At 62.3% G+C, this 57,671-nt stretch carries 45 protein-coding genes and 1 pseudogene (1 of these 46 running past the window's edge); 31 read left to right on the top strand and 15 right to left on the bottom strand.

All coding sequences use genetic code 11. From position 1 onward, the window contains the following. The 6 genes from dgcA to APH36_RS14115 all read left to right on the top strand — a co-directional run. Positions 1-1,717 carry the 3' portion of a dimethylglycine demethylation protein DgcA gene (gene dgcA, locus APH36_RS14135; RefSeq protein WP_019096852.1) on the top strand. Its footprint begins 344 nt before the window's first position, so 1,717 of the gene's 2,061 nt are visible here — the last part of the coding sequence; the start codon falls outside the window, past its left edge; the stop codon is at positions 1,715-1,717. A 184-nt stretch (positions 1,718-1,901) separates the two neighbouring features. After that, positions 1,902-3,854, top strand: a complete 1,953-nt coding sequence (dgcB, locus tag APH36_RS14130) for a dimethylglycine demethylation protein DgcB (protein ID WP_060499144.1) — start codon at positions 1,902-1,904, stop codon at positions 3,852-3,854. Then, positions 3,854-5,086, top strand: coding sequence for an electron transfer flavoprotein subunit alpha/FixB family protein (locus APH36_RS14125; RefSeq protein ID WP_060499143.1), 1,233 nt, complete (start codon positions 3,854-3,856; stop codon positions 5,084-5,086). Before dgcB ends, APH36_RS14125 begins: the two co-directional genes overlap by 1 nt. 10 nt (positions 5,087-5,096) lie before the next feature. Continuing rightward, a complete protein-coding gene (locus APH36_RS14120) occupies positions 5,097-5,867 on the top strand; it encodes an electron transfer flavoprotein subunit beta (protein ID WP_060499142.1) in 771 nt (256 codons plus the stop codon). Positions 5,868-5,903: 36 nt separating this feature from the next. Next, complete coding sequence (locus APH36_RS31685) at positions 5,904-6,134, top strand: hypothetical protein (RefSeq protein WP_156342149.1); 231 nt, start codon at positions 5,904-5,906, stop codon at positions 6,132-6,134. Positions 6,135-6,906: 772 nt separating this feature from the next. Further along, positions 6,907-7,716, top strand: a complete 810-nt coding sequence (locus APH36_RS14115; RefSeq protein ID WP_082426396.1) for an RHS repeat-associated core domain-containing protein — start codon at positions 6,907-6,909, stop codon at positions 7,714-7,716. 45 nt (positions 7,717-7,761) lie between these two features. On the opposite strand, the gene gbcA is transcribed toward APH36_RS14115, so the two are convergent. Then, positions 7,762-9,054 (bottom strand): glycine-betaine demethylase subunit GbcA, encoded by a 1,293-nt coding sequence (gene gbcA / locus APH36_RS14110; RefSeq protein WP_060499140.1) that lies wholly within the window; start codon positions 9,052-9,054, stop codon positions 7,762-7,764. A gap of 307 nt (positions 9,055-9,361) precedes the next feature. On the opposite strand from gbcA, the gene gbcB reads away from it, so the two are divergent. Then, entirely contained in the window at positions 9,362-10,462 is a 1,101-nt protein-coding gene (gbcB, locus tag APH36_RS14105) for a glycine-betaine demethylase subunit GbcB (protein WP_060499139.1), read from the top strand. Between the two features lie 87 nt (positions 10,463-10,549). On the opposite strand, the gene APH36_RS14100 is transcribed toward gbcB, so the two are convergent. After that, positions 10,550-12,160, bottom strand: coding sequence for a methyl-accepting chemotaxis protein (locus APH36_RS14100; protein ID WP_060499138.1), 1,611 nt, complete (start codon positions 12,158-12,160; stop codon positions 10,550-10,552). A gap of 292 nt (positions 12,161-12,452) precedes the next feature. Here APH36_RS14100 and APH36_RS14095 point away from each other — a divergent pair, with 292 nt between their 5' ends. The 4 genes and pseudogenes from APH36_RS14095 to APH36_RS33200 all read left to right on the top strand — a co-directional run bounded on the left by APH36_RS14095 (position 12,453) and on the right by APH36_RS33200 (position 15,093). Beyond that, the gene (locus APH36_RS14095; protein WP_060499137.1) at positions 12,453-12,677 is read left to right on the top strand and encodes a hypothetical protein; all 225 of its coding nucleotides are present in this window, start codon (positions 12,453-12,455) and stop codon (positions 12,675-12,677) included. Next, positions 12,674-12,976: a cell division protein ZapA gene (locus tag APH36_RS14090; protein WP_060499136.1), complete on the top strand. Its 303-nt coding sequence runs from the start codon at positions 12,674-12,676 to the stop codon at positions 12,974-12,976. The genes APH36_RS14095 and APH36_RS14090 overlap by 4 nt, the downstream gene beginning before the upstream one ends. 179 nt (positions 12,977-13,155) lie before the next feature. Beyond that, positions 13,156-14,229, top strand: a pseudogene (gene mcpH / locus APH36_RS33205) (methyl-accepting chemotaxis protein McpH); the annotation flags it as partial. Between the two features lie 126 nt (positions 14,230-14,355). Next, positions 14,356-15,093: a methyl-accepting chemotaxis protein gene (locus APH36_RS33200; RefSeq protein WP_374754797.1), complete on the top strand. Its 738-nt coding sequence runs from the start codon at positions 14,356-14,358 to the stop codon at positions 15,091-15,093. A gap of 89 nt (positions 15,094-15,182) precedes the next feature. Here APH36_RS33200 and APH36_RS14080 read toward each other — a convergent pair whose 3' ends face one another. Beyond that, positions 15,183-16,223: a low specificity L-threonine aldolase gene (locus APH36_RS14080; RefSeq protein WP_060499134.1), complete on the bottom strand. Its 1,041-nt coding sequence runs from the start codon at positions 16,221-16,223 to the stop codon at positions 15,183-15,185. A 339-nt stretch (positions 16,224-16,562) separates the two neighbouring features. On the opposite strand from APH36_RS14080, the gene APH36_RS14075 reads away from it, so the two are divergent. From APH36_RS14075 to fdhA, 7 genes are all read left to right on the top strand, one after another. Continuing rightward, positions 16,563-17,816 carry a serine hydroxymethyltransferase gene (locus tag APH36_RS14075; protein WP_003255681.1) on the top strand — a complete coding sequence of 418 codons (1,254 nt, stop codon included), beginning with the start codon at positions 16,563-16,565 and terminating at the stop codon, positions 17,814-17,816. Between the two features lie 15 nt (positions 17,817-17,831). After that, positions 17,832-19,082 carry a sarcosine oxidase subunit beta family protein gene (locus APH36_RS14070; protein WP_003255680.1) on the top strand — a complete coding sequence of 417 codons (1,251 nt, stop codon included), beginning with the start codon at positions 17,832-17,834 and terminating at the stop codon, positions 19,080-19,082. 14 nt (positions 19,083-19,096) lie between these two features. Then, positions 19,097-19,432, top strand: a complete 336-nt coding sequence (locus tag APH36_RS14065) for a sarcosine oxidase subunit delta (protein WP_012270119.1) — start codon at positions 19,097-19,099, stop codon at positions 19,430-19,432. Next, a complete protein-coding gene (locus APH36_RS14060) occupies positions 19,429-22,443 on the top strand; it encodes a sarcosine oxidase subunit alpha (protein ID WP_060499133.1) in 3,015 nt (1,004 codons plus the stop codon). The genes APH36_RS14065 and APH36_RS14060 overlap by 4 nt, the downstream gene beginning before the upstream one ends. 77 nt (positions 22,444-22,520) lie before the next feature. Beyond that, entirely contained in the window at positions 22,521-23,153 is a 633-nt protein-coding gene (locus APH36_RS14055) for a sarcosine oxidase subunit gamma (RefSeq protein WP_016484539.1), read from the top strand. A 12-nt stretch (positions 23,154-23,165) separates the two neighbouring features. After that, positions 23,166-24,023, top strand: a complete 858-nt coding sequence (gene purU, locus APH36_RS14050; protein ID WP_060499132.1) for a formyltetrahydrofolate deformylase — start codon at positions 23,166-23,168, stop codon at positions 24,021-24,023. A gap of 245 nt (positions 24,024-24,268) precedes the next feature. Further along, positions 24,269-25,468 carry a formaldehyde dehydrogenase, glutathione-independent gene (gene fdhA / locus APH36_RS14045; protein WP_060499131.1) on the top strand — a complete coding sequence of 400 codons (1,200 nt, stop codon included), beginning with the start codon at positions 24,269-24,271 and terminating at the stop codon, positions 25,466-25,468. 167 nt (positions 25,469-25,635) lie between these two features. Here the strand turns inward: fdhA and APH36_RS14040 are convergent, their stop codons facing one another. Continuing rightward, complete coding sequence (locus APH36_RS14040; RefSeq protein ID WP_060499130.1) at positions 25,636-26,553, bottom strand: RHS repeat-associated core domain-containing protein; 918 nt, start codon at positions 26,551-26,553, stop codon at positions 25,636-25,638. A 224-nt stretch (positions 26,554-26,777) separates the two neighbouring features. Here APH36_RS14040 and APH36_RS14035 point away from each other — a divergent pair, with 224 nt between their 5' ends. Next, the gene (locus APH36_RS14035; RefSeq protein WP_060499169.1) at positions 26,778-27,359 is read left to right on the top strand and encodes a DUF2780 domain-containing protein; all 582 of its coding nucleotides are present in this window, start codon (positions 26,778-26,780) and stop codon (positions 27,357-27,359) included. A gap of 41 nt (positions 27,360-27,400) precedes the next feature. Here APH36_RS14035 and APH36_RS33195 read toward each other — a convergent pair whose 3' ends face one another. Beyond that, a complete protein-coding gene (locus APH36_RS33195) occupies positions 27,401-28,162 on the bottom strand; it encodes an RHS repeat-associated core domain-containing protein (protein WP_374754796.1) in 762 nt (253 codons plus the stop codon). A 144-nt stretch (positions 28,163-28,306) separates the two neighbouring features. Continuing rightward, the gene (locus tag APH36_RS14025; RefSeq protein ID WP_060499128.1) at positions 28,307-29,194 is read right to left on the bottom strand and encodes an acyltransferase; all 888 of its coding nucleotides are present in this window, start codon (positions 29,192-29,194) and stop codon (positions 28,307-28,309) included. Positions 29,195-29,376: 182 nt separating this feature from the next. On the opposite strand from APH36_RS14025, the gene APH36_RS14020 reads away from it, so the two are divergent. The 4 genes from APH36_RS14020 to creD all read left to right on the top strand — a co-directional run bounded on the left by APH36_RS14020 (position 29,377) and on the right by creD (position 33,569). After that, a complete protein-coding gene (locus APH36_RS14020; protein ID WP_060499127.1) occupies positions 29,377-29,877 on the top strand; it encodes an ATP-dependent zinc protease in 501 nt (166 codons plus the stop codon). Positions 29,878-30,031: 154 nt separating this feature from the next. Continuing rightward, complete coding sequence (creB, locus tag APH36_RS14015) at positions 30,032-30,712, top strand: two-component system response regulator CreB (RefSeq protein ID WP_060499126.1); 681 nt, start codon at positions 30,032-30,034, stop codon at positions 30,710-30,712. Beyond that, a complete protein-coding gene (gene creC / locus APH36_RS14010) occupies positions 30,712-32,145 on the top strand; it encodes a two-component system sensor histidine kinase CreC (protein ID WP_060499125.1) in 1,434 nt (477 codons plus the stop codon). Before creB ends, creC begins: the two co-directional genes overlap by 1 nt. A 95-nt stretch (positions 32,146-32,240) precedes the next feature. Continuing rightward, positions 32,241-33,569, top strand: a complete 1,329-nt coding sequence (gene creD, locus APH36_RS14005) for a cell envelope integrity protein CreD (protein ID WP_060499124.1) — start codon at positions 32,241-32,243, stop codon at positions 33,567-33,569. A 147-nt stretch (positions 33,570-33,716) separates the two neighbouring features. Here creD and APH36_RS14000 read toward each other — a convergent pair whose 3' ends face one another. From APH36_RS14000 to aceE, 5 genes are all read right to left on the bottom strand, one after another. Continuing rightward, positions 33,717-34,340 carry a glutathione S-transferase gene (locus tag APH36_RS14000; protein WP_060499123.1) on the bottom strand — a complete coding sequence of 208 codons (624 nt, stop codon included), beginning with the start codon at positions 34,338-34,340 and terminating at the stop codon, positions 33,717-33,719. 3 nt (positions 34,341-34,343) lie between these two features. After that, positions 34,344-35,012: a peptide-methionine (S)-S-oxide reductase MsrA gene (msrA, locus tag APH36_RS13995; protein WP_060499122.1), complete on the bottom strand. Its 669-nt coding sequence runs from the start codon at positions 35,010-35,012 to the stop codon at positions 34,344-34,346. Positions 35,013-35,118: 106 nt separating this feature from the next. Next, positions 35,119-37,809 carry a bifunctional diguanylate cyclase/phosphodiesterase gene (locus tag APH36_RS13990; protein ID WP_060499121.1) on the bottom strand — a complete coding sequence of 897 codons (2,691 nt, stop codon included), beginning with the start codon at positions 37,807-37,809 and terminating at the stop codon, positions 35,119-35,121. 284 nt (positions 37,810-38,093) lie between these two features. Beyond that, positions 38,094-39,704, bottom strand: a complete 1,611-nt coding sequence (aceF, locus tag APH36_RS13985; protein WP_060499120.1) for a dihydrolipoyllysine-residue acetyltransferase — start codon at positions 39,702-39,704, stop codon at positions 38,094-38,096. Between the two features lie 13 nt (positions 39,705-39,717). Then, on the bottom strand, positions 39,718-42,363 hold the full coding sequence (gene aceE, locus APH36_RS13980) for a pyruvate dehydrogenase (acetyl-transferring), homodimeric type (protein WP_060499119.1): 2,646 nt from the start codon (positions 42,361-42,363) through the stop codon (positions 39,718-39,720). Positions 42,364-42,746: 383 nt separating this feature from the next. Here aceE and glnE point away from each other — a divergent pair, with 383 nt between their 5' ends. From glnE to APH36_RS13940, 8 genes are all read left to right on the top strand, one after another. Continuing rightward, positions 42,747-45,680, top strand: a complete 2,934-nt coding sequence (gene glnE, locus APH36_RS13975; protein ID WP_060499118.1) for a bifunctional [glutamate--ammonia ligase]-adenylyl-L-tyrosine phosphorylase/[glutamate--ammonia-ligase] adenylyltransferase — start codon at positions 42,747-42,749, stop codon at positions 45,678-45,680. A gap of 202 nt (positions 45,681-45,882) precedes the next feature. Continuing rightward, the gene (waaF, locus tag APH36_RS13970; RefSeq protein WP_060499117.1) at positions 45,883-46,932 is read left to right on the top strand and encodes a lipopolysaccharide heptosyltransferase II; all 1,050 of its coding nucleotides are present in this window, start codon (positions 45,883-45,885) and stop codon (positions 46,930-46,932) included. Continuing rightward, positions 46,933-47,991, top strand: coding sequence for a lipopolysaccharide heptosyltransferase I (waaC, locus tag APH36_RS13965; RefSeq protein ID WP_060499116.1), 1,059 nt, complete (start codon positions 46,933-46,935; stop codon positions 47,989-47,991). Further along, positions 47,991-49,115, top strand: coding sequence for a glycosyltransferase family 4 protein (locus tag APH36_RS13960; protein WP_060499115.1), 1,125 nt, complete (start codon positions 47,991-47,993; stop codon positions 49,113-49,115). The genes waaC and APH36_RS13960 overlap by 1 nt, the downstream gene beginning before the upstream one ends. Then, complete coding sequence (gene rfaP / locus APH36_RS13955) at positions 49,112-49,918, top strand: lipopolysaccharide core heptose(I) kinase RfaP (RefSeq protein ID WP_060499114.1); 807 nt, start codon at positions 49,112-49,114, stop codon at positions 49,916-49,918. The genes APH36_RS13960 and rfaP overlap by 4 nt, the downstream gene beginning before the upstream one ends. Beyond that, positions 49,918-50,652 (top strand): lipopolysaccharide kinase InaA family protein, encoded by a 735-nt coding sequence (locus APH36_RS13950; RefSeq protein ID WP_016714545.1) that lies wholly within the window; start codon positions 49,918-49,920, stop codon positions 50,650-50,652. The genes rfaP and APH36_RS13950 overlap by 1 nt, the downstream gene beginning before the upstream one ends. Then, positions 50,649-51,401 (top strand): lipopolysaccharide kinase InaA family protein, encoded by a 753-nt coding sequence (locus APH36_RS13945; protein WP_060499113.1) that lies wholly within the window; start codon positions 50,649-50,651, stop codon positions 51,399-51,401. The genes APH36_RS13950 and APH36_RS13945 overlap by 4 nt, the downstream gene beginning before the upstream one ends. Then, entirely contained in the window at positions 51,401-52,843 is a 1,443-nt protein-coding gene (locus APH36_RS13940; RefSeq protein ID WP_060499112.1) for a lipopolysaccharide kinase InaA family protein, read from the top strand. Before APH36_RS13945 ends, APH36_RS13940 begins: the two co-directional genes overlap by 1 nt. Here the strand turns inward: APH36_RS13940 and APH36_RS13935 are convergent. The 4 genes from APH36_RS13935 to APH36_RS13925 all read right to left on the bottom strand — a co-directional run. Next, positions 52,804-55,617 (bottom strand): dermonecrotic toxin domain-containing protein, encoded by a 2,814-nt coding sequence (locus APH36_RS13935; protein WP_060499111.1) that lies wholly within the window; start codon positions 55,615-55,617, stop codon positions 52,804-52,806. The genes APH36_RS13940 and APH36_RS13935 overlap by 40 nt on opposite strands. 73 nt (positions 55,618-55,690) lie before the next feature. Continuing rightward, on the bottom strand, positions 55,691-55,867 hold the full coding sequence (locus APH36_RS32095; RefSeq protein WP_164524062.1) for a hypothetical protein: 177 nt from the start codon (positions 55,865-55,867) through the stop codon (positions 55,691-55,693). Further along, complete coding sequence (locus APH36_RS13930; RefSeq protein ID WP_060499110.1) at positions 55,864-56,976, bottom strand: PepSY domain-containing protein; 1,113 nt, start codon at positions 56,974-56,976, stop codon at positions 55,864-55,866. Before APH36_RS13930 ends, APH36_RS32095 begins: the two co-directional genes overlap by 4 nt. Before the next feature lie 56 nt (positions 56,977-57,032). Continuing rightward, positions 57,033-57,671, bottom strand: a 639-nt coding sequence (locus APH36_RS13925) for a TonB-dependent siderophore receptor (RefSeq protein WP_156342145.1), incomplete at its 5' end; no start/stop codon positions are given.

Raw genomic sequence — 57,671 nt, 5'->3', positions numbered from 1 at the left:
CGGCTTCAACTGGCCGACCCTGATGTCGCCGTCGGGTATCCGTGAACCCGTGCACCGTGCCACCTGCAAAACCATCGAGGTGGAAGAGATCTGGCGGGTGATCGGCAACTACGCGCAAGCGGCACGTCGCGCCAAAGAAGGCGGCCTGGACGGCGTGGAACTGTCGGCGGTGCACCAGCACATGATCGACCAGTTCTGGAGTCCGCGTGTCAACAAGCGTACCGACGAGTGGGGTGGCACCTTCGAAGGCCGCATGAAGTTCGGCCTGGAAGTGCTCAAGGCCGTGCGTGCCGAGGTCGGTGACGACTTCTGCGTGGGCATGCGTATCTGCGGTGACGAGTTCCACCCCGATGGCCTCAGCCACGAAGACATGAAGCAGATCGCCGCGTACTACGACGCCACCGGCATGCTCGACTTCATCGGCGTGGTCGGCTCGGGTTGCGACACCCACAACACCCTGGCCAACGTTATCCCCAACATGAGCTACCCGCCGGAGCCGTTCCTGCACCTGGCGGCTGGCATCAAGGAAGTGGTCAAGGTCCCGGTGCTGCACGCGCAGAACATCAAGGACCCGAACCAGGCCACACGCATTCTTGAAGGCGGCTACGTGGACATGGTCGGCATGACCCGTGCGCACATGGCCGACCCGCACCTGATCGCCAAGATCAAGATGGGCCAGATCGACCAGATCAAGCAGTGCGTCGGTGCCAACTACTGCATCGACCGCCAATACCAGGGCCTGGATGTGCTGTGCATCCAGAACGCCGCGACCTCCCGCGAATACATGGGCGTGCCGCACATCATCGAGAAAACCACCGGCGTGAAGCGCAAGGTGGTCGTGGTTGGCGCTGGCCCTGCCGGTATGGAAGCTGCCCGGGTCGCGGCCGAACGTGGCCACGACGTGACCCTGTTCGAGAAGAAGGACCAGATTGGCGGGCAGATCACCATCGCCGCCAAGGCACCGCAGCGTGACCAGATTGCCGGTATCACCCGCTGGTACCAGCTGGAGCTGGCGCGCCTGAAAGTCGACCTGCGCCTGGGCACCGCGGCGGACGTGGCCACCATCCAGGACCTGCGCCCGGACGTGATCGTGCTGGCAGTGGGCGGCCATTCGTTCCTGGAGCAGAACGAACACTGGGGCGCTGCCGAAGGGCTGGTGGTCAGCAGCTGGGACGTGCTCGACGGCAAGGTTGCGCCGGGCAAGAACGTGCTGGTGTACGACACCATCTGCGAATTCACCGGCATGTCGGTGGCCGACTTCATCGCTGACAAGGGCAGCCAGGTGGAAATCGTCACTGACGACATCAAGCCGGGCGTGGCCATGGGCGGTACTACGTTCCCGACCTACTACCGCAGCATGTACCCCAAAGAAGTGATCATGACCGGCGACATGATGCTGGAAAAGGTCTATCGCGAAGGCGACAAGCTGGTGGCGGTGCTGGAGAACGAATACACCGGCGCCAAGGAAGAACGCGTGGTCGACCAGGTGGTAGTGGAAAACGGCGTACGCCCTGACGAGCAGCTGTATTACGCCCTGAAGGAAGGTTCGCGCAACAAAGGCCAGATCGACGTGGAGGCGCTGTTCGCCATCAAGCCACAGCCGATTCTCAGCCAGCCGGGCGAAGGCTACCTGCTGTATCGCATCGGCGACTGCGTGGCCCAGCGCAACGTGCACGCGGCGATCTACGACGCCTTGCGCCTGTGCAAGGACTTCTGATCGCACCGCCTCTCTAGAGGCGGGACTGGCCCCCCTGTAGGAGCGAGCGTAGCTCGCGATGGCGTCAGCCTTGGCACCCGGGTTGTCTGATCGGGCGCTATCGCGAGCTTCGCTCGCTCCTACAGGGGTCCGCGCCGGCCTTTGGGGCGGCGCAAGAATTCAGCTGTTGTTGTGGGAGCCTCCCATGTTGAACACCCTTCTACCCATCCTGCTGTTCGCTGCCCTTGGCCTGGCAGTGCTCGGCGCCCTGCGCCGGGTGCGCATGTGGCGGCGTGGCCGGCCAAGCAAGGTCAACCTGATCGGCGGCCTGCTGGCCATGCCGCGCCGCTACCTGGTGGACTTGCACCACGTGGTCGAGCGCGACAAGTACATGTCCAAGACCCACGTGGCCACCGCAGGCGGCTTCGTACTGTCGGCCGTGCTGGCTATTGTGGTGCACGGTTTTGGCCTGCAAAGCAAAATCCTCGGCTACGCGTTGCTGGTGGCCACGGTGATCATGTTCAGTGGCGCCATCTTTGTCTTCAAGCGCCGCCTCAACCCGCCTTCGCGCCTGTCCAAAGGCCCGTGGATGCGTCTGCCGAAGAGCCTGATGGCGTTCGCCGTGAGCTTCTTCATCGCCACCTTGCCGGTCGCTGGCATCCTGCCTGCCAACACCGGTGGCTGGGTGATGGTCGGCATCCTTGGCCTGGGCGTGCTGTGGGGCGTATCGGAGCTGTTCTTCGGCATGACCTGGGGCGGCCCGATGAAACACGCCTTCGCCGGTGCCCTGCACCTGGCCTGGCACCGCCGCGCCGAACGTTTCGGGGGAGGCCGTTCCACCGGCCTCAAGCCGCTGGACTTGGAAGACCCGAACGCGCCGCTGGGCGTTGAAAAACCGGCGGACTTCACCTGGAACCAGCTGCTGGGCTTCGACGCCTGCGTGCAGTGCGGTAAATGTGAAGCCATGTGTCCGGCCTTTGCCGCCGGCCAGCCGCTGAACCCGAAAAAACTCATCCAGGACATGGTCATCGGCCTGGCCGGTGGCACCGACGCCCAGTTCGCCGGCAGCCCGTACCCGGGCAAGCCGATTGGCGAACACGGCGGCCACCCGCACCAGCCGATCGTCAATGGCCTGGTCGATGCCGAAACGCTGTGGTCTTGCACCACTTGCCGTGCCTGCGTCGAGGAATGCCCGATGATGATCGAGCACGTCGATGCCATCGTCGACATGCGCCGCCACCTCACCCTGGAAAAAGGCGCTACCCCGAACAAGGGCGCCGAGGTGCTGGACAACCTGATTGCCACCGACAACCCTGGCGGCTTCGCCCCTGGCGGGCGCATGAACTGGGCGGCCGACCTCAACCTGAAGCTGTTGTCCGAGGTGAAAACCACCGAAGTGCTGTTCTGGGTCGGTGATGGTGCCTTCGACATGCGCAACCAGCGCACCCTGCGTTCGTTTGTCAAAGTGCTCAAGGCTTCGGGCGTGGACTTTGCCGTGCTCGGCCTGGAAGAACGTGACAGCGGCGACGTCGCCCGCCGTCTGGGCGATGAAGCGACCTTCCAGCAACTGGCCAAACGCAATATCCAGACCCTGGCCAAGTACAAGTTCCAGCGCATCGTCACCTGCGACCCGCACAGCTTCCATGTGCTGAAGAACGAATACGGTGCATTGGGCGGCGAGTACCAGGTGCAGCACCACAGCACCTACATCGCCGAACTGATCGCGGCCAACAAGCTCAACCTTGGCCAGCACAAGGGTGGCAGCGTCACCTACCACGACCCGTGCTACCTGGGTCGTTACAACGGCGAGTACGAAGCCCCGCGTGAAGTGCTCAAGGCGTTGGGTATCGAAGTGCGCGAGATGCAACGTTCGGGCTTCCGTTCCCGTTGCTGCGGCGGCGGTGGCGGTGCGCCGATCACCGATATCCCGGGCAAGCAGCGCATCCCCGACATGCGCATGGACGACATCCGCGAAACCGAGGCCGAGCTGGTGGCTGTGGGTTGCCCGCAGTGCACCGCCATGCTCGAAGGTGTGGTCGAACCGCGCCCACAGATCAAGGACCTGGCCGAGCTGGTGGCCGACGTGCTGATCGAAGAGGACGCACCCGCTGCCCCAAAGCCGCAAGCGGCCAAACGTGAACCTGCGGAGGTGCACTGATGAGCGACATTATCCGCCGCGACCCACGCGCCGAGTGGATCGCCCGTAACCGCCTGCACCCGCTGCACGCGGCCATGCAAACACAACAGACCAGCTGGATGGGGCCCAACGGCCTCATCCGCAAGAACCCCCATGCGATTACCGCAGGTTTTATCGGCCCGGCCGGCATCAAGCGCATCGACCGCAGCGGCGCCCAGCAGGGCACCGGTGTGGGCGGGCGGCGCACGGCGGCAGCCGAAGTCAAATTGCCGCTGCACCAGGTGCCGGCGCCGGCGTTCTACATTGCCGTGGTGCCCGACATGGTCGGTGGCCGCCTCAGCAGCCACGACCGCGACCTGCTTGGTCTGGCCCACAGCCTGGCTGGCAGCGATGGTGCGGTGTTGGCGGTGGTGTTCAACGAACACAAGGAAAGCAACTTTTCCACAGCCGGCGTCGACCGCCTGCTGGTCATCGAAGGCGAAGCATTCGAGGGTTATGCACCGGAGCAACTGGTGCAGGGCTTGCGGGCTGTGGATAACCAGTTCACCCCGCGCCACTGGCTGCTGCCCGACAGCCGCGCCGGTGGCGGGGAGCTGGGCCGGCGCCTGGGCGCGGCACTGGGCGAACGCCCGGCGACGCGGGTGTGGCAGGTCAAGGATGGCCAGTGCATCGGCCGTGCCGGTGCCGGCCAGCAAGACCTGCAGCGCGCCGTGCCACGCTTGATCCTGGCCGCAGCCGAATGCGCCGAGCCGGTCAGCGAAACCCGTCACGAAGCGCTGCCGGTGGAGTTGTCCACAAGCGTGGCGCGCAGCCTCTCGCGCATTGAAGACCTCGGCTCGGTGGCCGTGGACCCGGCCACCATTGCCATGGCCGAAGCCGAATTCATCGTCTCGGGCGGCAACGGGGTCAAGGACTGGGACCTGTACCACAAGGCTACCGCGGCCCTTGGCGCCACCGAAGGCGCCTCGCGGGTGGCGGTGGACGACGGCTTCATGCCGCGCAACCGCCAGGTGGGTGCTACCGGTACCTGGGTGACCGCGCGGGTTTATGTGGCTGTGGGTATCTCGGGCGCGATCCAGCACCTGCAGGGCATTGGCGCCTGCGACAAGGTGGTGGCGATCAACATGGACCCTGGCTGCGACATGATCAAACGGGCCGACCTGTCGGTGATTGGCGACAGCTCGGCGATTCTCAAGGCACTGATCGAGGCTGTGGACAACTTCCGCAGCGGCGGCCAGCGCGACGCGGCATAAGGGCACGAGCATGAGTACGAAAGTGATCAGCCTGGTTTCCATCGGTGCCCACCCAAGCTCCGGCCGCGCCCGCCGCGCCGAGCAGGATGCCCGTGCGGTGGAGCTGGGGTTGCAGCTGGCTGGGGATAACTTGCAGGTAGTGCATGCCGGCGACCCGCGTGAAGAGGCATTGCGCGCTTATCTGGGCATGGGCCTGGACCACCTGGACGTGCTGGAGCAACCGGCTGGCGCCGATGTGCTGGGCGTGCTCGGGGATTACCTGCGCGACGCTGGGGCACAGTTGGTGCTGACCGGCAGCCAGGCAGAGACGGGTGAGGGGTCGGGCATGTTGCCGTTCCTGCTGGCGGAAAAGCTCGGCTGGCCATTGATTGTGGGGTTGGCCGAGGTGGAGTCGATCGACAATGGCACCGCCCAGGTGCTGCAAGCGTTGCCACGTGGTCAGCGGCGCCGGCTGAAAGTGCGCCTGCCGTTGTTGGCCACTGTGGACAACGCAGCGCCCAAGCCGCGCCAGAGTGCCTTCGGGCCGGCGCGCCGGGGTGTGCTAGCGGCACGCAACGTGGCCATCGTCGAAGACGAACTGCTGGCTGAAGCCGAACTGCAACCGGCGCGCCCGCGGCCCAAGCGGCTGAAGGTGATCAAGGCCAAGAGTGGTGCCGACCGGATGAAGGCCGCGACGGCCAAGACCAGTGGCGGCGGCGGCAAGGTGCTGAAGGATGTTTCGCCACAGGAAGGTGCCGAGGCCATTCTCAAGCTGTTGGTGGAAGAGGGCGTACTTCGCTGAAGTTGAAGGGATGTAGGTCACCCTGTGGGAGCGGGTTTGCCCGCGAAGAACCTGACGCAGTGTATGGCACCGGCTTGGCCGGTGTTCGCGGGCAAGCCCGCTCCCACAGGGATTGCGCAAACCTTCACCCATTTTTGTCTGACCAATCGCTATCGCTTCACCACATTGAACGCCCAACAGCCCAGCGCCTCGCTCACAGGATCGAATAACACCCGCTCCCCCTTCGACAACACCACATTTACTGCGGCGCAGCGCAAAACCAGGTAATCCCTACGCTGCCCTTTGCTGCTGATCACCCCAATCCCCCGCTTTTCATCGAATCACTTCACAGTGCCCTCCTGGCGGCTGTGCATAAGTCACTCCTGAGTAATGCCAAAGTAGTGGCTACTACCCAATCACCTCACTGGATTTGGCGGAACTGGCAGAAATACCAGGTACGCGTTTGTTTTGCCCACGGAATCTGTTCGTCAAGGTGTGGATAAAGTGTTGGCGCATGGCTGGGGGCCATGTAATACGGGCTGTGCAAGGTTTTGGTTGAAAAATGATCACCCTCCAATTTGGATGGTGGGAGCAGCAGGCTCCTTACCTAGATAAATTTGCCCACATCCGTTGTTAGTCGGTCTGTGGATAATATGTTTGTCCTTCGCTGAAAGCTTTGAATTTTCTGACGTGGATGAAATTGAGCATTTTTTGATCAGGTATCCTCCAAGTCTCTGTAACACTTGGAATTTCAAGCTTCAGGGGACTTTTCCACAGCCTGCTTCGATTCGGACTGTTCTTTCCCACATTCTTTGTTGGTGTCTCTGTGGACAAAGTGTTCGTATTGATCGCTAGGCCTCTACCCATGGGGCTTCCAGTATTTTGATCAAAAAATCGACAACCCATGGACACAAACAACCAGTCTATTGTGCAGCCCTTTTTTAACGGGCCTTTGGATTGGCCTGTGGACAAAATACTCTTTGTCACCTGTCATTTTTGCCAGTTTCTAATCGGTGTCAGGGCTACTAGCGTTCCATCAATGGTTTTGGAGGGCTACGTCATGAGTTTTGCACGCTTGTTAGCAACTGATCTGCAGCGTTCTGTCCTCATGGATTCGGTCGATACCGGGAGGGCATACACAGCCTATGGGGAGGCTGCCATCCAGGGTGGTCCGATGAGTGCTTTCTGCGGTGAGCCGAGAGATAGCCTGACGGGTTGTTACCACCTAGGGAATGGCCATCGTCAGTTCAATCCTGGGATCATGCGCTTTCACGGGGCAGATGCATTGAGCCCGTTCGGTGAGGGCGGCCTCAATGCGTACAACTACTGTGGTGCCGATCCGGTGAACCATGTTGATCCCAGTGGCAAAGTGCCGATACCGCTGGTGCAACGCGCACTGACTACGGCGCTACATGTTGTCTCGCCTACGGCGCTCATGATTGGTCCAACGCCGAAAGGGGGGCTTGCGGTTAATGCCACCCGGCTAGCATTGCTCGGGTCTACCACCACTGTAGTGGGGGCTGGGCTTGGTTTTGCCGGGGTCACGGTAGCCCCTTATGTTTCTGCAGCTGGAACCACCCTGCTGCTTGCGGGTGGGGGGACTCGCGTGGTCAAGGCACTCTGGGACAATCGATCGGCGATCTGGCAGGGCGTCAATAAAAACGTTAGCTCGAATCTTAGAACGATTTTCAAGGGACGAGTCGAGAAGAAAAAGGACAAGAAAACGCCACCAAACAGCCCCGAAAAAAAACCGAAGGTGTCGGTTTATTCGGTCGAGACTGAAGTCGCCAGGAAGGATTCCACCTCGAAGGGTTCACCTAATATATTTTCATCTACGGATGAGGTAGTGAATATTCGGGGCGGAATGTGAGAATAACCAAGCCTGTGAGTTACCCACAGGCTTGGTTGGCGCACATTATTGTGCCTGCACTTCCTTAAGATACGCCGCAGGCTCCGCCCCAAGATTATTCAGCATCCGCCCGCTGTACCAGTCAATGAAGTTCACCACACCAAACTCGTAAGTCTTCGAGTAAGGCCCAGGCTGATACGCTGTGGAGTTGATCCCACGCTGGTTCTCTTCCGCCAGACGGCGGTCCTGGTCGTTGGTGGCGTCCCACACCTTGCGCATACGCTCCGGGTCGTAGTCCACGCCTTCCACGGCGTCCTTGTGCACCAGCCACTTGGTGGTGACCATGGTCTCTTGAGCGCTGATCGGCCACACGGTGAACACGATCATGTGGTCGCCCATGCAGTGGTTCCACGAGTGCGGCAGGTGCAGGATGCGCATCGAGCCCAGGTCCGGGTTCTTGATGCGACCCATCAGCTTCTGGCAGGCCTGCTTGCCATCCATGGTCATCGATACCGTGCCCTTGAGCAGCGGCATGCGCACGATGCGGTTACGCAGGCCGTGGCTCTTGTGCAGGTACGGAATTTTCTCGGCTTCCCACGCAGCTGCCGAGGCGGCCACGTGGTCCTTGAATTCCTGGCTGGCGCGCGGGTCGTTGGTGTCGTCCCACTCCAGCAGGGTTTGCAGCAGCTCCGGGTGCGAACCGCTGCAGTGGTAGCACTCGCGGTTGTTTTCCAGCACCAGCTTCCAGTTGGCCTTTTCCATCAAGGTGGTTTGCACCGCCACCTTGGTGTTCTCCATGTCGTACGGTTCCATGTAGTGTTCCAGGGTGGCCAGGAACTCGTCGATGGCAGGCGGGTTTTCCGCCAGGCTGATGAAGATGTAGCCGCCGGCCACCTTCACGCTCACCGGCTTTAGGCCGTACTGCTTCATGTCGAAGTCGGCGCCCATTTCGGTGCCGGCGAACAGCAGGCGGCCGTCCAGCTCGTAGGTCCACTGGTGGTAATGGCACACCAGCTTGGCCACTTTGCCCTTGTCGCTGACGCACAAACGCGAACCGCGGTGGCGGCAGACGTTGTGGAAAGCGTGCACTTTACCTTCGGCGCCACGCACCACCAGGATCGGGTTGTTGCCGATCTGCAGGGTGATGTAGTTGCCTTTCGCCGGAATTTCGCAAGTCATGCCGGCGATCAGCCATTCTTTCTGGAAGATCTCCTGCATGTCGATCTGGAACAGACGCTCGTCGGTGTAGAAAGGCTGGGGCAGCGAGTAGGTGCGCTCGCGGGTCTGCAGCATCTCGGCGGTGGCCTTGCGTGCAGGTTCCAGTGGATCGCCCAGGCTCAGGGTTGCGGTGACGTCCATCGTGTATTCCTCGGGGCCGTGTGCGGCCGGCAAAAGGTGGCTAATCGTTGTTGTTGCCGCAAGGCTGCTCTCACGGCTCTTTGTTTCAACAGCAGGCTAGTTGTTTTGCCGTGGAGTGTGCGTCCGAAGCCGCCGCGAACCGTATCCATGGGCGACATGGCCGATGTGAATAACGACGCCCCAGCCCTTGTAGCGCGGGGCTGGTCGCGATAAGCACGCCGATGTCGCTGGCAGGAATGTGCATCGCCCTCGGCTTGCGCATTATCCAAGCCATAAAAAGCCCAATAGTCGGCTGCTGGAGATGAACATGTCCGATACCTTCCTCAATCCGGTCACCACCCAGACCTGGGCCAACGGCCGCCACATCGTGCGCTGCGTCAAGGTCATCCAGGAGACCTGGGACGTGCGCACTTTCTGCTTCATGGCCGATCAGCCGATCATGTTCTTCTTTAAACCCGGGCAGTTCGTCACCCTGGAGCTGGAGATCGAAGGCAAGCCGGTGATGCGTTCCTACACCATCTCCAGTTCACCGTCGGTGCCCTACAGCTTCTCGATCACCGTCAAGCGTGTGCCGGGCGGCCTGGTGTCCAATTTCCTGCACGACACCATGCACGAAGGCGCCGAGCTGCCGGTGCATGGCCCGGTGGGGCTGTTCAACGCCATCGATTTTCCTGCAGGCAAGGTGTTGTACCTGTCGGGCGGCGTGGGCATTACCCCAGTCATGTCGATGGCACGTTGGTTCTACGACACCAACGCCAACGTCGACATGGTATTCGTGCACAGTGCCCGCTCGCCGAAGGACATCATCTACCACCGCGAGCTGGAACAGATGGCGTCGCGAATCCCCAACTTCAGCCTGCACATCATTTGCGAGAAGCATGGCCTGGGCGAGCCGTGGGCGGGGTATCGCGGTTACCTGAACCAGCGCCTGATGGAGCTGATTGCCCCGGACTACATGGACCGTGTGGTGTTCTGCTGCGGCCCGACGCCCTACATGACGGCGGTCAAGCGCATGCTCGAAGCGGTCGGCTTCGACATGAAGAACTACCACGAGGAGTCGTTCGGCGCGACACCGGCCGAGGCCAAGGCCGATGCAGTGGAGCACGCCGAGCAGGCGGCCGATGCACCGGAGCTGGACGTTTCCGACCTCAATCTGGTGGAGTTCATCGGCAGCGAGAAAAGCATCCGCGTCGCCCCGGGCGAGACCGTGCATGCGGCGGCGGCCAAGGTTGGCTTGATGATCCCGAAAGCCTGCGGCATGGGCATTTGCGGCACCTGCAAGGTGCTCAAGCTGGGTGGTGAGGTGGCGATGGAGCACAACGGCGGCATTACCGAAGAGGATGAAGCCGAGGGGTATATCCTGTCGTGCTGCAGCGTGCCGAAAGGGGATGTGCGGATCGACTATTGAGCTCAAGCTTCAAGCTTCAAGAAAAAGCAGGCCTGTGCGCGGCCTGCTTTTTCTTATGGCTTATAGCTTGAAGCTTGTAGCTGCTTTTCAGGTGCGGAAACGGGCTACCAGGCCATTGAGGTCCACGGCCAACCGCGACAATTCGGCACTCGCCGCACTGGTCTGATGTGCCCCGGTTGCACTCTGCACCGACAGGTCATTGATGTTCACCAGGTTGCGGTCCACTTCCCGCGCCACCTGCGCCTGTTCTTCCGCCGCGCTGGCAATCACCAGGTTGCGCTCGTTGATCTGCGCCACCGCCCCGGCAATGGTATCCAGCGCCATGCCCGCACCACGGGCGATGTTCAGGGTGGATTCGGCGCGTTCGGTGCTGGTGCGCATCGACTCCACCGCTTCTTCCGTACCGCCCTGGATGCTGCCGATCATGCGCTCGATTTCGCTGGTCGACTGCTGGGTACGGTGGGCCAGCGCACGCACTTCATCTGCCACAACGGCAAAACCACGGCCCGCCTCACCGGCTCGCGCTGCTTCGATGGCAGCGTTCAGCGCCAGCAGGTTGGTCTGATCTGCCAGGCCACGGATCACGTCGAGTACCTTGCCGATGTCACGCGACTGTTCGGCCAGGTGGGTAATCAGTTTGGCAGTGGCTTGCACATCACCGCTCATGCGCTCGATGGCACCCACGGTTTCCATCACCAGGTCACGACCGTCGCCGGTGGAGCGGCTGGCTTCACTGGACGCTTCAGAAGTGCTGACGGCATTGCGCGCCACTTCTTCGACAGCGCTGGTCATTTCAGTAACGGCTGTGGCGGCCTGTTCAATCTCGTTGTTCTGCTGTTGCAAGCCACGGGCACTTTCGTCGGTGACGGCATTCAGCTCTTCGGCTGCTGAGGCCAGCTGCGTGGCCGAGCCGGCAATCTGCTGCAGGGTGTCGCGCAGTTTGTCCTGCATGCGGGCCATGGCGCGCAGCAGCCGGGCGGCTTCGTCGGTGCCTTCGGCGCGGATGATGTGGGTCAGGTCACCGTCGGCGACCTGCTCGGCGCTCTTGAGCGCTTCCTCGATCGGTTTGACGATGCTGCGAGTCAGCAGGAAGGCGCAGGCGAAGGTCAGCACGGTTGCGGCTACCAGCAGGCCGATCACCAGGGCAAAAGCCGCCGCGTACTGGTTGGCAGCCTTCTCGTTGGTGGCGCGGGTCTGGTCGGTGTTGATGCGCACCAGGGTGTCCATGACCTTGTTGATCTGCTCGGAGTTGGCCAGCAGATCGCGGTTCAGCAGGTCGCGCAGTTCGTCCAGGCGGTCGGCCTGGCTCAGGGTGCGCATGCGCGACTCCAGCTGGCGGTACTGGTTGAGCAACTGGCCATACTGGTCGAACGCGGCCTGTTCGTCGGCGGCGCCGATCATCGGCAGGTAGGCCTGGCGTGCGCGGTCGATCTGGCTGTTGCGCTGGTCCAGCAGGTTGAGGGTGTCGCGCTGGGTGTCCGGCTCGCGGTTGAGCAGCAGGCGGTAGGAGAGGGTGCGCATGCGCAGGTTCAGCGCGGTGAGCTCGTCGAGGATCTTGATGCTGGGCACGCTGACCTGCTCGATAGCCACGCCGGCCTGGCGGATGTTGCCCATCTGTATCAGCGAGAAGACACCAAGGCCAAGCATCAGCAGGCCGATCAGCGCGAAGCCCAGCAGCGCGCGCGGGGCAATGTTCATGTTGCGTAGAGACGTGGAGAGGAGGGTCCAGGCAAGGGGAAGTAAGGTGCGCAGAGTGCGACAAAACATGACTTGCCGGGCTATCGGTCGTGACTGGCCAGTCTTGAGTGCGACCGGTGAAAATTGTGAGGGGGCTAACCTTTTCCTGACCGGCGGTTGACGCAGGTCGGAACAAGGGGGCCGTTACCCTGTCAATCTGCGGGTTCGACACCTTATGAATCTGATATTTAATGGCGATGGGCGGCACTTTTCTTTATCGTGTGCGCCCCTCGCAACAACCTGAGATAGACCCATGCTGGAAGCTTCCCTGAATCAAATCGAGCAACTGGTCAGCGACCTGATGCAGAAAAACGCTCAACTCACCGAGCAGAACGCTACCCTCGGCACGCAATTGGCGCAGGCCAAGGAAGAGAACGAAACCCTGCAACTGTCGCTGATGGAGCAGGAAGAGAAAAACGGCAGCACCGCCGCCCGTCTGCAGGCCCTGGTTGAGCGCGCCAGCGCTGTCGGCGCATGAGATTGCACGAGCAGCCGGTCAATGTCGTGTCGATTCTCGGCATCGACTATTCGATCAAGGCGCCAGAGGGCCAGGAAGAAACCCTGGCTCAGGCGGTGCGGATGCTCAACACCGCCCTGAACGAGACCAAGCGTCAGTATCCGACCCTGATCGGTGACAAACTGCTGGTGCTGGCTGCCCTTAACCTGTGCTCCAGGCAGGTTGAACTGCAGAAAGAACACCAGCAAACCCTGGCACGTACCCAGGCGCAGATCGACGCCACGGTGGACGCCATCGTGCGGACCATTGCCGAGCAATAAAGCCTTGCACCGCCCCCTGTGGGAGCGGGTTCACCCGCGAATGCGATGCTGAATGCATTGACGCATTCGCGGGCAAGCCCGCTCCCACAGGGAACATCTGATTGCTTCAGATCACTGGATTAACTGGATACGCAAGTGTATACACTTCTCGCAAAACAATAATGTGCGGGGAGTAGGGCATGCGTATCTGGCGTAAAAGCATCCAGTGGCAGTTGATCACCAGCATGGGCGCCGCCCTGCTGGCCAGCATCCTGGTGGTGGTCATCATTTTCACCGTGGCGCTCAATCGCCTCACCGATCGCTACCTGGTCGACACTGCGCTGCCAGCCAGCATCGAAGCCATCCGCAACGACATCGAGCGCATGCTCGGCCAGCCGCTGGTAGCTGCTGCAGACATTGCCGGCAACACCCTGCTGCGCGACTGGCTGGCTGCTGGCGAAGACCCCGCCCAGGCCCCGCAATTCATCGAATACCTGGCCGCCGCCAAGCAGCGCAACAAGGCTTTCACCACCCTGTTTGCCTCGACCGAAACCGGCCACTATTACAACGAGAATGGCCTGGACCGCACCCTCAGCCGCAGCAACCCCAAGGACAAGTGGTTTTACGGCTACATCGACAGCGGCGCCGAGCGGTTCATCAACATCGACATCGATGGTGCCACTGGGGAACTGGCGTTGTTCATCGACTACCGCGTGGAAAAGCACGGCCAACTGGTGGGCGTGGCCGGCATGGGCCTGCGCATGACCGAGCTGTCGAAGCTGATTCACGACTTCAGTTTCGGCGAACACGGCAAAGTATTTCTGGTGCGTAACGATGGCTTGATCCAGGTGCATCCGGACGCTGCCTTCAGTGGCAAGCGCCAACTTGCCGAGCAGCTTGGCGCGGACGCAGCCAAGGGTGTCATGACGGGAAGCGAAGGCCTGCGCAGCAGCCGCTTCAGCCGTGACGGCGAACGCTACCTGGCGCTTGGTTTGCCCCTGCGCGATCTCAACTGGACCCTGGTGGCCGAAGTGCCAGAGTCGGAAATCTACGCGCAAATGCACCAGGCCGTCTGGCTGACCAGTCTGATCGGTGGTGCTGTAGCGTTGGTGTCGCTGCTGTTGGTGGTGCTACTGGCGCGTGGTCTGGTGCGGCCGATCCGCCGCGTTACCGCGGCACTGGTGCAAATCGGCAGCGGCGGGGGCGACCTCAGCCATCGTCTGGATGGCACGCGCCAGGACGAACTGGGTGACCTGGCCCGTGGCTTCAATCGCTTCCTCGACAGCCAGCGCAGCCTGATTGGTGAGGTGTTGCAGACGTCCGAACGGCTGCACAGGGCGGTTGAGCAGGTGACCCAGGTGGTGGACAACACCGCCGAGCGTTCCGGGCGGCAGCAGGAAATGACCGAGATGGTTGCCACCGCTGTGCACGAGATGGGCCTGACGGTGCAGGACATAGCCCGCAATGCCGGTGATGCAGCGCAGGCCTCGCAGTCGGCACGGGACGAGGCCTTGCAGGCGCGTGAGGTGGTGCAACGCTCGATTCGTGGTATCGAGGGCATGTCGGGCGACATCGGCAAGGCAGCTGATGCAGTTAGTCAGTTGGCCGATGAAGTCGCCTCAATCGATGAAGTTCTCGCGGTAATCCGCAGTATTTCCGAACAGACCAATTTGCTGGCGCTGAATGCTGCCATCGAGGCTGCACGGGCAGGGGAGATGGGGCGTGGGTTTGCCGTGGTGGCGGACGAAGTGCGCACACTGGCCCGGCGCACGCAGCTGTCTACTGACGAAGTGCAGCAGATGATCCAGCGCCTGAAGCAGGGTGCGGGTTCGGCGGTGAATTCGATGCAAGCGGGGCAGCAGGCGACTGGCAGTGGTGTGGCATCAAGCCAGCGCACCGGGGCTTCGCTGGGGGCGATTACTGACCAGGTAGAGCACATCAGCGACATGAACCATCAGGTGGCTACGGCGACGGAAGAGCAGTCTGCGGTGACTGAAGAAATCAACCGCACGGTGCAGGGGATTTCAGATCTGGCGCGGGAGACGGCTGCCGAAGTTCAGGGCTGTCGCGAGGAATGCCAGGCGTTGCGTGGGCTGGCGGATGACCTGGCGCGGCAGATGGGGGGATTCAAGCTTTAGATCGGTGTTGGATGCATCGCGAGCTGCGCTCGCTCCTACAGGGGAATGCGTATCCTCGTAGGAGCGAGCGCAGCTCGCGATGCGGTGGGTCAGGCGCCGATGATGCTGCGGATATCCGCCGCCAGCTCGCGCACCCGCTCTTCCTCGGTATCCCAAGAACACATGAACCGCGCCCCGCCGCTGCCAATAAAGGTATAGAACCGCCACCCCTTGCCTCGCAGCGCTTCAATCGCAGGCTCCGGCATCTGCAGAAACACCCCGTTGGCCTCCACCGGGAACATCAGTTCCACACCTGGCAAGTCACTCACCAACGACGCCAGCAACTGCGCGCAATGGTTGGCGTGATTGCCATGGCGTAACCAGGCGCCATCTTCCAGCAGGCCCACCCACGGTGCCGACAGGAAGCGCATCTTAGAGGCCAGTTGCCCGGCCTGCTTGCAGCGGTAGTCGAAGTCTTCGGCCAGCTGGCGGTTGAAGAACAGAATCGCCTCACCCACGGCCATGCCGTTCTTGGTGCCGCCAAAGCACAGCACATCTACACCGGCTTTCCAGGTCAGCTCGGCCGGGCTGCAGCCGAGAAACGCGCAGGCATTGGTAAAGCGCGCGCCGTCCATGTGCAGGTTGAGGCCCAGCTCCTTGCAGGTGGCGCTGATCGCTTTGAGCTCATCTGGGCGATAAACGGTGCCTACTTCGGTGGCTTGGGTAATGGTGACCACCCGCGGCTTGGGGTAGTGGATATCTTGGCGTTTGAGGGCCACTTCACGGATGGATTCCGGCGTCAGCTTGCCGTTGACGCTGGCCGCCGTCAGCAGCTTGGAACCGTTGGAGAAGAACTCCGGCGCACCGCATTCGTCGGTCTCGACGTGGGCGGTCTCGGAGCAGATGACGCTGTGGTAGCTCTGGCACAGCGAGGCCAGGGCCAGGGAGTTGGCAGCGGTACCGTTGAAGGCGAAGAACACCTCGCAGTCGGTTTCGAACAGGTTGCGGAAGTATTCCGAGGCGCGCTCGGTCCACTGGTCGTCGCCGTAGGCGCGATCGTGGCCGTGGTTGGCCTTTTCCATTGCTGCCCAGGCTTCGGGGCAGATGCCGGAATAGTTGTCGCTGGCGAATTGTTGGCTCTTATCTGTCATGACACGGTCCTGTGAACGACGCAGAACAGCACTCTAAACCATCGATTCAGCAGTTGCCTATACAAGCTGTGCACAGGCTCGATTTTGGGTTGTCGGTGGTGGCCTTTTCGCGGGCAAGCCCGCTCCCACAGGGGTAGCACAAACCTTCAGATCGCCGCCGTACCTGTGCGAGCGGGCTTGCCCGCGAAGAGGCCGCCAGCAGCAGCAAAAAAACGAATGTCGTAAACGCGCCATTGCAAGGCGTGCGCAGGCATCTGACCCACCCCGACCAGTCATAACATCGCCACAAAGGGCCAGAGTGCCCCACGACAAAAAACGATCGCTGCCGGGAGATACACGATGTTCAGCAAGCAAGACCAGATCCAGGGTTACGACGACGCACTGCTGGCGGCGATGAATGCCGAAGAACAGCGCCAGGAAGATCACATCGAGCTGATCGCCTCGGAGAACTACACCAGCAAGCGCGTCATGCAGGCCCAAGGCAGCGGCCTGACCAACAAGTACGCCGAAGGCTACCCGGGCAAGCGCTACTACGGTGGCTGCGAGCACGTGGACAAGGTAGAAGCCCTGGCCATCGAACGCGCCAAGCAGCTGTTCGGCGCCGACTACGCCAACGTCCAGCCGCACTCCGGCTCGTCGGCCAACGGCGCTGTCTACCTGGCCCTGCTGCAGGCCGGCGACACCATCCTCGGCATGAGCCTGGCCCACGGCGGCCACCTGACCCACGGCGCTAAAGTGTCGTCCTCGGGCAAACTGTACAACGCTGTTCAGTACGGCATCGACACCAACACCGGCCTGATCGACTACGACGAAGTCGAGCGCCTGGCCGTCGAGCACAAACCGAAAATGATCGTTGCCGGCTTCTCGGCCTACTCCAAAACCCTCGACTTCCCACGCTTCCGCGCCATTGCCGACAAGGTCGGTGCGCTGCTGTTCGTCGACATGGCCCACGTAGCCGGCCTGGTTGCCGCTGGCCTGTACCCGAACCCGATCCCGTTCGCCGACGTGGTGACCACCACCACCCACAAGACCCTGCGCGGCCCACGTGGTGGCCTGATCCTGGCCAAGTCGAACGAAGAGATCGAAAAAAAGCTGAACGCCGCCGTATTCCCGGGCGCCCAGGGCGGCCCGCTGATGCACGTGATCGCCGCCAAGGCCGTGTGCTTCAAGGAAGCACTGGAGCCAGGCTTCAAGGCGTACCAGCAACAAGTGATCGAAAACGCCCAGGCCATGGCCCAGGTGTTCATCGACCGTGGCTATGACGTGGTTTCCGGTGGTACCGACAACCACCTGTTCCTGGTCAGCCTGATTCGCCAGGGCCTCACCGGCAAAGACGCCGACGCCGCCCTGGGCCGCGCGCACATCACTGTCAACAAGAATGCCGTGCCGAACGACCCGCAGTCGCCGTTCGTCACCTCGGGCCTGCGCATCGGCACCCCGGCCGTCACCACCCGTGGCTTCAAGGTTGCCCAGTGTGTGGCCCTGGCCGGCTGGATCTGCGACATCCTCGACAACCTCGGTGATGCAGACGTCGAAGCCGATGTGGCGAAGAACGTCGCGGCCCTGTGCGCCGATTTCCCTGTTTACCGCTGAGTGGAGTAAACGACCATGCAACGCTACTCGGGCTTCGGCCTTTTCAAACACTCCCTCAGCCACCACGAAAACTGGCAGCGCATGTGGCGCACGCCCACCCCTAAAAAGGTGTACGACGTGGTTATCGTCGGCGGTGGCGGCCATGGCCTGGCCACGGCCTATTACCTGGCCAAAGAGCACGGCATCACCAACGTCGCCGTGATTGAGAAGGGCTACCTGGGCGGCGGCAACACCGCCCGTAACACCACCATCGTGCGTTCCAACTACCTGTGGGACGAGTCGGCGCACCTGTACGAGCACGCCATGAAGCTGTGGGAAGGCCTGTCCCAGGACCTGAACTACAACGTCATGTTCTCCCAGCGCGGTGTGTACAACCTGTGCCACACCCTGCAGGACATGCGTGACTCCGAGCGCCGCGTCAGCGCCAACCGCCTGAACGGCGTGGATGGCGAGCTGCTGAACACCGCCCAGGTTGCCGCAGAAATCCCGTACCTGGACTGCTCCAAGAACACCCGCTACCCGATCCTGGGCGCCACCGTACAGCGCCGTGGCGGCGTGGCCCGTCACGACGCCGTGGCCTGGGGCTTCGCCCGTGCTGCCGACGCCCTGGGCGTTGACCTGATCCAGCAAACCGAAGTGATCGGCTTCCGCAAGGAAAACGGCGCGGTTATCGGTGTGGAAACAAACAAAGGCTTCATCGGCGCCAAGCGCGTCGGCGTGGTCACCGCCGGTAACTCCGGGCACATGGCCAAGCTGGCCGGCTTCCGCCTGCCGCTGGAATCGCACCCGCTGCAAGCGCTGGTATCCGAGCCGATCAAGCCGATCATCGACAGCGTGATCATGTCCAACGCCGTACACGGCTACATCAGCCAGTCCGACAAGGGCGACCTGGTGATCGGTGCCGGCATCGACGGCTGGGTCGGCTACGGCCAGCGCGGTTCGTACCCGGTGATCGAGCACACCCTGCAGGCCATCGTCGAAATGTTCCCCAACCTGTCGCGTGTTCGCATGAACCGCCAGTGGGGCGGCATCGTGGATACCTCGCCGGACGCCTGCCCGATCATCACCAAGACCCCGGTCAAGAACATGTTCTTCAACTGCGGTTGGGGTACTGGCGGCTTCAAGGCGACCCCGGGTTCGGGCAACGTCTTCGCCGCGAGCCTGGCCAAGGGCGAAATGCACCCACTGGCCGCGCCGTTCTCCATGGACCGTTTCTACAACGGCGCACTGATCGACGAACACGGCGCCGCCGCCGTCGCCCACTAACCGGAGACACCGTCATGTTGCATATTTTCTGTCCCCACTGCGGCGAGCTGCGCTCCGAAGAAGAGTTCCACGCCTCTGGCCAGGCGCACATCGCCCGCCCGCTGGACCCTAACGCCTGCTCCGACGAGGAGTGGGGTACCTACATGTTCTACCGCGACAACCCACGCGGGATTCACCATGAACTGTGGGACCACGTTGCCGGCTGCCGCCAGTACTTCAACGTCACCCGCGACACCGTGACCTACGAGATTCTGGAAACCTACAAGATTGGCGAGAAGCCGCAAGTGACCGCCAACGGTAAAGCCGCGAATGCACCGTCGACCGTCAAAGGCCAAGGGGAAAAAGTATGAGCCAGACCTATCGCCTCGCCAGCGGCGGCCGTATCGACCGCAGCAAGGTCCTGAACTTCAGCTTCAACGGCAAGACCTACCAGGGTTATGCCGGTGATAGCCTGGCCGCCGCGTTGCTGGCCAACGGCGTCGACATCGTTGGCCGCAGCTTCAAGTACTCGCGCCCACGCGGCATCATCGCCTCGGGTACCGAAGAGCCGAACGCCATCCTGCAGATCGGCTCCAGCGAAGCCACCCAGATCCCGAACGTGCGTGCCACCCAGCAGGCGCTGTACGCAGGCCTTGTTGCCACCAGCACCAACGGCTGGCCGAACGTCAACAACGACGTCATGGGCATCCTGGGCAAGGTGGGCGGCAGCATGATGCCGCCGGGCTTCTACTACAAAACCTTCATGTACCCGAAATCGTTCTGGATGACGTACGAGAAGTACATCCGCAAGGCAGCCGGCCTTGGCCGAGCGCCGCTGCAGAACGACCCGGACAGCTACGACTACATGAACCAGCACTGCGACGTGCTGATCGTGGGTGCCGGCCCTGCTGGCCTGGCCGCTGCACTGGCGGCTGCGCGTAGCGGTGCCCGTGTGATCCTGGCCGACGAGCAAGAAGAGTTCGGCGGCAGCCTGCTCGACACCCGCGAAACCCTCGACGGCAAGCCTGCTGCCGATTGGGTCAGCGCTGTGGTCAAAGAGCTGGAAGGCCTGCCGGAAGTGACCCTGCTGCCACGCGCCACGGTCAACGGCTACCACGACCATAACTTCCTGACCATTCACGAGCGCCTCACCGACCACCTCGGCGACCGCGCCCCGATCGGCCAGGTACGCCACCGTGTGCACCGTGTACGCGCTAAACGCGTGGTACTGGCTGCCGGCGCCCACGAGCGCCCGCTGGTGTACGGCAACAACGACGTGCCGGGCAACATGCTGGCCGGTGCTGTTTCTACCTACGTTCGCCGCTACGGCGTGGCCCCGGGCCGCAAGCTGGTGCTGTCGACCAACAACGACCACGCCTATCGCGCCGCGCTGGACTGGCACGACGCCGGCCTGCAAGTGGTCGCCATTGCCGACGCCCGCCACAACCCACGTGGTTCGCTGGTTGAAGAGGCACGTGCCAAAGGCATTCGCATCCTTACCTCCAGCGCTGTGGTCGAAGCCAAAGGCAGCAAGCACGTCACTGGCGCCCGCGTCGCCGCCATCGATGTGCAGGCGCACAAAGTCACCAGCCCAGGCGAAACCCTTGAGTGCGACCTGATTGCAAGCTCCGGTGGCTACAGCCCGATCGTTCACTTGGCCTCGCACCTGGGCGGTCGCCCGGTATGGCGTGACGATATCCTCGGCTTCGTGCCGGGCGATGCGCCGCAGAAACGCGAGTGCGTGGGTGGGATCAATGGCGTGTACGCCCTTGGCGACGTGATTGCCGATGGTTTCGAAGGCGGCGTACGCGCAGCCACCGAAGCAGGCTTCAAGGCAACCGTCGGCACCCTGCCAAAAACCGTTGCACGCAAGGAAGAGGCCACCGTGGCGCTGTTCCTGGTGCCGCACGACAAAGGCACCAAGGGGCCGAAGCAGTTCGTCGACCAACAGAACGACGTGACCGCCGCCGGTATCGAACTGGCCACCCGTGAAGGCTTCGAGTCGGTCGAGCACGTCAAACGCTACACCGCGCTGGGCTTCGGTACCGACCAGGGCAAACTGGGCAACATCAACGGCCTGGCCATCGCCGCCCGTTCGATCGGCATCACCATCCCGGAAATGGGCACCACCATGTTCCGCCCCAACTACACGCCGGTTACCTTCGGCGCCGTAGCGGGCCGTCACTGTGGCCACCTGTTCGAGCCCGTTCGCTTCACCGCCCTGCATGCCTGGCATGTGAAGAACGGCGCCGAGTTCGAAGACGTCGGCCAGTGGAAGCGTCCGTGGTACTTCCCGAAAGCCGGTGAAGACATCCATGCCGCCGTGGCCCGCGAATGCAAGGCCGTGCGCGACAGCGTGGGCCTGCTGGACGCCTCCACCCTGGGCAAGATCGACATCCAGGGCCCGGACGCGCGCGAGTTCCTCAACCGCATCTACACCAACGCCTGGACCAAGCTCGACGTGGGCAAGGCCCGCTACGGCCTGATGTGCAAGGAAGACGGCATGGTCTTCGACGATGGCGTAACCGCCTGCGTTGGCGACAACCACTTCATCATGACCACCACCACCGGCGGCGCCGCCCGCGTGCTGCAGTGGATGGAGCTGTACCACCAGACCGAATGGCCAGAGCTGAAGGTGTACTTCACTTCGGTCACCGACCACTGGGCCACCATGACCCTGTCCGGCCCCAACAGCCGCAAGCTGCTGAGCGAGCTGACCGACATCGACATGGACAAGGAAGCCTTCCCGTTCATGACCTGGAAGGAGGGCAACGTGGGCGGCGTGCCAGCCCGTGTGTTCCGAATCTCGTTCACCGGTGAGCTGTCGTACGAAGTGAACGTGCAGGCCAACTACGCCATGGGCGTGCTGGAAAAGATCATCGAGGCAGGCAAGAAGTACAACCTGACCCCGTATGGCACCGAGACCATGCACGTACTGCGTGCCGAGAAGGGCTTCATCATCGTGGGCCAGGACACCGACGGCTCGATGACCCCGGACGACCTGAACATGAGCTGGTGCGTGGGCCGCAACAAGCCGTTCTCGTGGATCGGCCTGCGTGGCATGAACCGTGAAGACTGCGTGCGCGAGAACCGCAAGCAGCTGGTAGGCCTGAAGCCGGTCGACCCGACCAAGTGGCTGCCGGAAGGCGCCCAGCTGGTGTTCGACCCGAAACAGCCGATCCCGATGGACATGGTTGGCCACGTGACCTCCAGCTACGCATCCAACTCCCTGGGCTACTCGTTCGCCATGGGCGTGGTCAAAGGCGGCCTCAAGCGCATGGGCGAGCGCGTTTACTCGCCGCAGGCGGATGGCAGCGTGATCGAGGCGGAGATCGTGTCTTCGGTGTTCTTCGATCCGAAGGGTGAGCGGCAGAACGTCTAAAGGCCCCCGGATAGCGGCGCAGCCCAAAAACCGGTGCTGCGCTGCCCTGACGAACAAGAATTCAAGGCAGGTAAGAAATGAGCGCTATCAACGTCTTCCAGCAAAACCCCGGCGCCGAGGCCAAGGCCCAGTCGCCCCTCCACCACGCCGACCTGGCCAGCCTGGTTGGCAAAGGCCGCAAGAACGCAGGCGTGACCCTGCGTGAACGCAAGTTCCTTGGCCACCTCACCCTTCGCGGCGATGGCCACAACCCGGAATTCGCCGCAGGCGTGCACAAGGCCCTGGGCCTGGAGCTGCCGGTGGCCCTGACCGTGGTCGCCAACAACGACATGTCGCTGCAATGGGTCGGCCCGGATGAATGGCTGCTGATCGTGCCCGGTGGCCAGGAACTGGCGGTCGAACAAAAGCTGCGTGCAGCCCTTGAAGGCCAGCACATCCAGGTGGTGAACGTGAGCGGCGGGCAAAGCCTGCTGGAACTGCGCGGCCCCAACGTGCGTGAAGTGCTGATGAAATCCACCAGCTATGATGTTCACCCGAACAACTTCCCGGTGGGCAAGGCTGTGGGCACCGTGTTCGCCAAGTCGCAACTGGTGATCCGCCGCACCGCCGAAGACACCTGGGAACTGGTGATTCGCCGCAGCTTCGCCGACTACTGGTGGCTGTGGCTGCAGGACGCTTCGGCCGAGTACGGCCTGAGCATCGAAGCCTAAGGAGCGCAGAACATGAGTCGGGCACCGGATACCTGGATTCTCACCGCCGACTGCCCGAGCATGCTCGGCACCGTCGACGTGGTGACGCGTTACCTCTTCGAGCAGCGCTGCTACGTGACGGAGCACCACTCCTTCGATGACCGGCAGTCGGGGCGCTTCTTCATTCGCGTGGAGTTCCGCCAGCCGGATGATTTCGACGAGGCCGGCTTCCGGGTCGGCCTTGCCGAGCGCAGCGAAGCGTTCGGCATGGCGTTCGAGCTGACCGCACCGAATCACCGCCCGAAGGTGGTGATCATGGTGTCCAAGGCCGATCACTGCCTGAACGACCTGCTGTATCGCCAGCGCATCGGCCAGCTGGGCATGGATGTGGTTGCGGTGGTGTCCAACCACCCTGATCTCGAGCCACTGGCGCATTGGCACAAGATTCCCTACTACCACTTTGCGCTCGACCCCAAGGACAAGCCTGGGCAAGAGCGCAAGGTGCTGCAGGTGATCGAGGAGACTGGCGCAGAGCTGGTTATCCTCGCTCGCTACATGCAGGTGCTGTCGCCCGAGTTGTGCAGGCGCCTGGATGGCTGGGCGATCAACATTCACCACTCGTTGCTGCCAGGGTTCAAAGGCGCCAAGCCTTATCACCAGGCGTATAACAAGGGCGTGAAGATGGTGGGTGCCACGGCGCACTACATCAACAACGACCTGGATGAAGGGCCGATCATTGCCCAGGGCGTGGAGGTGGTGGACCACAGCCATTACCCGGAAGACCTGATTGCCAAAGGGCGTGATATCGAGTGCCTGACGCTGGCGCGGGCCGTGGGTTATCACATCGAGCGGCGGGTGTTCCTGAACGCCAACCGGACGGTCGTTCTCTAGCACCTGCACCGGCCTCTTCGCGGGCAAGCCCGCGAAGAGGCCGGTGCAGGTCACCACCTGTGTTACTTTCCTCCATATCCTCCAGCGACACCCCTGCCGCTAAAAGGCATCTCCCTGTCGCTCCCAGTCAGTGCATCCCGCCGTATCCGGCCCACAATTCCCTGCATTCCAGAAACACATGCCGCCCATGGATGGCGGCGCGTTCAACCACCGCTGCATAAATACAAATCAAGCGAGGTAAGAGCATGTCTGGCAATCGTGGAGTGGTATATCTCGGCGCCGGCAAGGTCGAGGTGCAGAAGATCGACTACCCGAAAATGCAGGACCCGCGCGGCAAGAAGATCGAGCACGGCGTAATCCTGAAGGTGGTCTCCACCAACATCTGCGGCTCTGACCAGCACATGGTCCGTGGCCGCACCACTGCCCAGGTCGGCCTGGTCCTGGGCCACGAAATCACCGGTGAAATCGTTGAGAAGGGCAGCGACGTCGAACGCATGCAGATCGGCGACTTGGTGTCGGTACCGTTCAACGTCGCCTGCGGCCGCTGCCGTTCCTGCAAAGAGATGCACACCGGCGTGTGCCTCACCGTCAACCCGGCCCGCGCTGGCGGTGCCTACGGCTACGTCGACATGGGCGACTGGACCGGTGGCCAGGCCGAGTACGTGCTGGTGCCATACGCCGACTTCAACCTGCTGAAACTGCCCGAGCGCGACAAGGCCATGGAAAAGATCCGTGACCTGACCTGCCTGTCCGACATCCTGCCTACCGGCTACCACGGTGCCGTGACTGCCGGCGTAGGCCCAGGCAGCACCGTTTACGTCGCGGGCGCTGGCCCGGTCGGCCTGGCTGCCGCTGCTTCGGCTCGCCTGCTGGGCGCCGCCTGCGTCATCGTCGGCGACCTGAACCCGGCCCGCCTGGCCCACGCCAAGTCGCAGGGCTTTGAAGTGGTCGACCTGTCCATGGACACCCCGCTGCATGAGCAGATCGTCGATATTCTCGGCGAGCCGGAAGTGGACTGCGCCGTCGACGCCGTTGGCTTCGAGGCCCGTGGCCATGGCCACGAGGGCGCCAAGCACGAAGCCCCTGCTACCGTGCTGAACTCGCTGATGCAGGTTACCCGCGTGGCCGGCAGTATTGGTATTCCGGGCCTGTACGTGACCGAAGACCCGGGCGCTGTGGATGCTGCTGCCAAGATCGGCGCGCTGAGCATTCGCTTTGGCCTGGGCTGGGCGAAATCCCACAGCTTCCACACCGGTCAGACTCCGACCATGAAGTACAACCGCCAGCTGATGCAGGCGATCATGTGGGACCGGATCAACATCGCCGAGGTGGTGGGCGTGCAGGTGATCAACCTGGACCAGGCGCCGGAAGGATACGGTGAGTTTGATGCGGGGGTGCCGAAGAAGTTTGTGATTGACCCGCACAAGATGTGGGGTGCTGCGTAATAAACGTCCAACAAGAAAGGCCCCTCAATTCGAGGGGCTTTTTCATGGCTGTTGTCCAATAGCAAGCCCCAGCCTTTCGCCACATGTGTTGGAGCGGGCTTGCTAGCGAAGAGTCAAGCCAGTTGATCGACTGCAATGCAATTTGCTGTGGCGCTGGCAAATTTGAGTTAGCGGTCTCTAAGGGTAGCTAGATAGTCTTGAAGTGTTTGTTTCTCACTCTTGATGATTGCTATTTTTTGTTCGTAGTGCCAAATTTTGTCCATTTCTCTTTGTCGCGCGACATTGTAAAAAAGCCATGAATCTGATCCGTGGGTTAACCGGTTCATCTTGCGAAAATGGTCCGCGGCTTGATTAGTTGCAAAGCTTTGTTTTACCTGCTGTTGCTTTATATAAGACTCGTACTGGTTGACGAGCGGTTGAAATTTTTCCGTAGATAAATTTGAAGCTGTGCTGATTATATTAGACCTCTCATCGGGGAACATTGCCAGTGCCTGTTTGTAAGTTGGGGGTTTAAAGTTGTCTATAGGCTTGATCGCTTCTTGATATGACGGAGGTGCTATGTTGTCGCTCTGTGGAAAGGTTAGTTTTGGAAGTTTGGGGCGGAATGTATGCCCTAGGAAGCTACGAATGCGAAAATAACCTGAAGCATCTGAGTAGTTTATGGGATCGTTTCCACAGTAGCAGAATGCGTTGACTCCACCTTTAGCGAACGGGCTGAGGCTGTCGGGAGAAAGAAAACGCATCAAAACGGGACTGTATAATCGATAGCTGCCAAGTAAATATTTTTCTGTGATTATCAGAGGTTCGCCTGCGAAACCAATAAGAGTGCTTTCTTGGTGTTTTTTAGCGGTGTATCCATAAGGAGAAAATACCTTTTCTAAAGTTCCCTCGTTGCCGGTGATGTTTACGGGTGTGCCCAAGGTGTCTAATGAAAAAAACGATATGTTGTTATCTGTGGCGTTCGAAGTGCGCTCCGCTATTGGCCTGCTATCGCCTTGGAAAATTGACGTGTGGTCCTCATCATTAATGATAGTATGGAAATTTCTGGCTTGATAGAATATTGAAAGCTTGGTATTGATTGTCATTTGTTATTCCTTTTTTAGCGGTGATGCGGAGATTGGGCTCAGGTAATCAGTTTTGAGTGTCATTGGCTGTTACGCAACTGGCAAAATTACTAGTTCATGATCGACCTCTTGTCGGTTTGGCACCGTTTCTGTGTCTTGACCGTTGACTGGGAACAAACTTCAAAAATACGAGTCAAATAGCTCGATTCACAGGCCATCCCGGCCCACGAGATCCTCTTCCGATGATGAAAGCATTTACCCTGGCAACCCTGATGACCCTGGCCGCAAGCCCGGTGTTCGCCTTCAACCTCAGCGACGCTGCCAACGCCGTGTCGGCCATGCAGAACCAGCATCAGAATCAGCAAGGCCAGGTGCAGGCGCCCGAGACGCAGGCCAATTTGCTCAACACCCTGGGCAGCGAACTCAAGATCACTCCCGAACAGGCCGTGGGTGGGGCAGGGGCGATGCTGGGGCTGGCGCGCAATAACCTGAGCAGCGAGGACTATGGCCAACTGACCAAGGCGGTACCGGGGCTGGACCTGCTGGCCGGGGCCAATGCGCTGGGCGGGCTGAGTGGGCTGGGTGGGTTACTGGGCAAGAACAGCGAAAGCCAGTCGGCGTTGAGCAACGCGCTGGGCAGCAACGTGGAAAACCGCAGCGACCTGGACACTGCGTTCAAAGCGCTGGGGATGGATACCGGGATGATCGGGCAGTTTGCGCCGTTGATTCTGCAGTACCTGGGGCAGCAGGGGATTGCCGGGTCGTTGCTGCAGAACCTGGGGAACCTGTGGACTACCCCGACACCTGCGGTTATGCCGTCGGTATGAGTCGTTGACCCATTGAGGTGTTAACCGCCGCACGTCTTATCTTATAAACGGATACTTTTGAGCGTCTTGTTAAGCTGCCTGAGACGCTCATGCGCATCATCTAACTGGCTTTGGGTAAAGGTGATCAGCGCCAAATGCCCGCGGGGGTTTTTGGATTGTTTGAACATGGCTTCGGTAGTGGGAGCCAGCAGCGTGTTCAATTCACGCTGGTACAGTTCAAAGACCCTGTATTCCCTTCCCATGTAGTTGATGATTGCCTTGCGCTCTTGGTAGAGCTGGCCCTTGAATTTTGACCGCTCTTCCTCGTAGAAAAATGTCTCTGTGGTTTCGTTGAAGCGGAGTGTCTTTTTCGGTTTGGCGTCTCTTGACGCTGAGAGGGGGCGCGGAAGACTCTGTCGTTTCGATGCGTTTGCACGCCCGTGTACTTGAGAGGTGGCTGAAGGCACCTTCAGCCCCATCTGCTTGATGCGCTCATGCAATTGCCCAGCGGTGGGCGCATGCCCTGTAGCGTCTAAGAGATTGATGGGATCGTTCACGCAGTAGGCATAGGCGTTCAGCCCTCCTTGTGCAAACGGGCTGAGGTCATCCGGGCTCTGGAAGCGCATCAAGGCCGGGCTATAGTTGCGATAGCCTTGGCCCAGTGCGTACGAGCGGGTGAGCGGGTCGTAGCGCTCACCGTTGAAACCCAACTTAGCTGTTTGGCCTGTCGAGCAATCATGTTGGCCATAAGGACCATAAACAAACAGAATGACCGACACTGGGCCTGGGCTCACGAAAAACAGAAAGGCGACAGTCTTGTTCACGCTGCGGCCACGCACAACTGGCAGATTTATCAGTAGCAGCTTCAGGTCTCAGCCTGTTTCGGTGAAGTCCACCAGACGCGCTGCTCAGTGCAAGCCAACGGTCAGCACCGCCAAATCCGTCCGCCTGGGTCAGGCGATGAGATCTCAGCCCATTTCCGCCCGCAGTTGCTCGATCCGCTGGTCCTTCTCTACCCAAAGCTGATTCACCCAGGCCTGCACCGTCTGTCGAAACTCAGGATCATTCTCGTAATCCCCCGCCCACAACGCCGGGTCCAGCTCACGCACCTGAATGTCGATAATCACCTGGCTAATGCTGCCATTGAGCAAATCCCAGAACCCCGGTGCCTTGTTGCCGGGGTACACGATGGTCACATCCAGCAAGGCATCCAGCTGCTCACCCAACGCCGCCAGCACAAACGCAACGCCACCCGCTTTGGGCTTGAGCAGGTAGCGATACGGCGACTGCTGTTCCAGCCGCTTGGCCTCGGTAAACCGGGTGCCTTCCAGGTAGTTCACCACGGTCACCGGCTGGCGCTTGAACAGCTCGCAGGCGGCCTTGGTGATTTCCAGGTCCTTGCCCTTGAGCTCCGGGTGCTTCTCCAGAAAGGCCTTGCTGTAGCGCTTCATGAACGGGTAATCCAGCCCCCACCAGGCAAGGCCCAGCAGCGGTACCCAGATCAGCTCTTTCTTCAGGAAGAACTTGAAGAATGGCGTGCGGCGGTTGAGGCTTTCGATCAGCGCGGGGATGTCGACCCAGGTCTGGTGGTTGCTCACGGCCAGGTACGAGGTGTCTTTGCGCAGGTTCTCGACGCCGCGAATGTCCCATTGGGTAGGAATGCACAAGGCGAAGATGGCCTTGTCGATTTCCGACCAGGTTTCGGCCACCCACATCACCGCCCACGAGGCATAGTCGCGGCCACGGCCCGGCAACACCAGTTTGAGCAGGGCGAAGACCAGCAGCGGGCAGATCAACACCACGGTATTGAGCAGCAGCAGGGTGGTAGTGAGAATGCCGGTCAGCAGGCGACGCATAAGGAGACTCTTGTTGTGGGAGATAAACGGTTGGCAATGATAAGCAGCGCCGTGGCCTACGCCAAATGTCCAATGCCCGACGGCAGGGACAAATGTTTCACAACATGTTGGTTAACCTTGTGACAGCGAACCTATCTTGCCCGTGCAGTCTAAGCACTGACCCCTCTCAAGGAAGCCTGCCTGTGAAACCTCTGCTTGCCCTGTTGTCGCTGTTGGCACTGCCGGTAATGGCCGCCGAGCCTACGATCTATGGCCGTTACGAGAACATCACCCTGCCCGAGCTGGGCGAAACCCTTAAAGCCAAGATGGACACCGGTGCTTTCACTGCTTCGCTGTCGGCCAAGGACATCGAACTGTTCACCCGTGATGGCGACGAATGGGTGCGTTTCCGCCTGGCCACGAAAGACTCGGACGGCAAGGTGTACGAGCACAAGGTATCGCGCATCAGCAAGATCAAAGGGCGTGCCGATGAAGAGGAAGAAGGCGATGCGCCGGAAATCTCCAAGCGCCCGGTGGTGGACCTGCAGCTGTGCCTGGGTGACGTGAAGCGCACCGTGGAGGTGAACCTGGTGGACCGCAGCAGCTTCAATTACCCGCTGCTGGTGGGTTCCAAGGCGCTGCGCGAGTTCAAGGCTGCCGTGAACCCCGCCAAGAAGTTTACTGCTGGCAAACCTGGCTGCTGATTCGATCCGCCTGTTCTGGCCCTTTCGCGGGCACGCCCGCTCCCACAGGACTAGCGCTGCTCTGAAGGGCAGCACAGTACCTGTGGGAGCGGGCTTGCCCGCGAAGAGGCCAGTGAGCTAAAAGTGCAGTCTGCCCTCAACAAGGCCGGACGCCATGCCCCATATCCTCATCGTCGAAGACGAAGCCGCCATCGCCGACACCTTGGTCTATGCCCTTCAGGCAGACGGTCATAGCACCGAATGGGTGACCTTGGGCAGCGCCGCCCTCGACCAGCAACGCCAGCGCCCGGCCGACCTGATCATCCTCGACATCGGCCTGCCCGACATCAGTGGCTTCGAAACCTGCCGCCAGTTGCGCCGTTTCACCGAGGTGCCGGTGATGTTCCTCAGTGCCCGCGACGGTGAAATCGACCGGGTGGTAGGCCTGGAAATCGGTGCCGACGACTACGTGGTCAAACCCTTCAGCCCGCGCGAAGTGGCCGCACGGGTACGCGCGATCCTCAAGCGCATGGCGCCTCGGGCCGAGCCTGCCACCGATACCGCGCTGTTCCAGCTCGACACCCTGCGCATGCAGATCACGTACCGTGGCCAGCCACTCACCCTGACCCGCCATGAGTTCCGTCTGCTGCAATCCCTGCTGGAACAACCGCAGCGGGTGTTCAGCCGCGAACAGTTGCTCGACGCCTTGGGCGTGGCCTCCGATGTGGGCTACGAGCGAACCGTCGACAGCCATATCAAGAGCCTACGCGCGAAACTGCGCCAGGTAGCGGGCGACGCCGAGCCGATCCAGACCCACCGCGGCCTCGGCTACAGCTACAGCCCGGACCATGCCTGATGCGCCTGGGCATCCGGATTTTCCTGGTGTACTTCCTGTTCGTCGGGTTGGCGGGCTACTTTTTGCTCAATACCGTGCGCGAACAGATTCGCCCGGTGGTGCGCCAGTCCTCTGAAGAAACACTGGTCGACACCGCCAACCTGCTGGCCGAGATCCTGCGTGATGACGTCAAGGCCGGGACCCTGAACCAAAGCCGTCTGCCCGAAGTGCTCAAGGCCTATGGCACGCGTAGCCCCGGCGCGCAAATCTGGGGCCTGGCCAAGACCCAGGTCAGCCACCGCATCTATGTCACCGATGCCAAGGGTATCGTGCTACTGGACTCCACCGGCGAGGCCCTGGGCAAGGACTATTCGCAGTGGAATGACGTGCTGAAGACCCTGCGTGGCGAGTACGGTGCCCGCTCCACCCGCAGTGACCCCAACGATGAAAGCACCTCGGTGATGCATGTGGCTGCACCGATCACGGATGAGGGCAAGATCATCGGCGTGGTTACCGTGGCCAAGCCCAACAGCTCGCTGCAACCGTACATCGACCGCTCCGAACAGCGCTTGCTCACTTTGGGCCTGGGGTTGATCGGTCTGGGCCTGCTGATCGGTGCAGCATTGTCGTGGTGGCTGGCGCGCTCGCTGCGCCGGCTGGCCCGCTATGCCCAAGCTGTCAGTGAAGGCGAGCGCGCCGCGTTGCCCCATTACAAGGGCGGCGAGCTGGCGCATTTGGCCCAGGCCGTGGAACGCATGCGCACGCAGCTGGAGGGCAAGGCCTATGTCGAGCGTTACGTGCACACCCTGACCCACGAGCTGAAAAGCCCGCTGGCGGCCATACGCGGGGCGTCCGAGCTGTTGCAGGACGAGATGCCGGCCGACCAGCGCGCGCGGTTTGCCGGCAATATCGAGCGTGAGAGCGAACGCTTGCAGCAGATGGTCGAGCGCCTGCTCAACCTGGCCCGGGTCGAGCAGATGCAGGCGCTGGAAGACGAGCAGCAGGTGGCACTGGCGGCGTTGGTGGACGAGTTGTTGTTGGCCCATGCAGCGCGCATCGATGGGGCCAGTCTGCACGTGCGTCAGCGGGTGCCTGCCGGGTTGCGTTTGCTGTGTGATCCGTTCCTGATGCGCCAGGCGCTGGCCAACCTGCTGGATAACGCGCTGGACTTCACCCCCGAAGGGGGGGCGCTGCTGTTCGACCTTGACCGCGATGGCGAGCGGGTGGCGTTGAGCCTGTTCAACCAGGGGCAGGCGATACCGGCGTATGCCATCGGGCGGGTCAGCGAACGGTTCTACTCGCTGCCGCGGCCAGGAAGTGGGCGCAAGAGCACCGGCTTGGGGCTGAACTTTGTGGCTGAAGTGATGCAGCTGCATGGTGGGGCGTTGGCGGTGGATAACGTCGATGGCGGCGTGCGGGTACGGTTGTGGTTGCCGGTGCGGCGTATCAGTTGAGGTAGCTGCGGCCCAATAACACACAATCTCCACACAGTCTCCCCAAGGCCTCCACGCAAGGCGCAGACACTGCGCCCACTGCCACAGGAGGCCCCATGACCAAGACCCTCGGATACAAACTCGGCCTGATAGCCGTGCTCATATTGCTGCTGCTCATCCCGTTGCTGCTGATCAACGGCCTGATCGATGAGCGCCAGGCCCTGCGCGACGACGTACTGCGCGACATCGCGCAAAGTGCCAGCTTCGACCAGCAGCTCAGCGGCCCCCTGCTGGTGGTGCCGTACCGCAAGTACCAGCGCCGCTGGATCGAAAAGGATGGCGAGCGTACTCAGGAAACCAGCACTGTTGCCGGCCACCTGTACTTCCTGCCGGAAACCTTTGACGCCGACCTGGGTGTGGACACCGAACTACGTGCCCGAGGTATCTACCAGGCCCGCCTGTTCCACGCCAAAGGCCGCATCAGCGGCCGTTTCAAGCTTCCGGAGCGCTGGGGCATCGACAAGGACTTCGACGATTACCGCTTCGACAAGCCGTTCCTGGTGGTGGGCATCAGCGATATCCGCGGGATCGAGAACGGCCTGGAACTGAGCATGGATGAGCAAAAGGTGCCGTTCGAGGCCGGTACTCGGCTCGACTGGATGCGCGGCGGCGTGCATGCCAGCCTGCCAGCGCTGGACGGCCTGCAGGCGCGGGAATTCAGCTACGGCTTCGATCTGGCGCTGCAAGGCACTGGCCAGTTGCACATCGTGCCGGTGGGCCGTACCAGCAGCGTGGACATGCGCGCCAACTGGCCTCACCCAAGCTTCGTCGGCAGCTACCTGCCCAACCGCCGCGACATTGATCCCCAGGGCTTCAGCGCCCATTGGCAGACATCGTTCTTTGCCACCAACCTTGAAGACGCCCTGCGCCAGTGCGCCATTGCCGGGCAGTGCACCGACTTCAGTGAGCGCAGCTTCGGGGTGAGCTTTGTCGACCCGGTGGACCAGTACCTGAAAAGCGAACGGGCGATTAAATACGCGCTGTTGTTCATTGCACTGACCTTTGCCGGCTTCTTCCTGTTCGAAGTGCTGAAAAACCTGAGCGTACACCCGGTGCAGTACATCCTGGTGGGCGTAGCGCTGGCGTTCTTCTACCTATTGTTGCTGTCGTTGTCCGAGCACATCGGGTTTGGCCTGGCGTATGGGCTGTCGGCTTCGGCGTGCGTGCTGCTGATCGGCTTCTACCTGAGCCATGTGTTGCGCAGCCTGGGGCGAGGGGTTGGGTTTGCGGCGGGGTTGGCGGCGTTGTATGCGCTGCTCTACGGTCTGCTGAGCGCCGAGGATTATGCGCTGCTGATGGGCTCGCTGCTGTGTTTTGGCTTGCTGGGGGTGTTCATGGTGCTGACCCGGCGGCTGGACTGGGCGCGGGTGGGGAGGGTGGCATGAGGGAGGATAGAGAAATTGGGCGGTGGCTGGCCCAGCGGATTGGGCAGTTGTTTCCTGTTGTACCGAGGTGAGGCCATCGCGAGCTAGCTTGCTCCTACAGGGGCGCCACAGGCCATGTAGGAGTGAGCTAGCTCGCGATAGGGCCGGTCAGGCCACCGGTGCAGTGGCGACCATCGATGGCCGCTGGCTCACTTCGGCATACCACGCTGCCAACCCTGGCTGGCGCTCACGCCAGCCAAACTCGGGCTGACGCAAATCCAGATACCCCAGCGCACACGCCACGCCAATTGCTGCCAGGTCGAACCCGGACATCAACTCGGGCAGGTGCTCATGCTCCAGGTTGGCCAGGCTGCGGCGGATCTTGTCGCCCTGCGCCTGCAACCAGCCGTCCCAGCGTTTGTTTTCGGGCCGCAGGAAGCTTTCATAGCGCGACGACACCGCCGCATCCATGATCGCATCGGCCTGCGACACCAGCGTCATGCGCCGCCAGCGCGCCGAGCCTTCGCGGGGCAAGAGCGGCAGGCCGACGTGTTGCAGGTCGAGGTACTCGCAGATCACCCGGCTATCATGCAGCACGGTGCCGTCTTCCAGGCGCAGGGCCGGGATCTTGCCGATCGGGTTGTCCTGGTTGAGCTGCAGGTCGCCGCTCACCGGGCTGATGTTCACCGGCTGCAGCTGCACCCTTTCGAATTGGCCGGTCTCATGCAACACCACCATGACCTTGCGCACGAAAGGCGACAACGGCGAGTGGAACAGGGTCATCGTGCTCATGCTTCAATTGCCCTGCAGGCTGGGTGGCAGGCAGACACCGGTGCCGCCGATGCCGCAGTAGCCGTCCGGGTTCTTGGCCAGGTACTGCTGGTGGTAGGCCTCGGCAAAGTACACGGTCGGCGCCTGGTCGATTTCAGTGGTGATTTCACCAAAGCCGGCCTTGCTCAGTTCAGCCTGGAAGGCGTCGCGGCTGGCCTTGGCCTGTTCCAGCTGTTCCGGGCTGGTGCAGTAGATGGCCGAGCGGTACTGGGTGCCGACGTCATTGCCCTGGCGCATGCCCTGGGTGGGGTTGTGCAGCTCCCAGAACATCGCCAGCAGCTCGCGGTAGCTGACTTTGTCCTTGTCGAACACCACCAGCACCACTTCGGTGTGGCCGGTCAGGCCCGAGCAGACTTCTTCGTAGGTAGGGTTTGGGGTGAAGCCGCCGGCGTAGCCGACCACAGTGCTGACCACGCCCTCGCGCTGCCAGAAGCGGCGCTCGGCGCCCCAGAAGCAACCCAGGCCGAAGATGGCGAAGTCGATGGCGCCTTCGAAGAACGGGCCGAGCAGCGGGGTGCCTTCGAACACGTAGTGGAACTCGGGCAGGGCCATTGGCGTTTCGCGGCCAGGCAGCGCCTGTTCCGCAGTTGGCATGACGTTTTTGTTCACCAGGATTTCCGAACGCAGGACCATGGCCGTTCCTCTGTGTTTTTTCAGTTGGATAGGTGTTGGGGCCTTCGCGGGCATGCCCGCGAAGGGACCCGAATGGCTTCTATAGTGCCCGAGGATGGCGCCGCTGTCAGGCCACAGGGCCACGCGGGTATCGCTTCAGCCGCTCAGCCAGCTCCCGCCCCGGAATTGGCCGGTCAAACAGGTAACCCTGGCCCACGTCGCAACGGTGCCTGCGCAGAAACGCCAGCTGCTCCGGCGTCTCGATCCCTTCGGCCACTACCTTCAGCTTTAGGTTGTGCGCCATGGCCACCACCGCCGAGGTAATTTCCATGTCGTCCTGGTTGTCGGGGATCTCATTGATGAAGCTGCGGTCGATCTTGAGAATGTCGATCGGAAACTTCTTCAGGTAGCTCAGCGACGAGTAACCGGTACCGAAGTCGTCCATGGCCAGGGTCAGGCCCAAGGCCTTCAGCTCGTCCAGCTGGCGGTGGGTGTCTTCGGTGGCTTCCAGCAGGAGGCCTTCGGTCAGCTCCAGCTCCAGCAGGTGCGGTGGCAAGGCTTCTTCCTTGAGGATGGTGCTGATAGAGGCTACCAGGTCGGGGTCGGAAAACTGCTTGGGCGACAGGTTGATCGCTACGTGCAGGTTGCCCAAGCCGGCCTCGCGCAGTTGCTGGCTCATGCTGCATGACTGGCGTATCACCCATTTGCCAATGGGAATGATCAGGCCGGTTTCTTCTGCCACGCTGATGAACTGATCCGGGCGGATCATGCCGCGCTCGGGGTGGTTCCAGCGCAACAGCGCTTCCAGCCCCAGCAGGCGACCGCTACGCAGGCAGATCTTGGGCTGGTAGAACACTTCCAGCTCGTTCTGGGTCAGGGCACGGCGCAGGTTGTTCTCGACGAACAGCTTGTAGCTGGCTTCGGCATTGAGCACTTCGGTAAACACCTGCACCTGATGCTTGCCGTTGGCCTTGGCCTTGTGCAACGCCAAGCCGGCGTTTTTCATCAGGCTGGCCGGGTCAGCGCCGTGCAGCGGTGCGTAGGCCAGGCCCACCGAGGCCGTGACGTTGATCAACTGGTTGTCGACGAACATCGGCTTGTCGAGGGTGCGCAGCAATTGCTGGGCAACGCCCTGGCCATCTTCCAGGCTGGTGTCGTCAAGCAATACCGCGAACTCGTTACTGGCAAAGCGCGCCAGGATACCGCCGGTGTGCAAGCTGTTGCGCAGGCGGCGGGCCAGGCTGATCAGCAGCTTGTCGCCGGTCTGGTGGCCAAGGCTGTCGTTGATGCGCTTGAAGTTGTCGATGTCCACCAGCAGCAGGCACATCGCGCTTTCGCCATCGCGGGCAAAGCACTCGTCCAGGCTGCGGATGAACGCCGGGCGGTTGCCCAGGTTGGTCAGGTTGTCGGTGTAGGCCAGTCGCTCGATGCGCTGCTGGGCCAGCTTGGTCTGGGTGACGTCTTCGTAGATGCCGATGTAGTGGGTCAGCTCACGGTTATCGCCGTACACCTTGGAAATCGACAACTGGCCCCAGTAGGGCTCCAGGTTCTTGCGCCGGCTCCTGAATTCGCCCTGCCAGCTGTTGCCCATGGCCAGGCTCGACGGCGAGTCGAACAGCAATTCGCTGAGGTTCTCCAATGCCGGCAGCTCACCCAGGTGGCGGCCTTGCACTTCTTCGGTGCTGTACTGGGTGATGGCGGTGAAACTCGGGTTGACGTACTCCACACGGCCATCGCGGTTCACCAGCAAAAAGGCGCTGGCGCTTTGCTCGACGGCACGCTGGAACAGGTGCAATGCGCTGGCCGCAGTGCGCCGGTTGTGGTTGGTGATGACTTGGGCGAACTGGTCGGCCAGCTCACCTGCAAAGGCTATCTCGTCCGATTGCCAGGCCCGTGGCTGGCCGGTCTGCTCCAGGCACAGCACGCCGACGACCTGGCCATCGACACGGATACTGGCGTCGAGCATGGCCTTGTTTTCCGGGCACAGGCTTTGCGCCAGGGCGCGGGTACGTGGGTCGTGGCCGGCGTTGTGGGCGTCGATGGCACGGCTGGCGTGCAGCGCGTCGAGGTAGTCGGGGAAACGGCTGGCATCGATGGCTTCGGGCTGGCGATGCTCTTGTGCATCGCGGTACCAGGCGGTGATCGGTTCCAGACGCTGGTCGTCCAGGTGCCAGATGCTGGCGCTGTCGACCTTGTAGATTTCGCAGGCGCTGCGGGTAATCAGCTGGGCAGCTTCCAGCAGCGAGTTCCCGGCACTGTAGCGCTGGCGAGCCAGGCGCAGGATCAGGTCCTGCTGGCCGTGCACGCGCTCCAGGTGTTCCAGCTGCTCTTGCTGGGCGCGTTGGTTCAGTTGCAGGGCCAGCTGCAGGCGGTTGTTGCGTGATTCCAGGTCGTTGGCGTCGGCTTCGCCGGTATCGTCCAGCAGGTCATCGAGCACGCTCAGGTAGCCGCGCAACAGCTGGCGGTTATGCTGCTTGTAGGTTTCACCCACCTCCAGCAGGCGCAGCGAGGCGCTGGGCGTGTGCAGGGTGTAGCGCACGCGGTAGTACCCGCGCTGGGCCAGTTGCAGTTGGACCTCGTCGTGCAACCGGTAGCGAACTTCGGGTTCCATCAGGCTGGCGTAGGGTGCGTCTACCAAGGCACACAGGTCGCCGGCGTGCAGGCCAAACTGGCGCTCGCAGGCCGGGTCCAGGTAGAGCATGGCCCAGGTGGCTTCGTTGAGCCGTTCGAAACGCAGCATGCCGAGCCGCGAGGGCACGGGTAACGGCGTGACGACCTCGGCCGCCACACGGCTGGCGGCATCGGGTTGGCTTTTCATCGAAGACTCGCTTGAAGAGGGAACGCGGCCTTGCGGCGGCGGCAGATTCGGCAAGGTTGCATCATGTCCCGAGGGCTGGCAAGCGGCCATGCGTGATGCTGTGTACAGGTTATCGGCTGTCAGGGCTGATTCTGTAGTTTGGCTGGAGATTTTAGGGCTGCTACGCAGCCCTAATGTGCCTTGTGTCAGGCAAAAAAAAAGCCCCGCCAATCGACGGGGTTGAGGTACGAGCGTGGCAGCTCGAAAAGGGTACTGCCCCTCGCAAGGAGGGGCAGCGGGCCGCCTTACAGCAGCATGGTGCGGATATCGCCCAGCACGTCGCCCAGGCGCTTGGTGAAGCGCGCGGCGGCTGCGCCGTTGATCACACGGTGATCGTAGGACAGCGACAGTGGCAGCATCAGCTTAGGCTGGAAGGCCTTGCCATCCCACACTGGCTGCATGGTCGCCTTGGAGACGCCCAGGATAGCCACTTCCGGCGCGTTGACGATCGGCGTGAAGCCGGTGCCGCCAATGTGGCCGAGGCTGGAGATGGTGAAGCAGGCGCCTTGCATCTCGTCGGCCGACAGCTTCTTGGTGCGGGCTTTTTCGGCCAGCGCAGCCGCTTCGGCAGCCAGTTGCAGCAGGCTCTTCTGGTCGACGTTCTTGATCACAGGGACCAGCAGACCGTCCGGGGTGTCCACGGCAAAGCCGATGTGCACGTACTTCTTGCGGATGATGGCCTTGCCGCTTGGTGCCAGCGAGCTGTTGAAGTCTGGCAGTTCCTTGAGCAGGAAAGCACAGGCCTTGAGCAGCAGTGGCAGCACGGTCAGCTTCACGCCAGCCTTCTCGGCCACGGCCTTCTGCGCAACGCGGAAGGCTTCCAGCTCGGTGATGTCGGCGGAGTCGAACTGGGTCACGTGCGGCACGTTCAGCCAGCTGCGGTGCAGGTTGGCAGCACCGACCTGCATCAGGCGGGTCAGGGCCACTTCTTCCACTTCACCGAACTTGCTGAAGTCCACGGCAGGGATCGGCGGGATGCCGGCACCGCCGGTTGCACCGGCTGCTGCCGGAGCTTCCTTGGCCTTCTGCATCATCGCTTTGACGTAAACCTGCACGTCTTCTTTCAGAATGCGGCCGTGCGGACCGGTGGCGGCAACAGCGCCCAGGTCGACACCAAATTCACGGGCCAGCTGACGAACGGCTGGGCCTGCGTGAACCTTGGCGTTGCTGCCAGCGGCCGGTGCGGTAGCAGCCGGTGCCGGGGCGGCAGCCGGAGCAGCCTCAGCCTTGGCTGGCGCCGGGGCAGCAGGGGCCGGAGCGGCAGCCGGGGCTGCGCCAGCGACCTTCAGTTTGAAGATCAGGTCGCCAGTGCCGACTTCGTCTTCCAGCTTGCACAGCACTTCTTCGACCACGCCAGCAGCTGGCGACGGGATTTCCATGGAGGCCTTGTCGGACTCCAGGGTAATCAGCGACTGGTCGGCTTCGACGGTGTCGCCGACCTTGACCAGCACTTCGATGATCTTGGCCTTGCCCGACGAGCCGATGTCCGGCACGTGGATGTCCTGCACGCTGGCGGCAGCCGGGGCTGCGGCTGGCGCAGGGGCAGCTTCGGCAGCAGGCGCTGGGGCAGCAGCCGGGGCCGCAGCTGCAGCGGCTGGAGCCTCAGGGGCCGCAGCAGCGGCGCCCTCGGCTTCCAGAACCAGCAACTCGTCGCCTTCTTTCAGGCGGTCGCCCAGCTTGACCTTCAGTTCCTTGATGACGCCGGCCTTGGGGGCCGGGATTTCCATGGAGGCCTTGTCGGACTCCAGGGTCAGCAGGCTCTGGTCAGCCTCGATACGGTCACCGACCTTGACGAACAGCTCGATGATTTCACCTTCACCGCTGCCGATGTCAGGTACGCGAATGAGTTCGCTCACTTAAAAATACTCCTCAGCAGTCCAGTGGGTTGCGCTTGTCCGGGTCGATACCGAACTTGACGATAGCGTCTGCAACAACCTTGGGTTCGATCTCGCCACGGTCAGCCAGGGCTTCCAGGGCAGCCAGCACCACGAAGTGGCGGTCGACTTCGAAGAAGTGACGCAGCTTCTTGCGGCTGTCGCTGCGACCGTAACCGTCGGTACCCAGGACCTTGAACTCTTTGCTCGGCACCCACTGGCGAATCTGTTCAGCGAACAGCTTCATGTAGTCGGTAGAAGCGATGACCGGGCCTTTGCGACCGTTCAGGCACTGCTCGACATAGGTCTGCTGTGGCTTCTGGCCAGGCTTCAGACGGTTGGCGCGTTCCACGGCCAGGCCGTCGCGGCGCAGTTCGTTGAAGCTGGTGACGCTCCACACGTCGGCACCGACGTTGAACTCTTCACGCAGGATCTTCGCCGCTTCGCGGACTTCGCGCAGGATGGTGCCGGAGCCCATCAGCTGTACGTGGTGCGCGGCTTCGCGGGTGTCTTCTTCCAGCAGGTACATGCCCTTGATGATGCCTTCCTCGACACCGGCCGGCATGGCTGGCTGCTGGTAGGATTCGTTCATCACGGTGATGTAGTAGAAGATGTCCTGTTGCTCTTCGGTCATCTTCTTCATGCCGTCCTGGATGATCACCGCCAGCTCGTAGCCGTAGGTTGGATCGTAGGTGCGGCAGTTCGGGATGGTGCCCGCCATCATGTGGCTGTGACCGTCTTCGTGCTGCAGGCCTTCACCGTTCAGGGTGGTACGGCCGGCGGTACCGCCGATCAGGAAGCCGCGGGTGCGGCTGTCGCCAGCGGCCCAGGCCAGGTCGCCAATGCGCTGGAAGCCGAACATCGAGTAGAAGATGTAGAACGGCAGCATCGGCTGGTTGTGGCAGCTGTACGAGGTACCGGCAGCGATGAACGACGACATGGCGCCGGCTTCGTTGATGCCTTCCTCGAGGATCTGGCCCTTCTTGTCTTCGCGGTAGAACATCACCTGGTCTTTGTCGACTGGCTCGTAGAGCTGGCCGACCGACGAGTAGATGCCCAGCTGGCGGAACATGCCTTCCATACCGAAGGTACGGGCTTCGTCCGGGATGATCGGGACGATGCGCTGGCCGATTTCCTTGTCCTTGACCAGCTGCGCCAGAATACGCACGAAGGCCATGGTGGTGGAGATTTCGCGGTCGCCCGAGCCGTCCAGGATCGCTTTCAGCGTTTCCAGTGGCGGGGTCGGTACGCTGAAGCTCTTGGCACGGCGCTGTGGCACGAAACCGCCCAGGGCAGCACGGCGCTCGGCCAGGTACTTGGCTTCGGCAGAACCTTCTTCCGGCTTGAAGAACGGCAGGTTTTCGAGGTCGGCATCCTTGACCGGGATGTCGAAGCGGTCACGGAAGTGACGCAGGCTGTCGACGTCGACCTTCTTGGTGTTGTGCGCGGTGTTCTTGGCTTCGCCGGCACCGGTACCGTAACCCTTGATGGTCTTGGCCAGGATGACGGTAGGCTGGTCTTTGTGGTTGACCGCCTGGTGGTACGCCGCGTAGACCTTGTACGGGTCGTGGCCACCACGGTTGAGCTTCCAGATCTCGTCGTCGGACAGGTCTTCGACCATGGCCTTGAGTTCTGGGGTGTTGAAGAAGTTTTCACGAACGTACGCGCCATCTTTGGCTTTGTAGTTCTGGTACTCGCCGTCGATGACTTCGTCCATGCGGCGCTGCAGGGCACCGTCGGTGTCCTTGGCGAACAGTGGGTCCCAGAAGCGGCCCCAGACAACCTTGTTGACGTTCCAGCCACCGCCACGGAAAACGCCTTCGAGTTCCTGGATGATCTTGCCGTTGCCGCGAACCGGGCCGTCGAGGCGCTGGAGGTTGCAGTTGATGACGAAGATTAGGTTGTCCAGCTTCTCGCGGCCGGCCAGGGCGATTGCGCCCAGGGATTCCGGCTCGTCACACTCGCCGTCGCCCATGAAGCACCAGACTTTCTGCTTGCCGGCCGGGATGTAGCCGCGCGCTTCCAGGTACTTCATGAAGCGGGCCTGGTAGATGGCCTGGATCGGGCCCAGACCCATCGATACGGTCGGGAACTGCCAGAAGTCAGGCATCAGCCATGGGTGCGGGTACGAAGACAGGCCATTGCCGTCCACTTCCTGACGGAAGTTGTTCATCTGGTCTTCGTTGATGCGGCCTTCCATGAAGGCGCGGGCGTAGATGCCTGGGGAGGCGTGGCCCTGGAAGAAGATCAGGTCGCCGCCGTGTTCTTCGGTCGGGGCCTGGAAGAAGTAGTTGAAGCCGATGTCGTACAGGGTGGCACTGGAGGCGAAGCTGGATATGTGTCCGCCCAGGTCCGAGTCTTTCAGGTTGGTGCGCATGACCATGGCCAGGGCGTTCCAACGCACCATCGAGCGAATGCGGCGTTCCATGAACAGGTCGCCAGGCATGCGTGCTTCGTGGGTGACAGGGATGGTGTTGCGGTATGGCGTGGTGATCGCATACGGCAGCTGGGAGCCACTACGGGTGGCCAGCTCGCCCATACGGGTCATCAGGTAATGAGCGCGGTCTTCGCCTTCTTTGTCGAGGACCGACTCCAGGGCATCCAGCCATTCCTGGGTTTCGATTGGATCGAGGTCTTGCATGGCTTGCTCCAGGGCGGAAAGGCAACCAGAATCGATTGCCTGAAGTTGCGACTGGCCTTATGGGCAGACGTCGTGAATTCTTGGATTACCGGGGTGTCTTCCGGCGCGTTGTAGTTTTACTACATTTGCTTTCGCATTTCATGCTTTTACACGACACGAGTAGTAGTAAAACTACATTTGTGCGACGTTTGGTCGCACCTTGGCTTGTGAGGAAAAACGTTCATGTTGGTTGGCATTGTGTCGCGAACGGGTGGTTCTTGATGATTTTTGCCAGGTTTTCGTTTTTTTCAGCTATTTCCAACTTTTGTACGACAGTCCAACCGTGGTCCGGCTTCCCCTTGGCCGCTTTTTCCCCTCTATTTCACGCCGATCAAGGATAGACCATGCGCCTGCCTTTGCCGTCCGATCTGCCCGCCATCCTTCAGCCACTGGTCGCTCGCAACCAGCAATTCCTCCGCGATGCGCTAGCGGCTCACCCCGAGCTCGACCTGAATGCCTGGAGCCCGCTGCACCGGCAGCAATTCGACCAGGTGGCCGCGGCCAGCGATTTTGTCCTTGGCCTGGCCCAGCGCGAGCCGGCCATGCTGTTCGGCCTGCTGACCAGTGGCGAGCTAGAGCGCCGTTATGCACCGGGTGAGCTGCGCGGGCACATCGCTGCGGCCGCCCAGGCGGCGCAAAGCGACGATGAGCTGGCGCGCAACCTGCGCCGCGAGCGCAACCGCCAGCAGTTGCGCATTATCTGGCGCGACATCACCCGCCAGGCCGAACTGAGCGAGACGTGCCGCGACCTGTCGGACCTGGCCGATGCCGCCATCGACGAAGCCTACCAATGGCTGTATCCGCGCCATTGCCAGCAGTTCGGCACGCCCATCGGCAACCGCAGCGGCCAGCCGCAGCACATGGTGGTGCTGGGCATGGGCAAGCTGGGGGCGGTGGAGCTGAACCTGTCGTCGGACATCGACCTGATCTTCGGCTTCCCCGAAGGCGGCGAAACCGAAGGGGTGAAGCGCTCGCTGGAAAACCAGGAATTCTTCACCCGCTTGGGCCAGCGGCTGATCAAGGCGCTGGACCCGGTGACCGTCGACGGCTTCGTGTTCCGCGTCGACATGCGCCTGCGCCCCTATGGTTCGGCCGGCGCGCTGGTGCTCAGCTTCAATGCCCTGGAGCAGTACTACCAGGACCAGGGGCGCGACTGGGAACGTTACGCGATGATCAAGGCGCGGGTGGTGGCCGGCGACCAGGCTGCCGGCGCGCAACTGCAGGAGATGCTGCGCCCGTTCGTGTACCGCCGTTACCTGGACTTTTCCGCGATCGAAGCCCTGCGCACCATGAAGCAGTTGATCCAGCAGGAAGTGCGGCGCAAGGGCATGGCCGACAACATCAAGCTGGGTGCCGGTGGTATCCGCGAGGTTGAGTTCATCGCCCAGGCTTTCCAGCTGATCCACGGCGGGCGCGACCTGAGCTTGCAGCAACGGCCGTTGCTCAAGGTGCTGGCCACCCTCGAAGGCCAGGGTTACCTGCCGCCGGCGGTGGTTGCCGAGCTGCGCGAGGGTTATGAGTTCCTGCGTTATACCGAGCACGCCATCCAGGCCATTGCCGACCGCCAGACGCAAATGTTGCCAGAGGGCGAGACCGACCAGGCGCGGGTGGCCTACATGCTCGGTTTTGCCGACTGGCAGAGCTTCCACGACCAGTTGACCTACTGGCGTGGCCGTATCGACTGGCACTTCCGCCAGGTGATCGCCGACCCGGATGATGAAGACGGTGAAGGCGAACTGGTGGTAGGGGGCGAATGGTCGCCACTGTGGGAACAGGCGCAGGATGAAGAAGCCGCTGGCCGGCAGCTGGAAGAGGCTGGCTTCAAGGAGCCTGTTGAAGCCTTGCGGCGTTTGGCGGGGCTGCGCTCCAGCCCGCAGTTGCGGTCGATGCAGCGCATTGGCCGTGAGCGGCTGGACGCCTTTATTCCACGTTTGCTGGCCCAGGCGGTCGAGCACGACAACCCTGACCTGGTGCTGGAACGTGTGCTGCCGCTGGTTGAAGCCGTGGCGCGGCGTTCGGCTTACCTGGTGCTGCTGACCGAAAACCCGGGTGCCCTGCGCCGTCTGCTGACCTTGTGCGCGGCCAGCCCGTGGATTGCCGAACAGATTGCGCTGTACCCGTTGCTGCTCGACGAACTGCTTAACGAAGGCCGCTTGTTCAGCCCGCCCTTGGCCCCAGAGCTGGCCAGCGAGTTGCGTGAACGCCTGACGCGCATCCCCGAGGATGACCTGGAGCAGCAGATGGAAGCGCTGCGCCACTTCAAGCTGGCCCACAGCCTGCGCGTGGCCGCCTCGGAAATCAGCGGCAACCTGCCGTTGATGAAAGTCAGCGACTACCTGACCTGGCTGGCCGAAGCCATCCTCGACCAGGTACTGGCCCTGGCCTGGCGCCAGACCGTGGCCCGCCACGGCCAGCCCAAGCGCAGCGACGGCAGCCTGTGCGACCCAGGTTTCATCATCATTGGTTATGGCAAGGTCGGCGGCCTGGAGTTGGGGCACGGCTCGGATCTGGACCTGGTGTTCATCCACGACGGCGACCCGCAAGAGGAAACCGACGGCGCCAAGCCCATCGACAGTGCGCAGTTCTTTACGCGCCTGGGCCAACGCATCATTCACCTGCTGACCACCCAGACCAACTCGGGCCAACTGTATGACGTGGACATGCGCCTGCGCCCATCCGGTGCTGCCGGCCTGCTGGTGAGTTCGTTGGGCGCCTTCGAGCGCTACCAGCAGAACGAAGCCTGGACCTGGGAGCATCAGGCCTTGGTGCGGGCCCGCGTGCTGGTGGGCTGCAAACAGGTCGGCACCGCGTTCGAAGGCGTGCGCGCCAAGGTACTGGGCCAGGCCCGCGACCTGGAAAAACTGCGCACCGAAGTGAGTGAAATGCGCGCCAAGATGCGTGACAACCTAGGGACCAAGGCTACGGCTGCGGGCACTGCGGCTAACGCGTTCGAGGCCGGTGTGCCCTTCGATATCAAGCAGGATGCCGGCGGTATCGTCGATATCGAATTTATGGTGCAATACGCTGCTTTGGCCTGGTCCCATGACCACCCGGCCATACTCCGATGGACCGATAACATCCGCATTCTGGAAGAGCTGGAGCAGGCGAGTTTGATGCCGGCCAGTGACGCGGTGCTGTTGCGTGAAGTGTACAAGGCGTTCCGCTCGGCCTCGCACCGCCAGGCCCTGCAGAAGCAGGCCGGGGTGATCGACGCGGCGCAGTTTGCCGATGAACGCCGCGAGGTGCGGCGGATCTGGGGTGAGCTGGGGTTGAGCTGATACCGCGTTGGCTTCTTCGCGGGCACGCCCGCCCCCACGGGGACAGCACAAGCCTTGAGAGCAGTGCAGTACCTGTGGGAGCGGGCTTGCCCGCGAATAGGCCATGTGAGTGGTACACTGTCCGCCACATAGCCTGAATATAAAGAGGGGAGGCCAGGCTGTACCGCAGTCTGTAGCCTCCCCGAGCGTTTCTGGACTAAGCATGAGAATACTGATCATTGGCCCCAGCTGGGTCGGCGACATGGTGATGGCGCAGACCCTGTTCCAGTGCCTGAAACAGCAGCACCCCGACTGCGTGATCGACGTGTTGGCCCCCGAGTGGAGCCGGCCGATCCTGGAGCGCATGCCCGAGGTGCGCCAGGCCTTGAGCTTCCCGCTCGGCCACGGCGCGCTGGAGCTGGCCACGCGCCGGCGCATCGGCAAGTCCCTGGCCGGCCAGTACGACCAGGCCATCCTGCTGCCCAACTCGCTGAAGTCGGCCCTGGTGCCGTTCTTCGCCGGTATCCCCAAACGCACCGGCTGGCGCGGCGAAATGCGCTTTGGCCTGCTGAACGATGTGCGCAAGCTGGACAAGGCCCGCTACCCGCTGATGATCGAGCGCTTCATGGCCCTGGCCTTTGCGCCCGGTGCCGAGCTGCCGCAGCCGTACCCGCGCCCCAGCCTGCAGATCGAAGCGCAAAGCCGTGAAGCCGCGCTGGCCAAGTTCGGCCTGGAACTGGACCGCCCGGTGCTGGCGCTATGCCCAGGTGCCGAGTTTGGTGAGGCCAAGCGCTGGCCGGCCGAGCATTACGCTGCCGTGGCCGACGCGATGATCCGCCAGGGCTGGCAGGTGTGGCTGTTCGGCTCGAAGAAAGACCACCCGGTCGGTGAGCAGATCCGTGACCGGTTGATCCCGGGTTTTCGTGAAGAGTCGTCCAACCTGGCGGGCGAAACCTCGCTGGCCGAGGCCATCGACCTGATGTCCTGCGCCCATGCCGTGGTGTCCAACGACTCCGGCCTGATGCATGTGGCCGCCGCGCTGAACCGCCCACTGGTGGCCGTATACGGCTCGACGTCGCCCGGGTTTACCCCGCCGCTGGCCGACCAGGTGGAAGTGGTGCGCACCGGCATCGAGTGCAGCCCGTGTTTCGACCGTACCTGCCGCTTCGGCCACTACAACTGCCTGCGTCTGCTGGAGCCGGGCAAAGTCATTGCCGCCCTGCACAGCCTGAGCGGGCCGGACCTGATCGATACCGTGGCTGAGGTCGACTAAGTGCGGGTACTGATCATCAAGACCTCGTCGCTGGGTGATGTGATCCACACCTTGCCGGCGCTTACCGATGCCGCCCATGCCATCCCGGGCATCCGTTTCGACTGGGTGGTTGAAGAAGGCTTTGCCGAAATCCCCAGCTGGCACCCGGCGGTCGACCAGGTTATCCCGGTGGCCATCCGCCGCTGGCGCAAGAACCTCTGGCAAACCCTCAAGAGTGGCGAGTGGAAGGCGTTCAAGCAGCGTGTGCGCGAACGCAAATACGACCTGGTGATCGATGCCCAGGGCCTGGTGAAGTCGGCCTGGCTGACCCGCTACGTGAAGGCCCCGGTCGCCGGCCTGGACCGCTACTCGGCCCGCGAAGGCTGGGCCAGCCGCTTCTATAACCGGCGTCTGTCGGTTGCTACCGGCCAGCATGCGGTGGAGCGGGTGCGCCAGTTGTTCGCCATGGCCCTGGCCTACGACCTGCCGGAAGGCATCGGCAACTACGGCCTGGACCTGGACCGCCTGCAGCTGCCGCCGGCTGCGCCCTATGTGGTGTTCCTGCATGGCACCACCTGGGCAACCAAGCATTGGCCTGAAGCTTACTGGCGCGAACTGGCCGAGCGCATGGGCCGGCGCAAGCTGGAAGTGCGTCTGCCTTGGGGCAACCCGGCCGAGAAGGCGCGCGCCGAGCGCATCGCCCAGGGCTTGAACAACTGCCAGGTACTCCCCAAATTGAACCTTGCTGGCGTTGCCCGCGTGCTGGCAGCGGCAAAAGCCTGCGTGGCGGTCGATACCGGCCTTGGCCACCTGGCCGCAGCACTCGATGTGCCCACCATTTCGCTGTTCGGCCCGACCAACCCGGGCCTGACTGGCGCCTACGGACGGACCCAGATTCACCAGGCCAGTGACTGGCCTTGCGCGCCCTGCCTGCAGAAGAAGTGCACCTACAAACCGAGCGCCGATGACCTGCGCCGGTTCGATCTGAAACGCGAGTGGCCGCTGTGCTTCACTCGCCTGAATCCCGAGCATGTGGCGGGCCGCTTGAGCGCGTTGCTGCTGGCTGAGGATGTCCGTTGATGCAACTGGCTTTCGTGCTTTACAAATATTTCCCCTTCGGCGGGCTGCAGCGCGACTTCATGCGCATTGCCCTGGAATGCCAGAAGCGGGGCCACCAGATCCGTGTGTACACGCTGATCTGGGAAGGTGACATTCCGCCGGGCTTTGAAGTGCTGGTGGCGCCGGTGAAGGCGATTTTCAACCACCGCCGCAACGAGAAGCTCAGCGCCTGGATGGCCGCCGACCTGGCCAAGCGCCCGGTCGACCGCCTGATCGGCTTCAACAAGATGCCAGGGCTGGACGTGTACTACGCCGCCGACGGCTGCTTCGAAGACAAGGCGCAGACCCTGCGTGGCGGCCTGTACCGCCGCTGGGGCCGTTACCGGCACTTTGCCGAGTACGAGCGTGCGGTATTCGCCAAGGACGCCCACACCGAAGTGCTGATGATTTCCGAAGTGCAGCAGCCGCTGTTCATCAAGCACTATGGCACCCCGGTGGAACGCTTCCACCTTCTGCCGCCGGGCATTTCCCAGGACCGCCGTGCGCCGGCCAATGCCGCCGAGATCCGCGCCGAGTTCCGCAAGGAATTCAACCTGGGGGATGACGACCTGCTGCTGGTGCAGATTGGCTCGGGCTTCAAGACCAAGGGCGTGGACCGTAGCCTCAAGGCGCTGGCCGCGTTGCCGTCGGCCCTGCGCAAACGCACGAAGCTGATGGTGATCGGCCAGGACGACCCCAAGGTGTTCCAGCTGCAAAGCGCCACCCTGGGCCTGGGCGACCAGGTGCAGTTCCTCAAGGGCCGCAGCGACATCCCGCGCTTCCTGCTGGGTGCCGATTTGCTGATTCACCCGGCCTACAACGAGAACACCGGTACGGTGCTGCTCGAAGCGCTGGTGGCCGGCCTGCCGGTGCTGGTGTCCAAGGTGTGCGGCTACGCCCACTACATTGCCGAGGCCGACTGCGGCCTGGTGCTGGACGAGCCGTTCGAACAGGACCAGCTCAATGGCTACCTGCAGCGCATGCTCGAAGACTCGCAGGCCCGCGCCAGTTGGTCGCGCAACGGCCTGGCGTTCGCTGAAACCGCTGATCTGTACAGCATGCCGCAGCATGCTGCCGACGTGATCCTGGGGCAGAAAACCGCATGAAGCTGATAGTGGCCGAGCCCTTCAAACGCCTGTGGGCCGGGCGGGATGCCTTCGACGCCGTCGAGGCGCTGCAAGGCGAGGTCTATCGCGAACTGGAAGGGCGCCGCACGCTGCGTACCGAGGTGGAGGGCGAAGGGTTTTTCGTCAAGATCCACCGCGGCATCGGCTGGGGCGAGATCTTCAAGAACCTGTTCACCGCCAAGCTGCCGGTGCTCGGTGCCGGCCAGGAATGGCGGGCCATCCAGCGCCTGCACGAGGTGGGCGTGCCGACGATGACCGCAGTCGCCTATGGCGAGCGCGGCAGCAACCCGGCTGCGCAGCACTCGTTCATCATCACCGAGGAACTGGCGCCGACCATCAGCCTGGAAGATTTCAGCATCGACTGGGTCAAGCAGCCGCCCACGCCACGCCTGAAGCGCGCGCTGATCGCCGAAGTGGCGAAAATGACCGGCGGCATGCACCGCGCCGGGGTCAACCACCGCGACTGCTACATCTGCCACTTCCTGCTGCACACCGACCGCCCGGTGACGGCGGATGACTTCAAACTGTCGGTTATCGACCTGCACCGTGCCCAGACCCGAGCGAAAATCAGCCGCCGCTGGCGCGACAAGGACCTGGCCGCGCTGTACTTCTCGGCGCTGGACATCGGCCTGACCCAGCGCGACAAGCTGCGCTTTTTGCGGGGTTACTTCCAGTGCCCGCTGCGGCAAATCCTGAAGGACGAAGCCCGGTTGCTCGCCTGGCTGGACCGCAAGGCGCAGAAACTCTACGACCGCAAGCAACGCTATGGGGATGCACTCTGATGGCGGGTTGGACACTGGCGCCGGGCTATGAACACCTGGCGGCGGACTTCGGCAGCCTCGATGCGGTATTTGCCCTCCAGGGCGAGCGCCTGACCCGCGACCCGCTCAGCGAGGTGGTGCGCATCGAGCGTGACGGCGTCAACTACTACGTCAAACGCTACACCGGGGCCGGCAAGCACATGCGCCGCTACCTGGGCCGGCCACGCATCAAGGCCGAATGGCAGAACCTCAAGCAGTTCGCCAAGTGGGGTATTCCCACTGCCGAAGTGGTGGCGTGGGGGCTTGAGCGCAATGGCCTGGCCTTTGGCCGTGGGGCGATGATCACCCGCGAGCTGCCGCGCACCGAAGACCTGTCGGCGCTGGCTGAACGCAACGATGCACGCTTGGCCGACCGGGCCTGGGTCGATCACCTCAGCCGCCAGCTGGCGCGCCATACCCGGGTGATGCACGAGCACCGCTTTGCCCATAACGACCTGAAATGGCGCAACTTGCTGGTCGATGACCAGGGCACGCTATTCTTCATCGACTGCCCTACCGGCGACTTCTGGCGCGGCTTCATGTGGCGGCACCGGATGATCAAGGACTTGGCCTGCCTGGACAAAGTGGCCAAATACCACTTGTCGGCCACCCAGCGCCTGCGCTTCTACCTGCAATACCGTGGCCGCGACCGGCTGAATGTGCGTGACAAGAAGCGCATTCGCCAGGTGCTGGGCTTTTTCGAGGGAAGGGAATGACCGATTACCTGGCCAGCGCGGACCTCGCGCTGCTCAAACGCCATGGCCTGGACGACTTCGAGGCGCTGTGGGCGCTGCAACTGGATGCCGTGGACGAACCCAACACGGGCCGTGGCGGCTGGAGCAGCGTGTTCCGCCTGGAACTCGAAGGCAAGGGCTACTACCTCAAGCGGCAGAGCGACTACCTGACCCGCACCCTGCACCGACCGTTCGGCGAGCCGACCTTCGCGCGAGAATTTCGCAACATCAGCCGCTACCAGAAGCTGCACATCCCGGCCTTGCAGGCGGTGTTCTATGGCGAGCGCAAGCAAGGCGGCAAGCACCGGGCCATCCTGATGACCCGTGCCCTGGACGAGTGGGCCGACCTCGACAGCCTGCTGGCCCAGTGGCCGCAGCTAGGTGATGGCGAACGCACCGGTATCCTGCAGGCCTGCGGCCAACTGGCGCGCACCCTGCACAGCGCCGGCCAGGTGCACGGCTGCTTCTACCCCAAGCACATCTTCCTGCGCCAACGCCGTGATGGCTGGGACGCGCAACTGATCGACCTGGAAAAGACCCGCCCTTTGTTGTTCGGCATGCGCGACCGCCTCAAGGACCTGGAGCCGCTGCTGCGCCGCGCCCGGGCCTGGAGCGAGGCCGATGTGCGCACGCTGCTGGCGACCTATCTGGCGCAGCCGGCTGACAGCACACTGGTCGACACCTGGCTGCAACGCCTGACGCAACGCCGTCGTGACAAAGAGGCCCGCTGATGCGCTTGTCTGAACTGAAAGATGCCGGGCGCAACCCGCTGTTGCCCCTGAGCATCACCCTGGCGGACGCCGCCGGCAGCGCCGAGCTGCAACTGGTCAGCCTGCTGCGCGTGCTGCCCGGCCAGCGCTATGTTGGCGCCGGTGTGTGGCGCGGTACCCCGGTGCTGGCCAAGCTGCTGGTGGGCGGTAACGCCGCCCGGCATTTCCAGCGCGAACTGCAAGGTGTGAAGCTGCTGGCCGAGCAAGGCCTGACCACGCCAAAGCTGCTGGCTGACGGCCTGAAGGAAGGCGAGGGTGGCTGGCTGCTGTTTGAATTCCTCGACGGCGCCGAAAGCCTGGCCGATGCCTGGTCGGCGGTGGAACACCTGGCAGTGCTGGCTGACGAACAACACCTCGTGCTGGGTGAAGCGCTTACTGCTGTCGCACACATGCACGCCCAAGGCCTCTGGCAGGAAGACCTGCACCTGGACAACCTGCTGCGCCACGGCGGTAAGCTGTACCTGATCGACGGCGCCGGTATCAAGGCCGAGACGCCTGGCCAGCAGCTGTCACGTCCGCGTGTGCTGGAAAACCTAGGGGTATTCTTCGCCCAGTTGCCAAAGCGGCTGGAGCCGTTCATCGAAGAATTGCTGGTGCACTACTTGCTGGCCAACGCCGAGCATGCGTTGCCGCTGGAAGCCTTGCAAAAGCAGGTGGACAAGGTGCGTAACTGGCGGCAGAAGGACTATCTGGAGAAGGCCGGGCGCGAGTGCAGCCTGTTCAGCGTCCAGCGCAGCCTCTCGGGCTTGCAGGCGATCCGCCGCAACGAAGTCGACGCCATGCAGCCGGTGCTGGAGCAGGCCGATGCGCTGATCGACGAGGGCCACCTGTACAAGACCGGTGGCGCCGCCAGTGTGGCGCGCATCGAGGTGAAGGGTCGCAAGCTGGTGCTCAAGCGCTACAACATCAAGAACACCGCGCACTGGTTCAAGCGCTTCTGGCGCCCGAGCCGTGCCTGGCATTCGTGGATCGAAGGCCACCGCCTGGAATTCCTCGATATTGCCACGCCGCGCCCGTTGGCGGTGCTGGAGCAGCGGGTGATGGGCCTGCGTAGCCGCGCGTATCTGGTTACCGAGTACGTTGATGGCCCGGACCTGACCGCGTGCTTTGCCCCTTACGTCGAGAGTGGCGATGCCCCCGAAGAACAGATCGACGCCCTGGTGCAGGTAATGCAGCAGCTGATTCGCGAACGCATCAGCCATGGTGACTTCAAAGGCCACAACCTGTTCTGGGACCAAGGCCGCTGGTCGCTGATCGACCTCGACGCCATGTGCCAACACGCCACCCAGCTCAGCTTTGCCCCGGCCTATGCCCGTGATCGGGCACGGCTGCTGCGTAACTGGCCCAGTGGCAGTGCCCTGCATCAGCGGCTGGACAAGCTGCTGCCGCGGCTGACCGAGTGACTGGCCGGTAACGCCAACCAGTCACTGCTGCGCCCGGCCTGGCGCACGCGGATGCGCCATTGGTTATCCTGCCAGCGCAGTACGGCCCACGCCGTACTGCTGCTGTGCGGCTGCCGAGGTATCTGCAAGTGGTAGTGGTTGACCAGTAGGTGCGGGCGCAGCGGTAAGGCATGGGTGCCGGCGAGCAGGTACAGCTGCTGGTCCATTTTATACAGGCCGTCTATGCCGGCCTGCCTGATACCGGCTGGCTGGCCGGGCAGTTGGCAGCCCTCTAACAGTGCTTGCAGGTCTGGCAGCCCGTCGTACCACAGCACCGGCGAGTCCACCACCCACTCCCCATCTTCGCGGCGTTTGACCGCCACCTTGGTATAGGCGTCCGGCATGCGCGGGTCCACTACCCGCCAGCGGTAGCCGTCGAACGCTACCTGGTAGCTCGTGCCAGCAGCATCTTTGATGTAGTAGAAAGACACGCCAGGGTAGGGCGAGCGCTGTTCGTAGATGCCCTCCTTGTGGATACCATCGACCCGATAGTGCAATTTGTCGCTGTTCACTTGCACTGCTGCTGCTGGCGGCAATTTCAAGGGTGGCGGAGTGGGCATCGCCCGGATGGCCCGGCGCATCACGGTTGTTCCGCCAATGTTGTTGGCTGCGTCACTGGCGTGGGTGAACGCTTCGACAATGTGTTTCAACGTGCCTATTCGGTCTTCCTCCTTGAAAGCCTTCCCGGCATCGATCAATGACAATATCGAGCGGCCGAGCGCCAGCGCAACCAGTGCGCGAGCTGGCAGCGCGAGGCTGATCATATCCAGCAGTATCGACAAGGCGTGCAGGCTTAGCTCGCCAAGCAGTTCCCGTTTGGTGTTGGTGCTGGCGTCGACGGCCGCAAGGCTTGCGCTCACTTCCGCCAGATATCGGGCCTGCTGAAAGTCGCCCGTGATCCGCGGGCGCTGTACTTCGGCCCCCAGGCCACCCTTGGTCAGCCAGTTTTCGATCTGCTTGCGGTCGGTAAACGGAAGGCGGTCTTTTACGTACTCGCGCAGGCCAGGTTTGTCACGCAGTGTCCTGAGCATGTGCCGGGCGTTTCTGAATTCGCGCCAGGAACGGCGATCGGGTGCGTCCGGTGTGTAGGCGAGAAACCGCGTTAAACCTGGGGTATCAGGCGTTACCAGCATTACGCCTTGCAGCGTATGCCCACCAATCAGTAATTGTCGCGCACTAACCCGCTGTACTTTCAACTGCTGGCGTACCTGACTGTGCGGGTGGTCGAGCACCGTCGTCGCCCACCTGTAACCGCGCTCGAATGGGTCTTCCAGTAAGTGCCCCGCGTAACGCGCCTTGGCCAACTCGGCACGCATCCTTGCAGAGCTTATAGCCACGTAGCTGTCCCGCCGCCATTGCGCTTGCGGCGATGTCAGTAGATGAGTGCGCAAATACTGGCTGTAGCTCTGGCCCACGTCCAGCTCCCGCACTATCTGCTTGACCTGACTGGGTGTGATACCGGGCACGGCGGTGTCGTTCTTGTCATGCACTCTGGCAGTCAACCAGTAATCGATGTCGAGCAAACCGATGTTGACCATTGCCAGCTCATCCAGGCGGTAGGTCTGGCGGACCAGTTCGATGGTTTCGCCCACCTGTGGCCGACTGGCCACCGGGATCCAGGCGCTGTTGACGCCAGGGAAGGGTACCGGGCCTGTTTGCCGGGCCATGGTGACGCTGACAAACAGGTCCAGCGGGTCGACATCCAGCTGATAGCGTTGGCTCAACAAGGCGCGCAAGCGGTCACGTGTCCAGGCCAGGAGGCCGTTGCGGTCGAGGAATTGCTCGTGGCTCAGAATGCCGGGCGCCGCTGCGCGATCAATGGCGATTACCAGCTCCTGCAGGGTCTGCATGATGTGCGTAAGCCCCTGCACAGAGGCGTTTTTCAGCCACGCCGGTGAATTGCGTTCCAGCAACAGGCCGTAACGGGTCTGTAGCGCCGAGCGGCTGTCGGCCCAAGGCAGTACATCGGCAGCCTTCTTCAGGCGTTCTTCAAGCGTCGCCCAGTCCACCGGCGATTGTAGGGCGGCATCCTGCCAGATGTGGGTCAGCGCGGCCCGTTGCCCATCGATCAATACCTGGGCCTGGGCTTGGACTATGTCGTCGTTGAACCACTCGTAACGAAGGCGCTCGGCGTTGCGTGCCCGGTCTCGCTCGTGGTCGCTTGCCATGTGCCGCAGCAGCGGCTGGCTTTGGTAAACATCATCCAGGCGTTCGCACAGTTCGATGTGCAAGTCGCCAAGGTTGTCGAACGCCTCGATCCCGTGCGACAGGGTATACAGCACCGCGTAGTCGCCGGGCTTAAGTGGGTCGGGCATGCTGCCCTCGGGGCCGCCTTCGATGATCACGAAAGCGCCGGGCAGATAGCTTCGCCAGTTGGGCGTGGTAATGTCCAGAACGGGCCGATACACCTGCGGGCGCTGCGCGCTTGGCAGGTGCTGACGCTGCGACGGCAGTGGCTGGTTGACGCAGTACGCGATCAGCTCGGCATGGTTCGAGCCCAAGGTGTGGTCATCGATACGCAGTGCGATCTGCGCCAGCAGTTGCTGGCGCAGCAACCTGGCCATGAGCGCCCGACGGCATTCGGCAGGGGCGACGCTGGCAAGCCAGTAGTCGGCAAGGTCGGCAAAGTATTGCTGGCGTGCCCTGAACAGGGGCAGGGCGGTGTCCGGCCTGGGCGGCGAGTCAAGCAACGCACTCAGTTGCAGGTCGAAAGCGATGAAGTTTTGCAGGCTCATTGAGGGGGCTCGGCAATGATGGAGCTGCCCAGCTTGCCGCCTGCGAGCTATGCAGGCGTGTTAGCCGCTTACCTCACCTGGCCCACAACCCACGAAAACCGAGCCAGGCTGGCACGCCAAGCCCCAGCCATGACAAGGCGTCCCAGGCGCCATCGCCGAGCAGGGCCGCGAACAGCCCCGCTGCGCCTGACACTGCAATCATGGCCGGCCAGGCAAAAATTCGCCGGGTGCTTTGCGATTCATGACTCATGCGGGCGCCCTCTTGCCGCTGCGCTGCTTGGCCAGCCACAGGTAAAGGCCGCTGCAGAGCACGATGATGGTCAGCACATCGAGTGCCGCCCAGAGGATTTGCATGGGCCGCCCGCCGTAGTCACCAAAATGCAGCGGCTGCGACAGGCCCATGGCGTCCATGTACCAGGGGCGCTCGCCGACTGCTGTAACTGCCAGGGTACGGGCATCGATCAACACGGGTGTGAACAGGTGCGAGCTCAGGTGTGTGGCACCGTTCATGAACACGGCATAGTGGTGCTCGCTGGAAAAGCGCGTACCGGGGAAGGCGATGAAGTCCGGGCGCATGCCGGGGGCAGCCTGTTCGGCAATCTCCAGCAGGCGTGTGGCGGGCGCGCGCTCGGTGAGCGGCGGGGCGTCGCGGTAAGGCGCAACCATGGCAGCCAGACTATCGTTGCGCCAGGCGGCGATAACCAGGTCGGACAGGGCGCTGATTACGCCGGTCACGCCTACCGTGAGTGCCCAGGCCAGGGTTACCACGCCGATCAGATTATGCAGGTCGAGCCAGCGCAGGCGACGGGATTTTTCGTGGCGTACCGTGCCAAAGTCCAGGCGGCGCATGAAGGGCGCATAGAGCACGGTGCCGGAGACGATTGCGAGGATGAACAGTACGCCCATGAAGGCCAGCAGCAGCTTGCCGGGCAGGCCGGCGAACATGTCCACATGCAGGCGCAGCATCACCATCATGAACCCGCCATTGGCCGCCGGCATGGCCACTGCTTCGCCGGTGCGGGCGTCGAGCATGAAGGTGTGCGACAAGTTGGGGTCGGTGCCCGCAGTGGCGGCGGTGATGGCGATCACGCCGTTGGGTTCGTCTTCGTCGTAGCCGAAGTACTGCATGACTTCGCCGGGGCGGTGTTGCTCGGCTTTCAGTACCAGCTGCTGCAGGTCGAGGTGCGGGGTGCCTGCTGGCATGTCACGCAGTTCGGGGGCGTCGCCGAGCAGGTGTTCGAGTTCGTGGTGGAAAATCAGCGGCAGGCCGGTGAGCGCCAGCAACAGCAGGAACAGGGTACAGACCAGGCTGCTCCAGGTGTGGATCACGGACCAGCGGCGGATGGTTCGGCTTTTCATCACGGTACCGTTTTTTGTCTGTTGGAACAGGGGGCCGCAAAGCGGCCCCCGTTCACTCAGAACTTGTAATTGACGCTGGCGACCACGTTGCGTTCGTCGCCGTAGTAGCAGTAGTACCCATCACACGTCGACAGGTAGTCCTTGTTGAACAGGTTTTTCGCATCGACGGCCACGGTGACGCCTTTGAGTGTGTTGTTCAGGCGGCCAAGGTCGTAATGTACGGAGGCGTCGTAGACCGTGTACGAGCCCACATGGCCCCAGTCGGTATTCGTGGTGTTGCCGTAGGTGTCGCCCACGTAGCGCACGCCAACGCCTACGCCAAAGCCGTCCAGCACCCCGCTGTGCCAGGTGTAGTCGGCCCAGGCAGTGGCCTGGTTGCGCGGAACCTGCGCCATGCGCTTGCCTTTCTCTTCGCGGGTGCCTTTGGTGATTTCGCTGTCGTTGTAGGTGTAGGAACCCACCAGCTTGAGGTTCTCGCTCACATCCGAAGTAGCCTCAAGCTCAAGGCCTTTCACACGCACTTCGCCAACCTGGCGGGTAACGCCACCCTCGGTCACCGACATGTTCTGCTGCGTCAGGTCGAATACAGCTGCGGTGAACAGGCTTTTGCTGCCGGGCGGTTGGTATTTGATACCCAGTTCGTACTGCTTGCCCTCGGTCGGCTTGAAGGCATCGGTGCTAGTGACGGTTGACCC

The sequence above is a fragment of the Pseudomonas sp. NBRC 111133 genome, assembly GCF_001320605.1.
Classification (GTDB): Bacteria; Pseudomonadota; Gammaproteobacteria; order Pseudomonadales; family Pseudomonadaceae; genus Aquipseudomonas; species Aquipseudomonas monteilii.
The sequence above is the reverse complement of the archived record's forward strand: the minus strand, read 5'-3'. Positions and strand labels throughout refer to the sequence as shown.

Coding starts and splice junctions, on each gene's coding strand:
- dgcB (WP_060499144.1), top strand. CDS start 1,902: ATGTTGAACACCCTTCTACCCATCCTGCTGTTCGCTGCCCTTGGCCTG.
- APH36_RS14125 (WP_060499143.1), top strand. CDS start 3,854: ATGAGCGACATTATCCGCCGCGACCCACGCGCCGAGTGGATCGCCCGT.
- APH36_RS14120 (WP_060499142.1), top strand. CDS start 5,097: ATGAGTACGAAAGTGATCAGCCTGGTTTCCATCGGTGCCCACCCAAGC.
- APH36_RS14115 (WP_082426396.1), top strand. CDS start 6,907: ATGAGTTTTGCACGCTTGTTAGCAACTGATCTGCAGCGTTCTGTCCTC.
- gbcA (WP_060499140.1), bottom strand. CDS start 9,054: ATGGACGTCACCGCAACCCTGAGCCTGGGCGATCCACTGGAACCTGCA.
- gbcB (WP_060499139.1), top strand. CDS start 9,362: ATGTCCGATACCTTCCTCAATCCGGTCACCACCCAGACCTGGGCCAAC.
- APH36_RS14100 (WP_060499138.1), bottom strand. CDS start 12,160: ATGAACATTGCCCCGCGCGCGCTGCTGGGCTTCGCGCTGATCGGCCTG.
- APH36_RS14095 (WP_060499137.1), top strand. CDS start 12,453: ATGCTGGAAGCTTCCCTGAATCAAATCGAGCAACTGGTCAGCGACCTG.
- APH36_RS14090 (WP_060499136.1), top strand. CDS start 12,674: ATGAGATTGCACGAGCAGCCGGTCAATGTCGTGTCGATTCTCGGCATC.
- APH36_RS33200 (WP_374754797.1), top strand. CDS start 14,356: ATGACCGAGATGGTTGCCACCGCTGTGCACGAGATGGGCCTGACGGTG.
- APH36_RS14080 (WP_060499134.1), bottom strand. CDS start 16,223: ATGACAGATAAGAGCCAACAATTCGCCAGCGACAACTATTCCGGCATC.
- APH36_RS14075 (WP_003255681.1), top strand. CDS start 16,563: ATGTTCAGCAAGCAAGACCAGATCCAGGGTTACGACGACGCACTGCTG.
- APH36_RS14070 (WP_003255680.1), top strand. CDS start 17,832: ATGCAACGCTACTCGGGCTTCGGCCTTTTCAAACACTCCCTCAGCCAC.
- APH36_RS14065 (WP_012270119.1), top strand. CDS start 19,097: ATGTTGCATATTTTCTGTCCCCACTGCGGCGAGCTGCGCTCCGAAGAA.
- APH36_RS14060 (WP_060499133.1), top strand. CDS start 19,429: ATGAGCCAGACCTATCGCCTCGCCAGCGGCGGCCGTATCGACCGCAGC.
- APH36_RS14055 (WP_016484539.1), top strand. CDS start 22,521: ATGAGCGCTATCAACGTCTTCCAGCAAAACCCCGGCGCCGAGGCCAAG.
- purU (WP_060499132.1), top strand. CDS start 23,166: ATGAGTCGGGCACCGGATACCTGGATTCTCACCGCCGACTGCCCGAGC.
- fdhA (WP_060499131.1), top strand. CDS start 24,269: ATGTCTGGCAATCGTGGAGTGGTATATCTCGGCGCCGGCAAGGTCGAG.
- APH36_RS14040 (WP_060499130.1), bottom strand. CDS start 26,553: ATGACAATCAATACCAAGCTTTCAATATTCTATCAAGCCAGAAATTTC.
- APH36_RS14035 (WP_060499169.1), top strand. CDS start 26,778: ATGAAAGCATTTACCCTGGCAACCCTGATGACCCTGGCCGCAAGCCCG.
- APH36_RS14025 (WP_060499128.1), bottom strand. CDS start 29,194: ATGCGTCGCCTGCTGACCGGCATTCTCACTACCACCCTGCTGCTGCTC.
- creB (WP_060499126.1), top strand. CDS start 30,032: ATGCCCCATATCCTCATCGTCGAAGACGAAGCCGCCATCGCCGACACC.
- creC (WP_060499125.1), top strand. CDS start 30,712: ATGCGCCTGGGCATCCGGATTTTCCTGGTGTACTTCCTGTTCGTCGGG.
- creD (WP_060499124.1), top strand. CDS start 32,241: ATGACCAAGACCCTCGGATACAAACTCGGCCTGATAGCCGTGCTCATA.
- APH36_RS14000 (WP_060499123.1), bottom strand. CDS start 34,340: ATGAGCACGATGACCCTGTTCCACTCGCCGTTGTCGCCTTTCGTGCGC.
- msrA (WP_060499122.1), bottom strand. CDS start 35,012: ATGGTCCTGCGTTCGGAAATCCTGGTGAACAAAAACGTCATGCCAACT.
- APH36_RS13990 (WP_060499121.1), bottom strand. CDS start 37,809: ATGAAAAGCCAACCCGATGCCGCCAGCCGTGTGGCGGCCGAGGTCGTC.
- aceE (WP_060499119.1), bottom strand. CDS start 42,363: ATGCAAGACCTCGATCCAATCGAAACCCAGGAATGGCTGGATGCCCTG.
- glnE (WP_060499118.1), top strand. CDS start 42,747: ATGCGCCTGCCTTTGCCGTCCGATCTGCCCGCCATCCTTCAGCCACTG.
- waaF (WP_060499117.1), top strand. CDS start 45,883: ATGAGAATACTGATCATTGGCCCCAGCTGGGTCGGCGACATGGTGATG.
- APH36_RS13960 (WP_060499115.1), top strand. CDS start 47,991: ATGCAACTGGCTTTCGTGCTTTACAAATATTTCCCCTTCGGCGGGCTG.
- rfaP (WP_060499114.1), top strand. CDS start 49,112: ATGAAGCTGATAGTGGCCGAGCCCTTCAAACGCCTGTGGGCCGGGCGG.
- APH36_RS13950 (WP_016714545.1), top strand. CDS start 49,918: ATGGCGGGTTGGACACTGGCGCCGGGCTATGAACACCTGGCGGCGGAC.
- APH36_RS13945 (WP_060499113.1), top strand. CDS start 50,649: ATGACCGATTACCTGGCCAGCGCGGACCTCGCGCTGCTCAAACGCCAT.
- APH36_RS13940 (WP_060499112.1), top strand. CDS start 51,401: ATGCGCTTGTCTGAACTGAAAGATGCCGGGCGCAACCCGCTGTTGCCC.
- APH36_RS13935 (WP_060499111.1), bottom strand. CDS start 55,617: ATGAGCCTGCAAAACTTCATCGCTTTCGACCTGCAACTGAGTGCGTTG.
- APH36_RS32095 (WP_164524062.1), bottom strand. CDS start 55,867: ATGAGTCATGAATCGCAAAGCACCCGGCGAATTTTTGCCTGGCCGGCC.
- APH36_RS13930 (WP_060499110.1), bottom strand. CDS start 56,976: ATGAAAAGCCGAACCATCCGCCGCTGGTCCGTGATCCACACCTGGAGC.